The sequence below is a fragment of the Streptomyces sp. NPDC018026 genome, from assembly GCF_044327745.1.
GTDB lineage: Bacteria > Actinomycetota > Actinomycetes > Streptomycetales > Streptomycetaceae > Streptomyces > Streptomyces rubrogriseus.
Window position 1 is genome coordinate 110,003 of record NZ_JBIRFY010000008.1, and the last position, 55,712, is coordinate 165,714.

The window sequence follows — 55,712 nt, forward strand, 5'->3', positions numbered from 1 at the left end:
TCGTCGCCCGAGGCCATCGGGACGATCCTGGCGCGCACCGGCCTGGACGCACACCTGCGCACGGTCGTCTCGGCCGACGAGGTGGCGCGGGGCAAGCCCGCCCCCGACGTCTTCCTGGAGGCCGCCCGCCGGCTGGGCGCGGACCCGGCCCGCTGCGTGGTGCTGGAGGATGCCGCTCCCGGTGCCGCCGCCGCGCACGCGGCCGGGATGCGCTGCATCGCAATCCCGTACGTCGCGGGGCAGGCCGACGCACCGGAGTTCGCCACCGCGGAACTGCTGGTGCGCGGTGGCCAGGAGGAGTTCACCGCACGGGCGGCACACGACTGGCTGCGGACCGACGGAAACGGTATGAGGGAAACAACGTGAGGGAAGCAACATGGGTAAGTGCTCGAAACGGTGATCAGACCGCCCCTCGTATCCGTATCTCCTGGTGTCCGAGCCTGTCTTCGCCCCAGGAGGCACGATGCGCATCACGCGCACCACGGCAGGGACCGCCTTCGTGGCCGGTGCCCTGGTCCTCACCCTCAGCGCCCTCGCCTACCCGGCCATGCTCGGGGTCCAGAACGCGGGCAGTGACCAGGCCCGGGTCGTCACCAACACGCGGTACGGGCCGCTCACCGAGCAGGACCGGGACTTCGTGGTGAAGGTGCGTGCCGCGGGGCTGTGGGAGCACCCGCTCGGGCTGATGGCCATGGAGCGGGGGACGAGCCCGGAGATGAGGGAGGCCGGTGAGCATCTCGTCGTCGGCCACTCCCGGCTGGACGCGACCTGCCGCAGGATCGCCCCGGAGCTGGGCATCACCCTGCCCAACCTGGCCTCACCGCAGCAGCAGCAGTTCGTCTCGACCGTGAACGGGACGACGGGCAAGCAGTTCGACACCACCGCGGTCAACATCATGCGGATCACGCACGGCCAGATCTTCCCGGCCATCGCCAAGATCCGGGCCAACACCAAGAACTCCCTGGTGCGGCAGCTCGCCGACCAGGCCAACGACACCGTGCTCGACCACATCACCGTGCTGGAGAAGACCGGGCTGGTCAACTTCGACCAGGTCAACTTCCAGCAGACCGCACCGCCGAACCTGCCCAAGGCACAGCTCACGCCGCCGGCCCCGCAGCCGGGCGAGCCGGTGGTCTCGCTCACCGCGCCGCCCGGGCTCGAGGTCAACACCTCCGCGCCGACGCCCAGTCCGACGGTCCGCTGACGCGCCGGGGGCCGACGGGCCGGGGCCTTGGCCGGTCCCCCGAGGGGCGGGGCGGCCGGTGCGCCGAGGGGCGGCGGTGGCGGGTCCGCCGTCCGGTTCAGCGCTGCCGCGGCCTGCCGCCGCGTCCGCCGCCCTTGCCCTTGCCGCCGCTCGCACCCCGTTGGCTGCCGCCGGTGCCGCGCCGGACGCTCCCGGTCTGCTTCCCGCCGGTCTTGCCGCCAGCGGCTCCACCCGTCCTGCCGCCCGCCTTCCCGCCCGCCTTCCCGGCCGCCGGTTTGCGACGTGCGGAGGGGGCCCCTTCGGTGCGCCCGCCCTTGGAGCGCGCCGGTTCCGGCTGTCGGCCCCGGGTGCTGTTGACGGTCCGGCCCCGGACGATGCCGATGAAGTCCTCGACGCGGTCCGTGTGCGCGTCCTCGGGCCAGGACAGGGCCACGCTCGACTCGGGGGCGTCCGTGACCGTGCGGTACGTGAGGTCCTTGCGGTGGTGCAGGCGAGCCAGCGACAGCGGCACGAGCAGCACCCCGATCCCGGCCGCCACCAGTTCGACGGCGTCCGCGGTGGTGGCCGGCCGCTCCAGGGCGGGCCTGCCGGGCAGCCGTTCCCAGTCCAGGACGTCGTCCAGGGGGTGCAGCACGATCTCGTCGACGAGGTCCCCGACGACCACCTCGTCGGCCGCGGTGACGAGGTGGTCCTTGGGGATCAGCACGACCGTGGTCTCGGTGTAGAGGGGGATGGCACTGAGCGCCGTACGGTCGACGGGCAGGCGTACGAGCCCGGCGTCGGCGTCGCCGCCCAGCAGCACGCCCGCCGCGGTGGCGGCGGGGACCTGGGTCAGGGCGAGGGGGACGTCCGGCAGCCGCTCGTTCCAGATGCGCACCCACTTGTCGGGCGTCACCCCCGGGACGTACGCGAGCCGGAACGAAGGGGGAGCTTCCGAGCCTGTCACCCGGCCAGGTTACCGGGCGTGGTCGGGAGCCACTCACACGATCGATACCCTTGGGCGCATGACGTCGCACCAGAACACCCAGACCATGAAGCCCGCGACCGCGGCGAAGAAGCTGGGTGTGTACCTCGAGGCCACACCCGCCGAGTTCCGGGAGGGCGTCGTCACGCGTGCCGAGCTGAACGCGCTCCAGACCGACCCGCCCGCGTGGCTGCGCGAGCTGCGGCGCGACGGTCCGCACCCCCGGCCGGTGGTGGCGGCGAAGCTGGGCGTCTCCATCGCGGGCCTGCACCGGGGCGGGGTCGCCGAGCCGCTCACCACGGAGCAGATCGACGCGCTGAAGCAGGAGCGCCCGGAGTGGCTGGAGCGGGAGCAGGCGGTCCAGGCCGACGTGCGCAAGGAGGCGGCCCGGGTGAAGCAGCTGCACGCCGAGCGGGCGGAGCGCGCCGAGCGCGACTGACTTGCCTGTCTCGGCTCATTGGCGCCGTGGAGTCCGACGGACGCCGGGCGCGGAACCGGCCTTGAGCGCGATCGTGGTGTCGGACTGGTTGCGGTACGCCTGGAGCCTGACGGCCCAGAAGGCCGAGGACTCAGTGGGGTGCCGAGCCGCCGAAGAGGTCGGCGCAGTCGGCGGGCAGACGGGCCAGCAGCCGGTCGACACGTTCATGGGGCACGGCCTCGGCGAGGGTGGACAGCACGGCGCCCGCGTCCCACTCGGCGGTGCGCGGCCGGGCCCCGGTCTGCTGGGCCACCCGCCGGAGGAACTCCTCGCGCCCGAAGGTCTCGGGGCGCCCGCGTTCCAGGCGCAGCGCGTCGTCCAGGGGTGCGGGCAGGTCGCGGGCCAGGTCGGCGGCCTCACCCGGCGGGATACGGGAAGCGACCACCCACAGGACGGCCGTGGCGACCTGCTCGGCCTCGTCGTCGCCGTGGAACTCACCGCGGTCGCGCACCCTGGTCAGGAAGTCGTCGAGCCGCACGGCGTCGCCTCCTTGTCACGGTTCGCGCCCCGGGCGGGTGCCCCGTGTGCGTCCGGGAAAACGGACGGGCGCTCCTGCTCACTCCCCGCTCCGTGCTCGCGGCGCTCTCTCACCGCCGGACGCCCGCACGTGCGGCGTCGGCGAGGTCGGTCACCAGGGTCAGGGCGTCCGCGTTGCCGGTGAACAGGGCGCGTCCGGCGGCGATCCGCCGCCGCCGGTCCCGGCCGGGTGCGGTGAGCCGCGCCAGGGCTTCGAGCAGCGCGGTCCGGTCCTCGGCGACCTCGGAGACACCCAGCGCGGCCATCCGCCGGACGCCGTCCGCGCCGTGGCCGGGAATGGGGCGATGGCCCACGACCGGCAGTCCGGCCGCGAGCGCCTGTACGGCGGTCTGGCCGGCCGCGTTGTCGATCAGGGCACTGGCGGCGTGCAGCAGGCCCGGCATGTCCGTCACCCAGCCCAGGGCGAGCACGCCGGGTGTGCCGGACAGCGTGCGGCGCAGCCGCTGGTTGTCGCCGCAGAGCACGACCGGCAGATAGCCGTGGTCCGCCAGCAGCCGGACCGTGGCGTCCAGGTGCGAGCCGACGCCCCAGGCACCGGCGGACAGCACCACGGCGGGCCGCCCGGAGCCGAGCCGGTCGAACGTCTCCCGCCACTGGGCCGCCCCCGGTACGTGGCCGGCGGAGAACTCGGGCGCCACGACGGGATCGCACGTTCCCGCCGGAGTGCCGGTGCTCCCCCGCACCTCGCGCGCCGCTTCCTCGGTGAGACACAGGCAGTGGTCGTTGCCGGGATGCAGCCACTGCCGGTGCAACTCGAAGTCGATCACGAGGACGACACTGGGCACCGGCAGCAGCCCGCGGTCCCGGAGGTGGCCGGTGAGCTGGGCGCCCAGGTGGAAGACGGGCACGACCACGTCCGCGCCGGTGCGTGCGGCCAGCTCGCGCAGCCGGTCTCCGGCGAGCCGGGCCAGGGGCGTCCCGCTCGGCCGGCGTCCCGCGCCGGGCCGCAGGAAGAGGCGGTACAGGGCGGCGTACGCCCACGGGAAGTGCCGTACGGACCCGCGGTAGAAGCACCTGAGGACCGTGCCCAGGCCGTACGGCAGGAGGGCGAGGACGTCGACGGTCTGGGCGGTGTCGCCGCGTTCCCGGGCCCGTCGGACCAGTTCGGCGGCGACCGTGTCGTGGCCCGCGCCCATACTCGCGCTGATCAGCAGCAGACGTCTGCCGCCCTGCGGACCGAGCGGGGGGCCGGAGCGCCGGGGCACTGATGAGCTGCGAGGATGCACGACGGACCAAGTTGCCGGTGCCGCGGGTTCCAAACCATCGCACAAGCGGGCGTTTCGGGTGGGCCCTGGGGGATACTCCGTGACCGCCCGTCCGGCCGGACGCCGGAGCCCGACCGCCAGGTCGGCCGCTTCCCGGTGCCCGCCCCGAGCCAAGGTGGTCCCCATGGTCCATGCGTTCTCCCGTCCCCGGTCCGTCCCCGGACCGCAGGTCGTCGCACCCGACGCGGACCACGCCAGGCCCCGACGGCAGCCCGTCGGGCTCCGGGACCCGCGGACCCGTACGGCGCTCGTGACGGGGGCGTCCTCCGGTATCGGCGCGGCCGTGGCCCGCCGCCTGAGTGACGGGGACGGCTGGCGGCTGGTGCTCACGGGCCGTGACCCGGTGCGGCTGCGCCAGGTCGCCGACGACACGTCGGCCACCGCGTTCGCCGCGGACCTCACCCTCCCCGGCGCCGGCCGGCAGCTCACCGACTTCACGCTGGCCACGGCGGGCCCGGTGGATCTGCTGGTGGCGGGAGCCGGGGTCGGCTGGGCCGGGGAGTTCCTGGACATGCCGCCGCGCACCATCGACGAGGTGCTCGACATCAACGTGCTGGCCACGTTGCGGCTGGTGCGGCTGCTGCTGCCGGGGATGGTGGCCGCGGGGTCGGGGCGGGTGGTGCTCATCGGCTCGCTGGCGGGCAGTGTCGCGGTGCGCGACGAGGCCGTGTACTCCGCCGCCAAGGCCGCGATCGGCGCCTTCGCGGACTCGCTGCGCTACGAGTTGCGGGGCACGGGCGTCGGCGTCACCCATGTGGTGCCGGGCGTCGTCGACACCCCGTTCTTCGAGCGCCGGGGCGCCCCCTACCGGCGGTCCAGGCCGCGCCCGGTGCCCCCCGAACGCGTGGCCGACGCGGTGCGGACCGCGGTGCTGCGGGGCCGGGACGAGGTGTACGTGCCCTCGTGGCTGCGCCTGCCCTGCCGGGTGCGGGGCGCGGCCCCGGGACTGTACCGACGGCTGGCCGCACGGTTCGGATGACCGGGAGCACGCCGCGGTGAGTGTCCTCACCGTCGTCCTCGCGCTGTTCGCGGCGCTGTCCAACGCGGCGGCGTCGGTACTGCAGCGCAGGGCCGCGGCGCAGGACGAGGACCGGGCAGGGGCCCGGCACACGATGCTGCGCTCACTGCTGCGGCTGGTGCGCGACCGGTACTGGGTCGGCGGGGCGGCGCTCCTCGCGCTGACGACGGTGCTGCAGGCGGCCGCCCTGGCGGTGGGCAGTCTGGCCGTCGTCCAGCCGCTGATGGCCACCGAGCTGCTGTTCACCCTCGTGGTCGGCAGTGCGGTCTTCCACCGGCGTCCGGACTCTCGGACGTGGCTGGCGTTCGTGGCACTGGCCGTGGGGCTCGCCCTGTTCCTGGGCTCGGCCGCCCCGGCGCCCGGTCACGACACCGCCACCGCGGGCCGGTGGGTCTGGGCGGGGCTGGCGCTGTTCCTCCTGATGACGGTCCTCGCCTCGGTCGGCAGCCTGGTGCACGGCGCGCCCCGCGCGGCGCTGTTCGGATCGGCGTCCGCGGTGGGATTCGGCGGCACGGCGGCGCTGCTCAAGGAACTGACCGGGCGGCTCTCCCAAGGGGTGGGCGAGGTGCTGACCCAGTGGCCGCCGTACGCCACGGCCGTCCTGGGCGTGGCCAGCTTCCTGCTGCTCCAGAGCGCCCTGCGGGCGGGGACCCTCGCGGCCTCGCAGCCCGCACTGACCCTCGGCGACGCGCTGACCAGCGTCGCCCTGGGCTGGGCCCTGTTCGGCGAGGAGATCCTGCTCGGGGTGCGGGTGCTGCCCGAGCTGATCGGCGTGGCGCTGATCGGTGTCGGCAGCGTCGGACTGGCCCGGGCACCGTCGGTGCACGGCGCCTGGGACACGGCCCCGGCGGCTCGGGACGGCCCCGCGCGGGCCGTGAAGCGGTGAGCGGCGCCCTCGGTACACGAAGACGTCACGCACGAGGACCTTGAACGAACCAGGACGGAGCGCAGTGAACAGACCGGAGGCACCACGGGTGCGTCACGGGTTTCCCACCGGACGGGCGGTGTACGCCGTCGCTCCGGTCGTCGCCGCCGCGCTGGTCCACATCGGTCCGGCCGCGACCTGGCTGCCGGAACTGCGCCGCCGACGGTTCCCGGGCCTGGCCGGCCGGGGCAGTCCCGGCCACGTCGCGCTCACCTTCGACGACGGGCCGGACCCGGCGTCCACGCCGCAGTTCCTCGACGCGCTGGACGGACTCGGGGTACGGGCCACGTTCTTCGTCCTGGGCGAGAACGCCGTACGCCACCCCGCGCTGACCCGTGAGCTGGTCCGGCGCGGACATGAACTAGCCGTCCACGGCTGGACGCACGACCGTCCCTGGTGGCCGTCGCCGGCGCGGGACACGCGCGAGTTGCTGCGTGCCGTCCGGGTGGTGGAGGAGGTCTCCGGACGTGTGCCGCGCTGGTACCGGCCGCCCTACGGGATCCTCACCTCCGGTCGCTGGGCGGCCGCCCGGCGGGCCGGGCTGCGACCCGTGCTGTGGACGGCGTGGGGCAAGGACTGGCGGCACGACGCCACGCCCGCCTCGGTACGCGCGACCGTCGCGGCCGATCTGTGCGGGGGCGGCACGGTCCTGCTCCACGACACCGATCACGCCTCCGCCCCCGGCAGCTGGCGGGCCGCACTCGGCGCGCTGCCGGACATCGTGCGCGACTGCCGCGAGGCGGGGCTGGCGGTGGGCCCGCTGGGCGAGCACGGCGCGGGTGGGGCCACGGGGACGGCGGCGGCGTTTCGGCCATCGGCGCCGGGACAGCCGTAGCGTCATGAGGGACGGCGACGATGGGCACACGGCGGCACCGGACACGTCCTGCCCGCCCTGGGCGCTGCGCGAGTACGCGGTACTCGCCGACGGTGAACGAGGTGCGGTGCTGGATCCCCGGGGCCGGATCGTGTGGCTGTGCGCCCCGCGGTGGCACGACGACGCGGTGTTCTCCGCGCTGATCGGCGGGGCCGGGCACTTCACGGTGGAGCCCGCGGACCCCTGGCACGTCTGGGGCGGCTCCTACGAGGAGGGCACGCTGATCCGGATCAGCCGGTGGGTGACCGCCGACTGTGTGATCGAGTGCCGCGAGGCGCTGGCCCTGCCGGCCCGCACGGACCGCCTCGTGCTGCTGCGCCGCATGCGGGTGGAGCGGGGCGAGGGGCGCCTCAACCTGGCCCTGGACCCGCGGCCCGGCTTCGGGCAGGCCCGGATGCGCGACCCCCGGCGCGAACACGGGGTGTGGACGGCCGGGGCACTGGGGTTGCGGATGCGGCTCGCCGGGGCCCCGGACGCGGTGTGGCGGGACGGGGCGGGGCTGTACGGCGAATTCCGGCTGCGCGAGGGCGAGCGGCACGACCTCGTCCTCGAACTGTCCGCGGGGCGGGAGACCGAACCGCTCGACGCCGACGCGCTGTGGCGGGCCACGGAACAGGAGTGGCGGCGGGCCGTGCCGGACTGCTCCCGGCTGGTCGCGCCCCGCGACGCCCGGCACGCGTACGCCGTGCTGCACGGGCTGACCAGCGTCTCCGGCGGGATGGTCGCCGCCGCGACCACGTCCCTGCCGGAACGGGCCAACAGCGGGCGCAACTACGACTACCGCTACGCGTGGCTGCGCGACCAGTGCTACGCCGCTCTCGCGGTCGCCGCGCACGGGCCGCACCCGCTGGTCGACGATGCCGTGCGCTTCGTCGCCGAGCGCGTCCTGGCGGACGGCGACCGGGTGCGCCCCGCCTACTCGGTCGACGGGCGGCCGGTCGGCAAGGAGCGCTCCCTGCGGCTGCCCGGCTATCCCGGCGGCAACGACCACGTCGGCAACGACGCGGGCGCCCAGTTCCAGCTGGACACCTTCGGCGAGGCGCTGCAGTTGTTCGCGGCGGCGGCCGCGCACGACCGCCTGACCGACGAGGCGGAACGGGCCGCCGCCGTCGCAGTGGACGTCGTCGAGCGGCAGTGGTTGAAGCCGGAGGCCGGTCTGTGGGAGCTGGAGGACCGGTGGTGGACCCACTCCCGGCTGAGCGTGGTGTGCGGTCTGCGGCGGATGGCCGAGGTGCTGCCCGGGGCCGCGGGGCGCCGGTGCGCCGACCTCGCCGACACGGTGCTGCGGGAGACCCGGCGCCGGTGCCTGCACGCGGACGGCCGCTGGCGGCGGGCCGAGGACGACGACGGGCCCGAGGCCGCACTGCTGGTGCCGACGGCCCGCGGCTGCGCCTTCGGGGACGGCGACGCCGCCACCCGCGGGTACGTCGAGTCCCGCCTGTCCGAGGACGGATACCTGTACCGCTTCGAACATCCCGGCGTGCCGCTGGGCGAGGCCGAGGGCGCCTTTCTGTTGTGCGGCTTCGCCATGGCGCTGGCCACGCTCCGGGTCGGCGACCGGGTGGACGCGTTCCGCTGGTTCGAGCGCACCCGGGCGGCCTGCGGACCGGCCGGGCTGTTCGCCGAGGAGTACGACGTGCGCCGGCGCCAGCTCCGCGGCAATTTCCCGCAGGCCTTCGTGCACGGCATGTTGCTGGAGTGCTCGGTCCGCCTGGCCGGCGAGTCGGCGCTGCCCTGAGCCTCCTTTCCGGGCGGCCGCCCTGCTGGATTCCTCAGGCGGCCGCCTTGCCCTCTTCAGGCAGCCGCCTCCCTCGCCCTCTCCTCGGGCTGCCGCCCCCTCGCCTCCCGGTGGATCGGCGCCGCCCCGCCCGTCAGCGGGACGCCCGTCCCGCCGCGGCGGGCCGCGACGATCTCCGCCGCGATGGACAGGGCCGTCTCCTCGGGGGTGCGGGCACCCAGGTCGAGGCCGATCGGTGAACGCAGCCGGGACAGCTCGTCCTCGCTCAGGCCGGCCTGGCGCAGCCGGCGGTCGCGGTCCTCGTGGGTGCGGCGCGAGCCCATCGCGCCGACGAACGCGACCGGCATCCGCAGCGCCTCCGTCAGCAGTGGCACGTCGAACTTGGCGTCGTGGGTGAGCACGCACAGCACCGTGCGCCCGTCGGCCGGGGTGTCCCGCAGGTAGCGGTGCGGCCAGTCGACGACGACCTCGTCGGCCTGGGGGAATCGGGCCCGCGTGGCGAAGACGGGCCGGGCGTCGCACACCGTGACGTGGTACCCGAGGAACTTCCCGGCCCGCACCAGCGCCGCGGCGAAGTCGACCGCGCCGAAGACGATCATGCGGGGCGGCGGCACGCTGGTCTCGACGAGCAGGGTGAGCCCGCCGGGGCAGTGCGAACCGTCCTCCGAGAGTCCGACGGTGCCGGTGCGCCCGGTGTCCAGCAGGGCACCGGCCTCGGCGGCCGCGGTGCGGTCCAGGTCGGGGTGGCCGCCCAGGCCGCCCGTGTGCGAGCCGTCGGGCCGGACGAGCAGGGCCCTGCCGAGCAGCTCGGGCGGGCCCTCGACGACCCGGGCGAGGGCCGCGGTCCCGCCCCGGGCGGCGGTGGCCAGCGCCGCCCGGAGCACCTCGCGCGAGGGCGCGTCGGCGCCCACCGGCGTGACCAGGACGTCGACGATCCCGCCGCAGGTCAGTCCGACCGCGAAGGCGTCCTCGTCGCTGTAGCCGAAGCGTTCGCGCAGCGTCTCGCCGGTGCGCAGGGCGTCGGCGCACAGGTCGTACACCGCGCCCTCCACACAGCCGCCGGAGACCGAGCCGATCACGGTGCCCCTGCTGTCGACGGCGAGGGCGGCGCCGGGACCGCGCGGCGCGCTGCCGCCCACGGAGACGACGGTGGCGACCGCGAACTCCCGGCCCTCGGCGAGCCAGCGGTCCAGCTCCTCGGCGATGTCAAGCATCCGCCGCTCCTGAGCTCGCGGGCACCGCCGACAGCACCCGGTCCGGCCGGATCGGCAGATTGCGGTGGCGTACGCCGGTCGCGTGCCAGACGGCGTTGGCGACGGCCGCCGCGGCGCCCACGACGCCGATCTCACCGACGCCCTTGATGCCGACCGGGTCGTCGGGGTCGGGGTCGTCCACCCAGTCGGCCTGGATGTCGCCGACGTCGGCGTTGGTGGCCACGTGGTAGCCGGCGAGGTCGGGGGCGTAGAGGCCGCCGCTCGTCCGGTCCCGTACCGCCTCCTCGTGCAGGGCCATGGAGATGCCCCAGACCATGCCGCCGACGAGCTGGTTGCGGGCGGTGAGCGGGTTGACGATCCGGCCGGCCGCGAAGATGCCAAGCATGCGGCGCACCCGTACCTCGCCGGTGGCGGTGTCCACGGCGACCTCGGCGAACTGCGCGCCGAAGGAGTGCCGCTCCTTCTGGGCGAGGGTGCCGAGCAGGGCGGTGGTGTCGGACCGTACGGTGATGCCCTCCGGCGGGATCGTCGTGCCCAGGGCCAGCCGCTCCCGCAGTTCGCGGGCCGCCTCCGTGACCGCCCAGGCCCAGGACCGCGTGCCCATCGAGCCGCCCGCGATCATCGCGGGGCCGAAGTCGCTGTCACCGATGCGGACCCGGACCCGGTCGGGCGCGACCTCGAGGGCGTCGGCGGCGACCAGGGTGAGCGCCGTACGGGCGCCGGTGCCGATGTCGGCGGCGGAGATCCGGACCGTGAATCCGCCGTCGGCCTCCGCGGTCACGACGGCCGTGGAGGGACCGGCGCCCGAGTGGAAGGAGGCGGCGGCGGTGCCCGTGCCCAGCAGCCAGCGCCCGTCACGGCGCACGCCGGGTCGCGGGTCGCGCCCGGCCCAGCCGAACCGCCGGGCTCCCTCGCGGAAGCAGGCGTCCAGGTTGCGGCTGCTGAAGGGCAGACCGGAGACCGGGCCGACCTCTGGTTCATTGCGCAGGCGCAGTGCGATGGGGTCGATGCCGCCGCGCTCGGCGAGTTCGTCGAGGGCCGACTCGATGGCGAAGGAGCCCGGTGCCTCGCCCGGTGCGCGCATGAACGTCGGCGACGGCACATCGAGGGGCGCGACCTCGTTGGCCGTGTGGTGCGCCTCGGCGTCGTACATGACGCGGGCCACGCCCGCGCTGGGCTCGACGAACTCGTAGACGGTGGAGGCCTGGTTCAGCGAGCGGTGCTCCAGGGCGCGCAGCCGGCCGTCGGTGTCGGCGCCGAGCCGGACGCGCTGCACGGTGGGGCTGCGGTAACCGGCCAGCGAGAACATCTGCCGCCTCGTCATGACCACCCGCACCGGCCGCTGCAGCTCGGTCGCGGCCATCACGGCGGCGACCTGGTGGGCGCGCAGGCCCTTGCTGCCGAAGCCGCCGCCGATGTGCTCGGAGCGCACTCGCACCGCGGAGGCGTCGAGGGAGAACAGGCTGGCCAGTTCGGTCTGGATCCAGGTGGTGCCCTGGTTGGAGTCGACGACCTCCAGCCGGCCGCCGTCCCACCGGGCGGTGGCGGCGTGCGGCTCCATCATGCTGTGGTGCTCTTCGGGAGTGGTGTACTCCTCGTCCACCACGACGGCGGAGGCGGCGAGGCCGGCCGCCAGGTCGCCCTTGGCGGTCTCGCCGGGCATGACCCCGCCGGCCGGATGGGCGCCCGGGTGGTCGGCGGTGAGGGCGGTGTGGTGCGGTTCCTCGTCGTAGGCGACGACGAGGGCCTCGGCGGCCTCCCGGGCCTGCTCGGACGTCTCGGCGACGACGAGGGCGACCGGCCAGCCCACGTGGTGCACGCGGTCCTGCTGGAAGACGGCGGCGGTGGGGTCCGGCGGGATGCCGAGCAGGCCGACGTAGTCGGTGTCGACGCGCGGGGCGTTTCCGTGGTGCAGGACCGTGAGCACTCCGGGCATGGCGAGGACTGCGTCGGTGTCGAGGGAGCGGATGCGGCCGCGCGCGACGGTGGAGAGGACCAGCCACCCGTGCGCGAGGTCGGCGAAGGGGATCTCGCCCGCGTAGCGGGCCGCTCCGGTGACCTTGTCGCGGCCCTCGACGCGGGTGTGCGCGGTCCCGACGACGCCCCGGAGCGCCGTACGGCCGGTCGTGGCGGTGGTCATCGGGCGGTCTCCTCGGCGAGTTCGGTCAGGACGGCCACCGCGAGGTTGCGCATCAGGGTCACCTTGTATCCGTTGTCGGGCAGCGGCCTGGCGGCCGCGAGTTCGGCGTCCGCGGCGGCGGCGAAGGTGTCGCCGTCGGCCGGTGCGCCGGTGAGGGCGGCCTCGGCCGCGCGGGCCCGCCAGGGCCGCGAGGCGACCGCGCCGAAGGCCAGCCGGGCCTCGCGTACGACGCCGTCCTCGACGTGGAGCGCGGCGGCGACCGAGCCGATCGCGAAGGCGTACGAGGCGCGCTCGCGCACCTTGCGGTAGCGGGAGCGGGCGGCGACCGGAGCGGGCGGCAGCGTGACGCCGGTGATCAGCGCGCCGGCCGGCAGCGCGGTCTCCCGGTGCGGGGTGTCCCCGACGGGGAGGTAGAAGTCGGCGAGCGGCAACTCGCCCGGACCATCGAGGGTTTCGTAGCCGACGACGGCGTCGAAGGCGGCGAGGGCCACCCCCATGTCCGAGGGGTGCACGGCGACGCAGTGGTCGGAGGCGCCCAGGACGGCGTGGTTGTGGTGTTCGCCGGTGACGGCGGAGCAGCCGCTGCCGGGGGCGCGCTTGTTGCAGGGTTTGCTCAGGTCGGTGAAGTAGCCGCAGCGGGTGCGCTGGAGCAGGTTGCCGCCGACGGTGGCCATGTTGCGCAGCTGGCCGGAGGCACCGGCCAGGACCGCCTGGGTCAGTGCCGGGTAGCGGCGGCGCACTTCGGGGTGGGCGGCGAGGTCGCTGTTGGTGACGGTGGCGCCGACGCGCAGTCCGCCGTCCGCGGTCTCCTCGACGGTGTCAAGGGGGAGTTCGCGGACGTCGACGAGCCGGGCGGGGCGCTCGACGCCGGTCTTCATCAGGTCGACGAGGTTGGTGCCGCCGCCGAGGAAGCGGGCGTCCGGGTCGGCGGCGAGCAGCGCCACCGCGCCGGAGACGTCGTCGGCGCGCTGGTATCCGAACTCCCTCATGCGGCCGTCTCCTCGGTGGTCTCGTCCTGGTCGGCGCGGTCGGCGCGGGTGTCGTCGTGGGCCGCGGCCCGTTGCGTCTCGGCGGCGCGGGTGACGGCCTGGACGATGGAGACGTAGGCGCCGCAGCGGCACAGGTTGCCGCTCATCCGTTCGCGGATCTCGTCCGGCGTGAGCGGTGGCGGCCCGGCCTCGGGGCGGACGTCCTCGGTGGCGGCGCTGGGCCAGCCGGCCGCGTGCTCCTCTATGACGGCGATCGCCGAGCAGATCTGCCCGGGGGTGCAGTAGCCGCACTGGTAGCCGTCGAGGTCGAGGAAGGCCTGCTGGACCGGGTGCAGCCGGTCTCCCTCGGCCATGCCCTCGATGGTGGTGATCTCACGTCCCTCGGCCGCGACGGCGAGGTTCAGGCAGGAGACGGCGCGCCGCCCGTCGACCAGGACGGTACAGGCGCCGCACTGCCCCTGGTCACAGCCCTTCTTGGTGCCGGTGAGGTCGAGGCGCTCGCGCAGGGCGTCGAGCAGGGTGGTGCGGTGGTCGACGGTCAGCCGGTGCTTCTCGCCGTTGATGTTCAGGGTGACGGCGCTGGACGTCGACGCGGGCGCTGGGGCCATGATCAGCCTTCTTTGGTGTCTGGTGACCGGGAAAACTGGCTGTAGGCATTGGGTTCATGGGCGGGCGGGGGTATCGGCCGCTTTCCGCCGGTAGAGTGGGCGGACAACCGGACAACTGTCCACTCACTGGAAACGTAACGGACAGCTGTCCGCTTAGCAAGGTCGGGATTCGGCCACGACCCGGAAGGGGGACGAGTGTCGCAGCCGAAGAAGGACAAGCCGGACACTCCCTTGCGCTCGGACGCCCAGCGCAACCGCGAGCGCATCCTGGCCGTGGCCACGGAGGAGCTGACGCACTGCGCCAACGCTCCGCTGAGCGCCATCGCCAAGAAGGCGGGGGTCGGGCAGGGCACCTTCTACCGCAATTTCCCCAATCGCGAGGCGCTCGTCCTGGAGATCTACCGGCACGGGATGCAGCAGGTGGCCCAGGCCGCCCCCGAGATGCTGGCCACCCGGGAACCGGACCTCGCCCTGCGCGAATGGATGGACCGCCTCGCCGAGTTCGCCATGACCAAGGCGGGTCTGGCGGACGCGATCCGGCTGGTCACCAGCGCACCCGGGGCACCGGAGAAGCCACGCCCCACCCCGCTGGAGGACGCCGCCGAGCTCCTGCTCCGCGCCAACGAGGAGGCAGGCACGATCCGGCCCGGAGTGACCGGGGACGACTTCTTCCTCGTCCTCGGTGGTCTGTGGCTGATCGGTCCCGGCGAGGACCGGCAGCCGCGGGTCACCCGGTTCCTGGACTTCGTCATGGACGGCCTGCGCGCCGGAGCGCCGGGCCGGTGACCGCGCCCCGGAAGCGGTAGCGGCGCTCGGGGCGTCCCGCGACCCCGTAGCGCAGGGACACCTCCGCGCTGCCCACGGTGTGGAAGTGCTCCAGGTACCGGCGGGCGCTGACCCGGGAGATGCCGGTCAGCGCCGCGCACTCGCTGGCGGACAGGGTGCCGTCGGCCTCGCGCAGGGCGCGCTCGACGAGTTCGGCGGTCTCCACGCTCATGCCCTTGGGCAGCCCCGGGGCGGCCCCGGCCTGCGCCGCGGCCCCGGCCAGTACGCGGTCGACGTCGGCCTGGCTGCGCACCACCGTGCCGAGCAGCCGACCCCGCTGGACCGCGTAGCGCTCCAGCCGCACCCGCAGGTCCTCGAACTCGAAGGGTTTGAGGAGGTAGTCGACCACGCCGTGCCGCACGGCGCCGCGCACCGCGTCCGCCTCCCGGGCGGCACTGATGACCATGACGTCGCAGTCGTGGCCCGCGGCGCGCAGCCGTGGGATGACGTCGAGGCCGAAGACGTCCGGCAGGTACAGGTCGAGCAGGACCAGGTCGGGGCGCAGCTCCCCGACCGCGGCCAGCGCCTGCTCTCCGGTGCCCGCGACCCCGAGCACCCGGAAGGGCTCGACCCGTTCGACGAACGCGCGGTGGACACGGGCCACCATGAAGTCGTCGTCGACGACGAGCACGCCGATCGGGGCGGCGCCCGGGGCCGTCTCCAGGGATGCGGCGGTCGGGGCGGTCGCGTCGGGCGTGCCGCTCGTAGCCGTCATGGGGCTGCTCCTTCCGCCACCGCGTCGGTGAGGTGGCTGACGGTCATGCGTGCGGTGAACACGGCCCCCTCGGGGGTGTTGGTCACCGAGATCTCACCGCCGTGACGTTCGCAGACCAGCCGGGTCAGCGCCAGGCCGATGCCGCGCTCACCCTGTCGGGCGGCCTTGGTGGTGAAGCCGTGGGAGAAGACCTCCCGGGCCAGCTCGGGCGCCACACCGGGCCCGGAGTCGCGGACCACGATCTCGACGCTGGCGGCGTCCTGCCGCAGCTCGACCTCCACCCAGGCCTCGTGCGCGTCGCCCAGGGCCGCGGCGGCGTCCACGGCGTTGTCGACGAGGTTGCCGACCACGGTCGCCACGTCGGCGGCGTCCGCCGGTTCCAGCCGGTCCAGCGCCGTGCGGTCCGAGACCCGCAGCGCCACCCTGCGCTCGGCCGCGAGGGAGGACTTCGCGGTGATCAGCGCGGCCACGGCGGTGTCCCGGACCCGGCGGCTGAGGGTGACGTCCAGGGACTGGCGGCGCTGGTTGAGCCCGCGGACGTAGCGCACCACCTCCTCCTGCTCGCCGATCTGGATGAGCCCGGAGATGGTGTGCAGCTGGTTGGCGAACTCGTGGGCCTGGGCGCGCAGCAGCTCCGAGGTGCTGCGGAAGGAGCCGATCTCGCGCTCCAGGCGGGCCAGTTCGGTGCGGTCGCGCAGGGTGGTGACGGAGCCGAGCGGGCGGCCGTCCTTGGTGACGGTCATGCGGTTCATGACCAGGACCCGGCCGTGGCGGACGACGACCTCGTCGCGCGGCTCGGCCGCTTCGCGGGCCGCGCCCGCGAGGACGTCGCGCAGCCGCCCGTCGATGCCGAGGCCGTCCAGGCTCTGGCCCACGCAGTCGGCGGGCAGGTCGAGCAGACGCCGGCCCATCTCGTTGACCAGGGTGAGCCGGTGCTGCGGATCGAGGGCGACGACGCCCTCCGCGATGCCGTACAGCATGGCCTCCCGGTGCTCGGCGAGGCCGGCGATCTCGCGCGGCTCCAGGCCGAGGGTCTGCCGCTTGACCCGCCGGGCCAGCAGCCAGGAACCGGCCACGCCGAGACCGCTGGCGATGCCGAGGTAGGCGAGGAGGTAGGAGGAGGCGCCGCTGAGCCGCTGCCACACCGTGGGATCGGCCTCGCCGACCATCACCGTGCCGAGGTGGCGGCCGAGGGTCTGCCGGGTGGCACCGAGCACCGGGACCTGGGCGACCAGTTCCCGGCTGCCCCGCACGGTCAGCGGCCCCGACCAGCCGCTCGAGACAACGGCGCCCGCACCGCGCGGCAGCCGGGCGCCGATCAGCGTGGGGTCGGTGGAGCTGACGACCCGGCCGTCGGCGTCGGCCACCGTGACGGAGGTGACCCCGGACTGCGTCTGCGTGGAGTTGACCAGCGGGGCGAGGGCCTCCTGCGGCACCGGGCGCAGCAACTGGCTGCGGACCAGCGGCGTGGCGGCCAGCTGCTCGGCCAGGGCGGTGACCCGGCGGCCCTCGACGCGGTTGAAGGTGGCCTTGGACTGGGCGAGCGAGACGGCGGCCACCGCGAGCAGGACGACCACGACGATGGCGAGCTGGAGGACCAGCATCTCGCCCGCGAGGGTCTGACGGCGGAAGGTGGGGGCCACGGCGGACTCGTTCTCGGCTCACGGGAGGGGCGGGGGTGCCGGGTCGCCATCATGGCGTCCACCTGCGGCGAGGGAAAGGGATGTGCCTGCTTCGCAATGAACCGGCGATCCGACGGCGACGTCGATCACCCCGTTTCCGGTGACCGCAATGAACACAACCTCCCTTGGTTCCGCAAGGAAGACACGGGACAGGCGCGCGGGCACCATGTGGCCCACGTCACCCTCCCCCACAGGGCTCCCCGTAACGAACTACCCAACCGACAGGTGGTGTCATACGTGCGCCTGCGCACCCCCCTTGCCCTGCTAGGGGCCGCCGTGCTCGTGCTGGCGGGACCGCCGTTGCTCTCCTCGGGCGACGACTCGGATTCCGGCACCCAGATCCCGGGCCTGCGCTTCATGGTCCCCAACACGCCCGGCGGCGGTTACGACATCACCGCCCGCACGGCCGCGAAGAACGCCGAGGACGCCGGGCTCACCCACAACATCGAGGTGTTCAACCTGCCCGGCGCGGGCGGCACCGTGGGCCTGAGCCGACTGGTGAGCGAGCACGGCAACGGCAAGCTCGCCATGTCCATGGGCCTCGGCGTCGTGGGCGCCGTCCGCTCCAACCACGCCCCCAAGACCCTCGCCGACACCACGCCGATCGCGCGGCTGACCGAGGAGCAGGACGTCGTCGTGGTCGCCAAGGACTCGCCGTACAAGACGATCGACGAGCTGATCGACGCCTGGAAGCAGGATCCGGGGAAGATCCCGGTGGGCGGCGGTTCGTCCCCGGGCGGGCCCGACCACCTCGCGCCGATGCTGATGGCGCAGGCCGCCGGGATCCAGCCGAAGTCGGTCAACTACATCCCGTTCGACGGCGGCGGCGAGCTGCTCGCCTCGATCCTCGGCAACAAGGTCGGCTTCGGGGTCTCCGGCGTCGGCGAGTACCTGGACCAGATCAAGGCGGGCGAGCTGCGGGTGCTCGCGGTGACCGGTCCCGAGCGGGTGGACGACCTCAAGGACGCGCCCACGCTCAAGGAGTCCGGGTACGACGTGAACTTCACCAACTGGCGAGGCGTCGTCGCCCCGCCCGGTCTGTCCGAGGCGCAGCGCGACAAGCTGACCCGCCTCTTCGAGGAACTGCACGACTCCCCCGAGTGGAAGAAGTCCATGGACCAGAACGGCTGGGACGACGCCTTCCTGACCGGTGAGGAGTTCGGCGAATTCCTGGACGCGCAGGACGAGCGCGTGGTGTCGGTGCTGAAGGAGCTGGGACTGTGACGACGCGGACCGAACTCACCGAGGAGCCCGGGGAGACGGCCCCCGGCCGGCGCTCGTGGCTGCGCGAGCACTCCGAACTGGGCGTGTGCGTCCTGCTGCTGGCGCTCGGCGTGCTCGTCCTGACCGACGCGCTCACCATGGACGTCGACATCACCCAGCGCGGCCCCGTAGGCCCCAAGACCGTGCCGGTCGTGGTGGGCATCGGCCTGCTGGTGATAGCCGCGCTGCTCGCCGTCGACGTGCTGCTCGGGGGCCGGGGCGAGGCCGAGGGCGGCGAGGACGTCGACCTGTCCGAACCGGCCGACCTGCGCACGGTGCTGCTGCTGTCCGGGATCTTCCTCGGCGCCGCCGCCCTGATCGAGCCGGCCGGCTTCCCCGTCGCCGGGGCGCTGCTCTTCTGGGGCGCCGCCTTCGCTCTCGGCAGCCGCCGCGTGGACCGCGATCCGCTGATCGCCGCGGTGCTGTCTCTGATCACCTATGTCGTCTTCGACAAACTGCTCGGCGTGCCGCTGCCCGGCGGTCCGCTGATGGGAGTGCTCTGACATGAACGCCCTCAACTCCCTCATGGACGGCTTCGGCACGGCCCTCACTCCGGTCAACCTCCTGTGGGCCGCCCTCGGTGTGCTGCTCGGCACGGCCATCGGCGTGCTGCCCGGCATCGGCCCGGCGATGGCGGTGGCGCTGCTGCTGCCGGTGACGTACGGGCTGGACCCGGTCGCCGCGTTCATCATGTTCGCGGGCATCTACTACGGTGCGATGTTCGGCGGTTCGACCACCTCCATCCTGCTCAACACGCCGGGCGAGAGCGCCGCCGTGGTCGCGGCCATGGAGGGCAACCCGATGGCCAAGGCGGGGCGCGGCGCGCAGGCGCTGGCCGCCGCGGCCATCGGCCACTTCGCGGGCGGCATGATCGGCACGATCCTGCTCGTGGTCCTCGCCCCGACGGTCGCCGACCTGGCCGTGGACATCGGCGCCCCGGACTACTTCGCCATCATGGTGCTGGCGTTCATCGCCGTGACGTCGGTGCTGGGTTCGTCGCGGATCAGAGGCCTGGCCTCGCTGCTGATCGGGCTGACGATCGGCCTGGTGGGCCTGGACCAGATGACGGGCCAGCAGCGGCTGACCTTCGGTTCGCTGCAACTCGCCGACGGTGTGGACGTGGTGATCGTGGCGGTCGGTCTGTTCGCGATCGGCGAGGCGCTGTGGGTGGCGGCCCATCTGCGGCGCGGGGCGGCCGAACCGATCCCGGTGGGCCGTCCCTGGCTCGGCCGCGGTGATGTGAAGCGCACCTGGAAGTCCTGGCTGCGCGGTCCGGTCATCGGCTTCCCGTTCGGCGCGATCCCGGCGGGCGGCGCGGAGATCCCGACCTTCCTGTCGTACGTCACGGAGAAGCGGCTGTCCAAGCACAAGGACGAGTGGGGCAAGGGCGCCATCGAGGGCGTTGCGGGCCCGGAGTCGGCGGCGTCGGCCTCGGCCGCGGGCACGCTGGTGTCCATGCTGACGCTGGGCCTGCCGACCACCGCGGTCGCGGCGGTCATGCTGGCCGCCTTCCAGCAGTACGGCATCCAGCCGGGCCCGCTGCTCTTCGAACGCGAGCCCGAGCTGGTGTGGGGTCTGATCGCCTCGCTCTTCGTCGGCATGGTGCTGCTGCTCGCCCTGAACCTGCCGCTGGCACCCGTGTGGGCCAAGCTGCTGCGCATCCCACGTCCGTACCTCTACGCGGGGATCATGTTCTTCGCCGCGGTCGGCGCGTACGCGGTCGGCGGTGAGGTGATCGACCTGGTGATCCTGCTGGTCATCGGTCTGATCGGGTTCGGTATGCGGCGCTACGGGCTGCCCATCCTGCCGGCCGTGATCGGCGTCATCCTCGGCCCGAACGCCGAGCAGCAACTGCGCCGCGCCCTGCAGATCAGCGACGGCAGCGTGTCGGGCCTGGTCAACACGCCGTTCTCGGTGACAGTGTACGCGGTGATCGTGCTGCTGCTGGCCTGGCCGCTGCTGAAACGGCTGCTGGGCCGGGGACGGACGCGCGTGAACGCCTGACACCCCCGGTCCGCTCCCGCGGCGCGTTCAGGCGCCGCGGGAGCACTCGCACGCCCCATGTCAGGACCTCTTGGGTCGCCCCGACGCACCACCGGTTCCGTCACAGCGATGTATACGGGCCGGTCCGGTGGAGTTCCAGGGTTGTGGCGAGGCGGATGACGGCGGTGTGCCAGTGGGAAGTGGCGGGGGCCGGGCCGTGGGTGCGCAGGGCGGTTGTCACGGCGGAGACCTTGTCCGCGGTGGTGTGGAAGCCGGTTCGGTGCAGGAGGGCGGCCACCGATTCGAGGGTGTCGTGGTCGGCGGGAGTCAGGTTCTTCAGGCCGTGGTGGGCGGCCTCGGCGAGGGCGGCGAGGGCCTGTTCCAGGGCTGTGGTGAGGGGGTCGTCCGGGGGGTGAGGGGCGACGGGGAGGGCGGTGTCGCCGTCGCCGGGGGCGAGGTCGGGGACGAGGACGCCGTGGGAGGTGCGGACGGCGAGCGGGGCGATGAGGACCCTGCCCCGGTCGTGGCGGAGGGAACCGCTGATCCGGTCGGCGGTGCCGGAGGCGAGGGCGTCGGCCAGGGCGTCCAGGGTGCCGGGGCAGTGAGGGTTGTGCGCGCTGCTCAGCAGGGCCTCGTTGCCGGCCGGGTCGCGAAGGACGGCTTCGAGGCGCTGTGCGGCCGGGTCGTACCGCACGGGTCCGGCCTCCGCGACGGCGAGGACACGCATGGACTCGGCCTCCACCCGAGGGCGGACGAGGCGGGGAGGGAGGGTGCCCGGGGCGGGGAACTGTGCGGCGAGGTCGGTGACCAGCAGCCCGGGCGGCAGGTCGTCCCATGCGGTGCCGACGGGGGTGACGGAGGTGGTGGCTATCCGGCCGCGGGAGATCTCCACGGCGCGGCCGGCCGTGCGGGAGGTGGCCTCGCTGACCACGTTGGCGGCGGCGAGGGTCCGCAGGTTCGTACCGAGGATCCTGCGGGAGCCGAGGTCGTGGCCGGTGGGCGCCCGACCGTCGGGCAGCTCCCAGCGTTTGTGCAGCACGAGGACGACACCGGCATCGGGGTGCGCGAAGAAGACATCGGCCGTGCGGTCGCGGGCGGAGCCGTCGACGTGGCAGCCGAGGGCGACGAGGCGGACTCGGCGCAAGGCCGTGCGGGCCGTCTCGGCAGTGCCCAGGACGGCTGCGGGGTCGGTGGGGGCGGCGCGGTGACGGGCGTGCAGTTCGGCGAGGAGCAGGGCGTGGGTCTCGCGGTCGTGGCGGGCGCCGCGGGCGGCGTACTCGGCGAGCTGGTGGCGTATCCCCTCGAGGACCGCGGCGGGCCAGTGGCGGCCGGCGGCCGTGAGGGCGGCGCCGGCACGGCGGAGGGTTCCGTCCAGGACGGGGCCGGCCTGGGGGACGCCTTCGACGAGGAGTTCGTCGACGAGGTCCATGGCTGTGCGGTGGGCGCCGTCGCCGGTCTCGGGGGCTGTTTCCTTTCCTCCGACGGTGACTCGGTCGCTGCCCTCGGTGTCGGCGGCCCGGAAGGCCCAGACGGCGAGTACGACCGTCGCGCCGCGCAGCGGCTCGGCGGCGTCGGTGACGGCGAAGCCGGGGCGGTGGGGCACGGGGAAGCGGACGGTGCAGGCGGGGAGTTCGACGGCGGGAACGGGGTCGGCGGGGGTGGGGCGGTGGAGGACGGCCCGGTAGCCGCGGTCGCGGGTGCGACGGGCCGCGGTGAGGGCGGGGCGGCCGAAGGCCTCGGCGAGGGCGGTGTCGTCGATGCTTCCGGGAGACCAGTCGGTGAAGGGCGGCGCGGTGTCCGGTGCGGTCGCGGTGCGCTGGTAGGCGAGGACGAGGCCGATGCGGTGCCGGCAGACTCCGTGGGCCTCGCAGCTGCAACGGGCCTCCTGCAGGGTGGTGCCGGGCGGCAGCCGGGTCTCGGTGCCGTCGGGAAAGCGGCCGTGCACGGTGTGGTCGCCGGTGACGTCCAGGTCGGGGCCCGCTCCGGCGTCGAGGTCCTTGGCGGCGCGTTTGACCAGGCCGCGGTTGGCGAGGGCAGCGAGGGTGTCGGGGGTGAGGGCGAGCAGGTCGGTGCGGGTCACGCCGTCCGTCCTCCGTGGGCCATCGTCTCGGCGACGAATTCGGCGAGGTGGCCGGGGGTCATGGCGCCGATGTGTGCGCCGGCCCCGGCGAGGCGGCCGGCCAGGTCGCGGTCGTAGGCGGGGGCGGCCTCCTCGTCGAGGGCGGCGAGGCCGAGGACAGTGACGCCCTGTCCGGTCAGGTCGCGGACGGTGCGGGTCAGACGGTGGGCGTCGCCGCCCTCGTAGAAGTCGGTGACCAGGGCGACGATCGTGCGGCGCGGATTGTCGACGAGGCCGGCGGAGTAGTCGACGGCGCGGGCGATGTCGGTGCCACCGCCGAGCTGGACCTTCATCAGGAGTTCGACGGGGTCGGTGACGTCGGAGGTGAGGTCGACGACCTGCGTGTCGAAAGCGACCAAGTGGGTGCGCAGTCCGGGCAGGCCCCAGAGGCAGGCGGCGGTGACGGCGGAGTGGATCACGGATCCGGCCATGGAGCCGGACTGGTCGACGAGGAGGATCAGCTGCCACTGCTCGAGGTGGCGGCGGGTGCGGGAGTGGAAGTGGGGCTGCTCGATGAGGATGCGGCGGTCCTCGGGCCGGTAGTGGGCGAGGTTGGCACGGATCGTGGCCCTGAAGTCGAAGTTCCGGGCGAGGGGGGTGCGGCTGGGGCGGCGGGAGCGGGCTCCGGTGAGGGCGCGTCGGATCTCCGGCCTCAGCCGCTCGGTGAGGTCGCGCACGACGGCTTCGACGATGCGCCGGGCGGCGGCCAGAACCTGCGGGTTCATCAGGTGTTTGGTGCGCAGCACGGCCCGCAGCAGGCTGGTGCTGGGTTCCACGCGGAGGAGGACGTCGGGATCGGTGACGATCTCGTCGATGCCGTAGGTCTCCACGGCGTCGCGTTCGAGGCGTTCGACCGTCTCCCGGGGGAAGAGGCGGTGGATGTCGTCGAGCCAGTCGACGACGGCGAGCGTGGAGGGGCCGTCGCCGCCCTCCCGGCCGTCGGCGGTGCCGCGGCGTTCACCACGGCGGGCGAGGTCGTCGTCGCGGCCGTATAGCCACTGGAGGGCGGTGTCGCGGGCGGCGTCCGGGCCGTCGAGGCCGCCGGTGCGGCGTTCGGCGGGGGCGCCGAGGATCAGCCGCCAGCGTTCCAGTCCCGCGCGGGGGTCGTCGGGGGTCATCGGGGTGCTCCGAGGGCGTGCCGGTCGAGCAGGAGGTCGGTGTGTTCGTCGAGGGCCGCGGCGCGGGCGAGGAGCAGGGGGTCGACGGTGGTGCGCAGCAGGGTGCGGGCGGAGCCGTGCAGGTTCCGGCGGTCGAGGAGGAGTCGCGCGACGCGTTCGCGTTCGCGGGGCGGGAAGAAGGCGAAGGCCTGGCGCAGGGCGGGCAGGGCGTGGAGGAAGACGTCGTCGGTCATGGTGGTGACGACGCCGTCCAGGGTGTCGAGCAGGGACCGTGCGCCCTTCGGGGCGGGCCGCAGGACTTCTTCGCGGGCGAGGGCGAGCAGGCCCGCCAGCCAGTCGCCGAGGACGGCGGGGTCGGCCGCGGCGGCGAACGCTTCGGCCTCCCCGGCGGGTTCGGCCGGGGCTCCGAGGGCGCGGCGCAGGCCGAGGGCGGCGCCGCGCAGGTCGGCGGGGGCGTGCCGGTCGCGGGCGATGCGGGCGGCGGTCGCGGCGGCGGTCTCCGGGGTGAGAGCGAGGGCGGGCGCTGCGTGGAGGAGGGCGTCGCGGGCGGCGGTCAGGGCGCGCAGGCGGGGGACGTCGACGCCGGGCGGGCCGCCGTGGAGGCCCTCCACGAGGTGGAAGAGCCGGTCGACGGCGTGGTCGAGGACGGTGCCCAGCAGCGGGTCACGGGCGGTGCCGAAGACGCGGTCGTGGCGCCAGAGTCCCAGCACCACGGCGAGGGCCTGCCCGAGGGGGCCGGGGTCGGCGGTGGTACGGATCCGGTGGGCGAGGCCGTCCAGGAGGTCGCGGGAGAGGGTTCCGGCTCCGCAGAGGACGGCGTCGAACAGGAGCGCGGCGGTGGTCCCGGCGTCGACGGCCGTACCGGTGTCGCGGACGCGATGGGCGAGGAGGGCTGTGGCGGCCTCGTCGGGGCGGGCTCCGTAGGCACCGGCCTCGGTCAGAGCGGCGTCGCGGCCGGTACGGGGGCAGGGTTCCCAGTTTTCGTGGTCGCGGGGGTCCGTCCCGTGGTCGGGGCCGGTGAGGCGGGTGTGGCCGGGGATGCCGAGGATGCGCAGCTGGTGGAGGAAGCGGCTGCGTTCGAGCCCTCGGGCGGTGGTGAGGTCGAGGTCGAGGGTGCGGTCGCCGTCGAGGCCGAGGCGGATCTCCTCGGCGGTCACGTGGTGGACCAGGGGTGGCAGCGGGGTGTCGGGGTGGAGGCGGCCGGTGCGGTCGCCGGTGCAGGCGGCGACCGTTTCGACGACGGCGGGGTGGGCGCCGGGCCGCAGCGGGCCGTCGGTGTTCCAGGGGAGCGGCTGGTCGAGGTCGTCGGTGATCAGTGCGGCGGCGAGGCCGTCCAGGACGTCGACGCGGGCGGGGCGGGGGTGTCCGCGGAGGGCGGCGAGGCCTTCGGTGAGGGTGTGGGCGGAGATCAGGGCGGCGGTGGAGGCGGGGAGGCGGCGGGCGCGGAGCCGTTCCACGACGGTGCGGCGGAGGCTTTTCGCGGCCGCGTCGGGGCCTTCGTCCCACAGGTGCTGGTAGTAGCCGGGGGACGGCATGCCGGACTGGTAGCCGGCGAAGGCGTCCATCTGGCGGAAGGAGTAGGGCACCAGGAAGCTGCCGCCCGCGGCCCCGTCGGGCGGGGCGGGCACCGGGGGCCAGGCGGCGGGTTCCGCGCCCAAAGACGTGCCGGGGGCGGCGGTGAGGGTGCGCAGGGCGGGCTGGTGGAAGCCGCCGGTCACCACCAGGACCGGCCGGCCGTCGGCCTGTGCGACCGCGGCACGGACCCAGGAGGCCATGTACCGCTCGCGGGCCCGGTCCCCGTCGTCGGCCTCGGTGTTGCCGCGCACCAGGGCGAAGTAGGCGTCCAGGCGGTCCCGCAGGCCGTCCGGATCGGCGATCTCGAAGACCCGGTCCCACAGGGCGTCCACGGTGTCGACCCGGTAACGGGCGCGGAGCCGTTCGGTGGCGCGGCTGTAGCGGGTTTCGGCGTCGGCGTAGCGGTTGGCCGCGCCGTCGGGGCGGTCGGTGAAGGCGCGGTGCCAGGCGGGCAGGTCGATGAACCGGACCTCGGCTCCCGTGGTACGGCCCTCGGTGAGGGCCACCCATTCCGGGGAGTACGCGCACAGCGGGGTCCAGGAGGTGGCGACCCGGTCGGTGCCGCGGTAGTGGCTGAAGACGGCGACGGGCAGTTCGTGTCCGAGGAGCAGTTCGCCGATCCGGTCGTTCATGTCTGCGGGGCCCTCGACCAGGACGTATGCCGGGCGCAGTGCGCGGATCGTGCGGCGGACCAGGGCGGCGCAGGCCGGTGAGTGGTGGCGCACCCCCAGGAAGGTGACGCGGGCATCGCTCACCGTTGGTCCAGCAGGTGCCGGGCCTCGTGGAGGGCCTGCCACTGGGCGCCCCGGCGCAGGCGGGCCTGCTGTTCGAGGAAGCGGCGCAGGCGGGCGAGGTCCTCGGGGCTGTCCTTGGCGGCGGTGCCGGCGAGACAGGAAACGATGTCGGCGGCGTTGCCCGCCTCGCCGCGCAGGAACCAGCCGCGCAGGCCGACGGCGTGGGCGGTGGAGACGGCTTCGGCGGTGCTCATCACCGCGGCGGGCCGGTCGCCCTGGCCGGGTGCGCCGCGCAGTTCGCGGAAGATGCCGACCAGTACCTCGAGGACGTCCGGGTCGGGTGCCCACTCGACTCCGGACTCGCGCAGCAGGGCGGTGGACTCGGCTTCGACGAGGGCGAGTTCGGTGTCGAGGTCGGGTATCGGGAAGACCGTCTCGAAGTTGAAACGGCGTTTGAGCGCGGCGCTCATCTCGTTGACGCCGCGGTCGCGGGTGTTGGCGGTGGCGATGACGTTGAAGCCCTGGCGGGCGAAGACCATGCCGTCGTCGCCGTCGAGTTCGGGGACGGCGACGACGCGTTCGGAGAGCAGGGACAGGAGGCAGTCCTGGACCTCCAGGGGGCAGCGGGTGATCTCCTCGAAGCGGACGATGCGTCCCTCGGCCATGCCGCGGAGCATGGGGGCGGGTACCAGGGAGCGGCGGGTTGGGCCTTCGGAGACCAGCAGGGCGTAGTTCCAGGAGTACTTGATCTGGTCCTCGGTGGTGGCCGCGCCGCCCTGCACGGTGAGCGTGGAGGTGCCGCTGACGGCTGCCGCGATGAGCTCGGAGAGCAGCGACTTGGCCGTGCCGGGCTCGCCGACGAGCATCAGACCGCGGTTGGTGGCCAGGGTCACCAGGGCCCGTTCGACGAGCGAGGGGCTGCCGACGAACTTGCGGCCGATGCCCGCGTCGGGATCTCCGACCACGAAGCGGAGGGCGGCACGGAGGCTGAGCTGCCAGCCGGGCGGCCGCGGGCCGGTGTCCCCGGCACGCAGCTCGGCGAGTTCGCCGGCGTGGCGCACTTCCGCGGGTGGGCGCTGCAGGCGGGGCGGGTGCGGGTCGCTCACTGTGGTCATGGCGGGGCTCACTTGGCGGTGACGTCGGTCAGGTCGGCGAGGATCTCGGAGGCGATGACGGGGTCGATCTCGCCGAGGCGGTGCGGGTACGCGTGGCTGCGCCAGTAGTCGCCGGGGGCGGTGTCGATCCAGATGGTCTCGAGGGTCTGGTCGGGGAACTCCGCGACCATGCCGACGGCGATGCCCTCGTCGAGGGCGATGACGAGGTGGCGGTCGTGGGTGATCGGGCGGGAGACCCAGCGTTCCACGCCGTTGTCCTCGGGCGTGCCGCGTTCCCAGCCGCGCTTGGTGAGGCCGAGGAGTTTGCCGACGGGGACGGTGACGCCCTCGAAGCGGGTCAGCCGGTGCCCGTTGGCCTCCTCGTCGGTGAAGGTGTGCACGGGGCGGCCGAGCTGCGGGAAGGGCTGGAGGATCTCGTAGTCGGCGAAGAGGTCGGCCCAGGCCTCGAGTTCGCCTCCCAGATGGAGGGGGTGGGCGAGGCGCACGGTGGCGTCGGCGGGGAGGTTCCACGCGTCGTCGTGGACGTCGGCGAGGGTGAGGTCCTCGGCGACACGGAACGCGGTCACCTTGGCGTCGCCATCGCCGTAGCCATCGCCATCGCCGTAGCTGTCGCTGTCGCTGTCGCTGTCGCCGAGCCAGACCAGGCGGCGCACCAAGTGGCGCAGAAGGGGGTGCTCGACGAGCAGTTCGCGGAACTCGGCGGCGGTCCAGGTGCGTTCGGTGACCATGGCGGCCTCCAGGCGGCGCAGTTGGTCGGAGGCGATGGTGCGGACCTCCTTCTTGAGGGCGGCGAACCGCTTGCGCTCGGCGGGGGCGAGTTCCGGGTCGTCCTTCACGCCCGGGGCCGGCAGGGCCTTGCGGAGCTTGCCGGTCTCGTCGCGGACACACGGGCGGAGCTGTTCGTCGAAGGTGACGGTGAAGCGGCGCGGGCCGTAGTCGACGACGGTGCTGCCGTCGCCGGCCAGGCCGAGGTCGGGGACCAGCCGGTCGGCGAGCTGGTCGGCGGTGAGGCCGAGGCTTTCGGCGACCTCGTCGATCTTCTCCCGGGCTCGCTTCTTGAGGGCCTTGAACGGCACCCGCTGGGAAATGCCGTGCAGATGGCGCAGTGCCGTGTCGGTGCCGATCTCGGCGAGGACGGTGAGGCCCTCGACGGCCCGGTGGTGGGCGTTCTCACCGGGCCAGGCACGCACGAGGGGGGTGAGACGGCGGACGGTCTCGTCGTCGCCGAGGAGGAGGGCGTGGAGGGCCCAGCTGTCCTTGGCCGGCATGCCGTGGAACCGCCACGTCTCGAAGAGGGCCCAGGCGAACTCGGCGAGCGAGCCCGCGTCGCACTGCTCGGTGACGATGGCGAGGCCGGGGTAGGCGTCACCGGGCTTGGAGATCTGCAGCATGGTCGTCACGTGGCGGACGGCGTCGGCGGGCAGGGCGCCGCGACCGCCGGTGAGCCGGATCTGCGGGAACAGGGCGGGGTCGGCCCAGGTGCAGGGGGACGGCATCCTCGCCGGGAGGGCGGCCTCCAGCGGATCGCCGGAGAGGAGGTCGGCGACGATCTCCTCGGCCTCGGCGCCACAGTCGGCCCCGATCTCCCGCACGGCCTCGGCGCCCACCTCTGCGGCGAGTTGCCGCAGGGCGTGCTCGGCGTTGGTACGGGTGGTGCCCGCCGGGCCGACGGCGTCGGGAACGAGGAGGGCGGCCGCGGCCCGGCCGTGGCGGCGGAGCCAGGCGAGAACCGTGGGCCTCAGCGACTGGCGGCGCACCAGCCACTCGGCCGTCTGCCGGGCCACCTCGACACTTCGGTAGGGCAGCAGCAGGCCGCCGGCGGTGGCCGGGTGCCGGGCCGCGAGCCGGCTCAGCATCGGCAGGGCGTGCACGCCGTGCCGGGCGGCGACGGGCCTGAGGTGGCTCTCGGTGTCCCAGACGTGCTCGGGGGCGAAGGCGTCGAGCAGTGGGCGTACGACGTCCTCGGGGCCGGTGACGAAAAGGCGGGCGTCGCGGATGCTGCCCCGCCATGTCCCCCGCTGCATCTGCTGGATCTCGCGGGACCAGTCGTGCTCGCGCCACCAAGGGGTTTCGGCGACGACGGTGGCCGCCCACGCCTCCTGCTCCCCGGGCTTCCAGGCCACCTCGGCCTGGGGAGCCTCCGGGACGTCGCGGGCCACGCGTGCCGTGCGCCTGGTGCGCTTCCGGGTCCACGGCGGGGCGACCAGCAGGGCGGGGAGCGCCTCCGCGGGCGCTTCCGCGTCCCGTTCGCCCCGCTGCAGCAGCGTGGCGACGACCGCTGCGCTCGCTTCGGGCAGGGCGGGCAACGTCTCCTTCGTGAGCTCCGGGTGGGTCACCACGTGCAGGGGCAGCAGCATCCGGGCGAGGGACGCCTGTTCACCGTCGCCCGCCGCGGCGGCGGAGAGCAGCCGCAGGGCGCGCCGCGGGTAGCGGTTCATGGCGTCGAGCAGGGCGGGGCGGACATTGCGGTCGCCGCCCTTGTTCAGCAGCAGGCGGAAGGCGTCGTCGGTGGGCAGTTCGGCTGCCCAGCCCGCGACGTCCCGGTGTCCGTCGGACCCGTAGGCTCCCTCGAACGCGTCCTCCAGCAGGGACCCGACGGCGGGACCGAGCCGGTTCGCGAGGGTGGCGAGCAGTGGGAGCTTCCAGCCGTTCCAGCCGAGTCCTGCTCCGTCGCCGATGAGGGCGATCTGCTCCGGCCGGTTCAGGGAGAGAAGGAGCATGTGCCGCAGGGCGGAGTCGTTCGGTGTCGGGCCGTCGCAGCACTCGTCGACCCAGGCATGCTCCTCGGGTACCAGGTAGGAGACCACGATGCGGCGCTCGACGCTGTCCCGGAGGCCGACGAGGGCCTCGACGGTCCGCCGCCGGGTCTCCTCGTCGACCGCCGCGAGCAGCTCCCGGACACGGGCGGCGGGCTCCCACACGTGGTAGGTCTGATAACCGGTCACTTTCCGCAGCGCCGCGTCGTACCGTTGGGAACCTGCCTGCTTGTAATGGGGGTCGACACCTCCCAGCTCCACGACGGCACAGGCGGCGAACGGCAGCCCGTGTGCGCTCACGCAGGCGTCGACGAGCACGTCCACCATTTTGTAGTGCCAGCCGACGGCGATCTCCACGGCGGCTCCGAGCGGAGAGGGCCTGCCCTCCCGGTGGGCCCGGCCCTCCTTCACCAGCTCCGGGTCGCTGCCGGCGGAGGAGAACATCGCCTCGAACCAGGCCGCCTCCTGCGCGTAGCGGCGAGCGGCCGCCTCCACCGCGTCCTCGGCCGGCTTCGCGTCCGCCCGGAGCACGGGCAGGGCCCGCAGCCAGGCGGCGGGCATCTCGAACCGGTCCTCGTCGGCAATCTCCTGGTGCATGGCGCTGTTCCTCCCCGTCACCCGTCGCACGGGGACCTCATGAGCAGTTGCCGATCACGTTAGACCTCGGCACTGACAACGGTCGGGCCCGTGCACGCCCGGGCGGCGGCACATACGCAACGCGCTCTGCCCCGGGGGCGGTTGATGCGGCCGGACTTGCCATCCACGGTCCGCACCGCGGCGGCGCCCTATCCGAGGAAGCTCAACCGCACCTGACGGTCGGGATTGTCCCGGTTGGTGTCCACCAGGCACACCGACTGCCAGGTTCCGAGTTCCAGGCGGCCGCCGATCACCGGCAGCGTCGCGTGTGGCGGTACGAAGGCGGGCAGGACGTGGTCGCGGCCGTGTCCGGGGCTGCCGTGGCGGTGCTGCCAGCGGTCGTCGGCCGGGAGCAGCGTGTGCAGGGCGGACAGCAGGTCGTCGTCGCTGCCGGCGCCCGTCTCGATGATCGCGATTCCGGCGGTGGCGTGCGGGACGAAGACGTTGAGGAGGCCGTCGCGGCCGGACGCCGCCTCGCGCAGGAAGGACTCGCAGTCACCGGTGATGTCGGCGACCCGCTCGGCCGAGCCGGTGGCGAGGCTGAGGACTCGGGTGGTGAAGGCATCTGGCATGACCCCATCCTGACACCGGGGGAAGATCGGGGCCTGCGGCGCCGTTGGTAGAAGCGTGAACAACACACACGAGGTCGAGGTCGTCGTCATCGGGGCCGGTCAGGCCGGACTCGCCGCCGCCTATCACCTGCGGCGCACCGGGTTCGAGCCGGAGCGCGACTTCGTGGTGCTCGACCACTCCCCCGGCCCCGGCGGCGCCTGGCAGTTCCGCTGGCCGTCGCTGACGTACGGCAAGGTGCACGGCATGCATGCCCTTCCGGGCATGGAACTGACCGGGGCGGATCCGGCGCGGCCGTCCGCCGAGGTGGTGAGCGGATACTTCGCGGAGTACGAGCGGACCTTCGACCTGCGGGTACGGCGGCCCGTGGACGTGCGCGCCGTGCGCGAGGGAACGGCCGGGCGGCTGCTGGTCGAGACGTCGGCCGGGTCCTGGTCGACGCGCGCGCTGATCAACGCGACCGGCACCTGGGACCGCCCCTTCTGGCCGCGCTACCCGGGGCAGGAGACCTTCCGCGGGCGGCAACTGCACACCGCGCAGTACGCCGGGCCCGAGGAGTTCACCGGCCTGCGCGTGATCGTGGTGGGCGGTGGCGCCTCGGGGACGCAGCACCTGCTGGAGATCGCGCCGTACGCCGCGTCCACCACGTGGGTGACCAGGAGGCCTCCTGTCTTCCGCGAGGGACCCTTCGACGAGGAGGCGGGCCGGGCCGCGGTGGCGCTCGTGGAGGAACGGGTGCGGCAGGGGCTGCCCCCGAAGAGTGTCGTGTCGGTGACGGGGCTGCCGCTGAACGACGCGGTCCGGGGCGGGCTGGAGTCGGGCGTGCTGGACCGGCAGCCGATGTTCGACCGGATCACGCCCGAGGGGGTGGAGTGGGACGGCGGGCGGCGGGTGGCCGCGGACGTCATCCTGTGGGCGACCGGGTTCCGGGCCGCCGTCGACCACCTGAGGCCGCTGCGGCTGCGGGAGGCCGGCGGCGGGATCCGGGTCGAGGGGACGCGTGCGGTCGCCGACCCGCGGATCCATCTCGTCGGCTACGGACCCTCCGCCAGCACCATCGGCGCCAACCGGGCGGGACGCGCGGCCGTGCGGGACATCAGGCGGCTGCTGGCCGAGGAGGAGCCGGTCGCCGCGTGACGCCCCGACGGGTCACTTGGCGGCGTCGGCCCCGGCCTGCTCGGAGGCGCTCTGCTGGAGGCGGTTGAACTCGTCCACGTTGCGCTGGTGTTCGGCGTAGTCGGCGGTGAAGCGCGTGTCGCCGGGCTTGACCGTGACGAAGTAGAGCCAGTCACCGGGGGTCGGGTTGATCGCGGCGGTCATCGCCTCGTCGCCCGGATTGGCGATGGGGGTGGGTGGCAGCCCCATGCGCTGGTACGAGTTGTAAGGACTGTCGATCTTCGTGTCCTTGGTGCTGGTCTTCAAGGTGCTGCGGCCCAGGGCGTAGTTGATGGTGGAGTCCATCTGCAGCGGCATGCCGCGTTCCAGCCGGTTGAAGATCACCCGGGCCACCTTGCCCATGTCCTCCTTGGCCGCGGCCTCCGCCTGGACGATGCTGGCGATGGTGACCGCCTGATAGACGTTCAGCGCGTTGCGCTGGGCGCCCGCGGCGACCGGCGCGCCGGTGAACTTCTTGTTCGCCGTGTCGACCATGGCGGTCAGCAGCTTCTCCGGGGTCGGGTTCTCGCCGAGCGGATAGGTCGCCGGGAAGAGGTAGCCCTCGGGGTTGCCCTCGGCGTCGTTGGGCAGCTTGAGGTTGGCCTTGGCCAGGGATTTCTTGGTGGTGCCCGCGGGCAGGGCGAGGGCCTTGTCGACGGCGCCGTAGACCTGGGTCGCGCGCCAGCCCTCCGGGATCACCAGGGACGTGGGACGGGACTCGCCCTCGTCGTCCGTCGTCAGCAGCGGTACCGCCACGGCGGTACCGGCCACGACGGCGCCGGCCGCGATCAGGGCGATACGGCCCCGACGCGTCAGCCGCATCGCTCTTCTGGGCCTTCGGGGACTTCTGGGCCTTCCAGGTCCCCTGAGGCCTCCGAGGCCTCCGAGGCCTGTGGGGCTCCTGAGGCCATTTCTGGGGCCTCCGGCGCTCCTCGCGCTCCTCGCGCTCCGTGACGGAGTGTTCATCTGCATGCGGGCACGGTAACCCCCACATGCACACAAATCCGGCATATCTTCATCTTGTCGGCTCCAGTCGGGCGTCCCGGCGGACCAGCGCGGCATACCTCCCGTCCTGCGCCAGCAGTGCCTCGTGCGTGCCCTGTTCGGCCAGGCGTCCGGAGTCGAGGACCACGATCCGGTCGGCGTCACGGACGGTGGACAGCCGGTGGGCGATGGTGATCGTGGTGCGATTGGCGGACAGGGCGTCGATGGCACCCTGCACGGCGGCCTCGGTACGGGTGTCCAGGGCACTGGTCGCCTCGTCCAGGACGAGGACGGGCGGGTCGCGCAGGATGGTGCGGGCGATGGCCAGGCGCTGCTTCTCACCGCCGGAGAAGCGGTGGCCGCGCTCCCCGACCACGGTGTCGTAGCCGTCGGGCAGGGCGGCGATGTGGTCGTGGATCTGGGCCGCCGTCGCCGCCGCCTCCAGCTCGGCGTCCGTGGCGTCCGGCTTGGCGAACCGCAGGTTCTCGGCGACGGAGGCGTGGAAGAGGTACGTCTCCTGCGAGACGACGCCGACCGCGCGGGCGAGGCTGTCGAAGTCGAGGTCACGCACGTCGACCCCGTCGAGGGTGACCCGGCCGTCCGTCACGTCGTACAGCCGCGGCACCAGGTGGCCGAGCGTGGACTTGCCGGCGCCGGTGGGACCGACGACGGCGAGGCTGCTGCCGGCGGGTACGGTCACGTCGATGCCGTCGAGGACCGGGCCGCCCTTGTCGCCGTAGCCGAACCCGACGCTCTCGAAGCGGACCTCGCCCTTGATGTGGTCGAGGTGGACGGCGTCCTTTCGCTCGGTGATGTCGATCGGCAGGTCGAGGTACTCGAAGATGCGCTGGAAGAGCGCGAGCGAGGTCTGGATCTGCACTCCGGTCGACAGCAGACTCACGGTCGGGCGGAACAGCCCCTGCTGGAGCGAGACGAAGGCGACGATCGTGCCGAGGGAGACATCGGGACCGCCGAGTTGCAGGGCGATGCCCGCGGTCCAGTAGATGACGGCCGGCATGGCGGCCATCACGATCGTGATGACGGCCATCCGCCAGCGGCCCGCCATGTTCGACCGCACTTCCAGGTCGACCAGGCTCTCGGACTCGTCCGCGAAGGCGCGGGTGAGCGAGTCGGACCGGCCCATGGTGCGGCCGAGCAGGATGCCGCTGACGGAGAGCGACTCAGTGACTGTGGCGGCCATCGCGGCCATCTGCTTCTGGCGCCGGGTCGTGATCTTCCTGCGTTCCCGGCCGACGCGACGGCTGATCCACACGAACACCGGGAGCAGGAGCAGCGAGACGACGGTGAGGCGCCAGTCGAGGACGACCATGGCGACGATCGTGGCGACCACGCTGGTCAGGTTGGACACCAGTGAGGTCGCCGTGGAGGTGACGGTGGCCTGCATGCCGCCGATGTCGTTGGCGATGCGGGACTGGACCTCGCCGGTGCGGGTGCGCGTGAAGAAGGCGAGGGACATCTGCTGGAGCCGGCCGTAGACGGCGGTGCGCAGGTCGTGCATGACGCGCTGGCCCACGGTCGTGGAGATCAGGGTCTGCAGCACGCCGAAGACGCTGGTGAGGACGGCGCCGAAGATCATGCCGAGGGCGAGCAGGCTCAGCAGGCCCGTGCGCCCCTCGGGGATGGCGACATCGAGGATCTCCTTGAGCAGGAAGGGCGTGGCGACCGACACCAGGGACGCGGCACCGACCAGCAGGCCGACGACCGCGAGGCGGCCGCGGTAGGGACGGAACAGCTTCAGGATGCGGCGCACCTGCCGGGGCTGTTCCACGGCGTCGGCGGGTGCGCTCCAGGCGGATTCGCGATCGGGGTGCATGGGCTCCTTCGGAGGCGGCGTGGAAGGCCGGCGGAGTCCTCGGACGCCAGGCCTCCTGGGCCTGCGGCGGACTTTCGCCGACCTTACGGATCATAGGTCATTGTTACCTATACTCACAATGAACATCATCCTGATATTGTTCCTGTATGACCGCCCCCGATCCCGACGGCCTGCTCGCCGAGCAGCTGCTGCGGCTCACCCGCCGGGTGCACCGCATCCAGAAGCGCCATCTCGAGCACCGCGACCTCGGCATCACCCCGGCCCAGTCCCGGCTCCTGCGCACGCTGGCGCACTGGGGCTCGCCTCCCCGTATGGCCGACCTGGCCGAGCGGCTGGAGGTCGTGCCCCGGGCGGTGACGACCCTGGTCGACGGGCTGGAGACGGCCGGGAAGGTACGCCGCGTCCCGGACCCCGCCAACCGCCGGGTCATCCGGATCGAACTGACCGACGACGGGCGCGCCACCCTGCGGGAACTGCGCGGTGCGCGCCGGTCCGCCGCCGAGGAGATCCTCGCCCCGCTGACTGACGAGCAGCGCGCGGTGCTGGGCGGACTGCTGGACACCCTGATCGACGGGCCCGACACGGGCGAGGGCCGCCGGACGGCGTGACCCCGGCCCCGCGCGGGCTCTCATGCCTTGAGGTGCGCCCTGTCTCCCATCACCACCACCGGGTGCTGGTCCGGGTCCAGCGTGCGCAGCAGGTACTCCATCGCCGGCTTGGGCAGGCTGACGCAGGCCGACGTACCGCTGCCGTGGTCCATGTGCAGCCAGATCGAACCGCCCTTGGACGTACCTTCGGGGCGGGTCGGGTCGTTCGGCGGGGTGCCCTTGACGCGGTTGTAGTCGATGGCGATGACGTAGTCGAAGTCGTGCCAGTACGGCTTCGCCCACCAGCGCGGTGCCGCGAAGCTCGCGGACCTGCTGTACGGCAGCCCTGTGCCGGGGGCCGGATCCGGGTCCGGGAGCACGCCGCCCGCGTCGCTGAGCGTGAACACGCCGACGGGGCTGCGCTTGTCGTTCTCGTGGTGGTCGGTCGTCCACCCCTTCGTGCCGTTGTGCCCCGCCCAACTCCGGTCGCGGTGCCAGCCGGAGCCCTGCTTGGTGTAGAGCACGACCGTGGAATCGGCGGAATCGCTGCCGTCCCCGTACACCGCGACGACCTGGCGCGAGTCGCCCGGGATCTGCGTCTGGAACCGGTCGCCGACGCCGGGGATCCTCGTCGGGTCTGCCGAGGCGCTGCTCCGGCCCGCCTCGCCGGTGGATTGGCCCGCCCGGGAGTCCCCGCCGTCCCCCGACGGGCCGCCGCAGGCGGAGAGCGCCGCCCCGGCCAGCAGGGTGCCAAGGGCCGCCATCGCGACCGCCGTACGCCGTCCACCACCACGTGCCATCCGTCCATGGTCCCACTCTCTTCGGACATGCCGTCAGGACGGCCGCGAAGCAGCGCACGCCCCGCGGCGGGTGGGGTGGAGACCGTGTGGCGGAGCGCAGCCGGATTCGCACCCCATCGCGGAAAACCGCTTGATTTTGGGCACGCCGCGACGCGAACCTTTCACGGTTTGCAGCCTCTTGATGCCGTATGGCAACGGCACCCCCTGACACGAGCCACTGGGACGTCATGCAGATCCAAGACCTTCCGTATCCCGACCCGGGTGTGCCGGACGCACGCTCGGGCCCCCGATTCCTGTGGTGGCTGTTCCGCAACCAGCTCGGCGGGCAACTCAAGTCACTGGCCTGGGGCCTGCTGCACTTCGCCTCCGTCTCCGCCCTGCCCTTCTGCGTCGGTCTCGCCATCCAGGCGGTCGTCGACCGCTCCGGCAGCCGGCTCGCCCTCGCGGGCGGCGTCATGGTCCTGTGCTGTATCGGCAACGCGCTCGGCGACACCTTCCTGCACCGCGCGGCCGTCACCAACTGGATCACCGCCGCCGCCCGCGTCCAGCAGCTGCTGGCCCGCAAGACGGCGCTGCTGGGCTCGGCACTGACCCGGCGCGTCGCGGCCGGTGAGGTCGTGGCCGTGTCCACCGGCGACGTCGAGAAGATCGGCTGGTTCGTGGAGGCCGTCTCCCGCTTCACCGCGGCCGCGCTCACCATCGTGCTGGTCTGCGTGGCGCTGGTCGTCTACCAGCCGGCGCTCGGGGTCGTCGTGGTCGTGGGCCTGCCGGTGCTGGCCCTGGCGGTACTGCCCCTGCTGCCCCGCGCCACCCGGCGGGCCGACGTCCAGCGCGACAAGGCCGGACGCGCCACCGAACTCGCCTCGGACACCGTCGCCGGACTGCGCGTGCTGCGCGGCATCGGCGGCGAGGAACTCTTCCTCGACCGCTACCGCGACGCCTCCCAGGAGGTGCGGCACGCCGCCGTGCGCAGCGCCCGCATGTGGTCCTTGATCTCCGCCATCCAGGTGCTGCTGCCCGGGCTGCTGCTGATCGCCGTGGTCTGGCATGGCGTCCACCTGGCCCGCGACGGCCGTATCGGCGTCGGCGAACTCGTCACCGTCTACAGCTCCGTCATGATCCTCACCTACCCGCTGCGGCACTTCGAGGAGATCGCCATGGCGTACTCCTTCTCCCGGCCCTCGGCCAAACGGGCCGCACGGGTGCTGGCCCTGGAACGCACCACGGACACCGCTGGTTCGCGCGCCGCCGAGACCCCCACCGGCGACCTGTACGACCCCGCCACCGGTCTCCTGGCTCCGGCGGGCCGGTTCACCGCCGTGGTGTGCGGCGACCCGGACGCGGCCGGGCGGCTGGCGGAGCGGCTCGGCGGGCACGCCTCGGAGGAGGGCACGTCGGCCCTGCTGGGCGGGGTGCCGCTGGACGAGCTTCCCCTGAAGTCCGCGCGCACCGCCGTCCTGGTGCAGGACAAGGACCCGGTGCTGCTCTCCGGAACGCTCCGGGAGCTGCTGGACGTGCCCGCGTCCGGTGCCGTCGACGCCGAGGACGCGCTGACCGCCGCCCAGTGCGGTGACGTACTGACGGCGCTCGCGCAGGGCTCGCTCGGCGCCGACGACCCGATGGACGCCCGCATCACCGAGCGTGGCCGTTCGCTGTCGGGCGGCCAGCGCCAGCGACTGGCGCTGGCCCGGTCGCTGATCACGGACCCGGAGGCGCTGGTCCTGGACGAACCGACCTCGGCCGTCGACTCGCACACCGAGGCGCGGATCGCGGAAGGCGTACGGGCGCTGCGCGCGGGGCGCACCACGGTGGTGTTCACCTCCTCGCCGCTGCTGCTGGACCGTGCGGACCGGATCGTGTTCCTGCACGAAGGTGAGGTCGCGGCGGTCGGAGCGCACCGGGAACTGCTGCACACCGAGCACCGGTACCGGGCCGTGGTGACCCGCGAGACCGACGAGGAGACCGCGGCGCACCCGGACGCCGTACCGGCCCGGGGGAAGCCGGTGAAGCCCCTGACCGACGACGGCCGCGCCGAGGACCGGGACGGCTCCCTGAGCGACGACGACGTACTGCACCGACTGGAAGAGATCGAGGAGACGGCATGATCGGCGTCGCCCCACCGTCCTACGACCCGGCGGCTCCCACGACGGCGAACACCCTGCCCGTCGGCGCGCGCCCGACCGTGCGCGCCTACGTGGGAGAACTGCTGCGCCGGCACCGCGGGGCCTTCCTCCTCCTCGTCACCGTCAACACCGTCGCCGTGATCGCCTCGATGGCGGGCCCCTACCTGCTGGGCGGGCTCGTGGAGCGGGTCTCGGACGACGCGCGCGAGCTGCGTCTCGGCCTCACCGCCACGCTCTTCGTGCTCGCCCTCGTCGTGCAGGCCGTGTTCGTGCGCGAGGTGCGGCTGCGGGGGGCCGTGCTCGGCGAGCGGATGCTGGCCGATCTGCGCGAGGACTTCCTCGTGCGGTCGGTCGGACTGCCGCCCGGCGTGCTGGAACGGGCGGGCACGGGCGACCTGCTCTCCCGGATCACCACGGACATCGACCGGCTCGCCAACGCCATGCGCGAGGCCGTGCCCCAGCTCGCGATCGGCGTCGTGTGGGTGGTGCTGCTGCTCGGTGGCCTGGTGGTGACGGCGCCGCCGCTGGCGCCCGCGGTACTGATCGCGGTGCCGCTGCTGGTGATCGGCTGCCGCTGGTACTTCCGCCGGGCGCCCGCCGCATATCGCTCGGAGGCCGCCGGGTACGCCGCGGTGGCCGCCGCGCTGGCCGAGACGGTGGACGCCGGGCGCACCGTGGAGTCGCACCGCCTCGACGCCCGTCGCATCGAGCTGTCCGAGCACCGGATCAGGGAGTGGACGGCCTGGGAGCGCTACACCCTGTGGCTGCGGTCGGTGCTCTTCCCCGTCATCAACGTCACCCACGTGACCGTGCTCGCCTCCGTCCTGCTCATCGGCGGTGTATTCGTCCTCCAGGGCTGGATCGGCGTCGGCCAGCTGACCACGGCCGCCCTGATCGCGCAGATGCTCGTCGACCCGGTCGGCATCATCCTGCGCTGGTACGACGAGCTGCAGGTGGCCCAGGTGTCCCTGGCCCGGCTGGTGGGCGTGCGGGACATCGAGCCGGACGCCGGTGACGCCACGCTGGCCCCCGACGGACGGGACGTGCACGCCGACCGGGTGCACTTCGGCTACCTCGAGGGCGTGGACGTCCTGCGCAAGGTGTCGCTGGAGGTCGCCCCGGGCACCAGGCTCGCCCTGGTCGGCCCCTCGGGCGCCGGCAAATCCACCCTGGGCAGGCTGCTCGCGGGCATCTACGGTCCCAGGGAGGGCCGGATCACCCTGGGCGGGGCGGAACTCTCCCGGATGTCCGCGGAACGGGTCCGCTCGCACGTCGCCCTGGTCAACCAGGAGCACCACGTCTTCGTGGGTTCCCTGCGCGACAACCTCCGGCTCGCCAGGACCGGCGCCACCGACGCCGAGCTGTGGGCGGCGCTGGGCGCGGTCGACGCGGACGACTGGTCCCGTGGGCTGGACGAGGGCCTGGACACCGAGGTCGGCTCGGGCGGCTTCGCGCTGACCCCGGCGCAGGCCCAGCAGATCGCGCTGGCCCGCCTGGTGCTGGCCGACCCGCACACCCTGGTGCTGGACGAGGCGACGTCCCTGCTCGACCCGCGGGCCGCACGCCATCTCGAACGGTCCCTGGCCCGGGTCCTGGACGGTCGCACGGTGATCGCGATCGCCCATCGCCTGCACACCGCCCACGACGCGGACGTCATCGCGGTGGTCGAGAACGGCCGGATCAGTGAGCTGGGCAGCCACGACGAACTCGTCGCGGCGGACGGTGCCTACGCCGCGCTGTGGCGGTCCTGGCACGGGTAGCCACGGCGGTGCGGCCGGCGGGGAGCCCGGCCCGGCGGGTACCCCGACAGCGTCCGTGCCGTTGCGCGGTCCCGAATGGGAGTGGAAGGCTGGGAGAAGGCACCGGCTCGAGGCAGGCCCGGGAACCTCGCGGTTCTCCGACGGGTGAGGCCTGTGCCCCGTGGCGCGGCGGCCCGCCGCGGTCCACGGTGAGAAGGGGCCGGTCCCCACCCCCTGGAGGTATCCGTGAACAGCGTCGACGGATGGGGAGATGACGTCTACCAGCCCGACGGATCCGAGCAGCGGGAGGACACCGGCCTCCTCGACGGTGAGGACACCCTTGAGGAGGACGGTGTCGAGGATCCCCTCGACCGGGGCTGGTCCCCGCCCGAGCGCCCCTGGGCGGTGGAACACACCGGCGTGACGACCGCCGAACGCCGCCGCGGCGAAACGCTGGACCAGCGGCTCGCCGAGGAGCGGCCGGACGAGCTCGCGCCCGACGGCGACGGGCTGGGCGATTCCGACGGCACCGACGGGGAACTGCTGGACAACGAGGTCGGCGCGGACCGCTCCGGCCGGCTCGTGGCACCCGACGAAGGGGTGCACGAGGACGAGGAGCCGGCGCTGGTCGCCATGGACGTGGGCATCGACGGCGCGGCCGCCTCCGCCGAAGAGGCCGCGATGCACGTGGTCGACGAGGACTCCCTGCCCGGCTGACGCCACTCGCGACGGCAGGCACCTGCCGTCGCCCCGATGAACCGTGCCGTACGAGGAGCAGCCATGCAGCAGGACAAGCATCCCGACTACCGGCCCGTCGTCTTCCGTGACCGCAGTGCCGGGTACGCCTTCCTCACCCGGTCCACCGCGACCAGCGACCAGACCATCGCGTGGGACGACGGCGAGACCTACCCGGTGGTGGATGTGGAGATCTCCTCGGAGAGCCACCCCTTCTACACCGGCAAGGCGCGAACGGTGGACTCGGAAGGGCGCGTCGCCCGCTTCGAGCGGCGTTACGGCGCGGGCGAGGGACAGGACACCGGGGAAACCGGCTGACCCGACCGGCCGCGGGACGCTCAGATGAAGTTGAGTGCCGCCGCGCCGCCCACTCCCCCGAGCAGCATGAACACCGGCATCAGCACCTTGAGCTCCACCCAGCTGCCCGCCCGGAACCGCATCGCCTTCGGCGGGCCGATGGGGTACCAACGCTTGCGGCCCACCGGTATGGGCCAGAGTATCGGGCAGCCGGAGACGGTCAGCGCGTCCCCGATGTCGTGCACCAGCGCGCCGAGCACGATCGGCAGCCCCAGCCACAGGTACTCCTGGCCCGGCGCGGTGAACAGCCAGTCCGCGCCACCGTCCGGCTTGTCCAGGATCCCGGCGAGGATCCACGCGCTGGTCCCGGCCAGCAGCCAGACCAGCACGTCGCTGCTGGAGCCGCGGGTGGCCCGCCAGAGCAGGCCCTCGATGGCCAGCACCATGTGCACGAAGAGGATCGCCAGGACCGCCCAGCGGCCACCCGTGATGGCCAGGACCGAAGTGCCCCCGCCGATCAGGACCGCCCACAGCCAGGTGTGCGTCAGCGTGCGATGGCCGCCGGTGCGCCGCGGGTCGCCCCGCTTCCTGGTGGCCTTGTAGACGGCGTAGGACAGCTTGTCGACGATCTCGCACAGCCCCCGTGAGACCGGTCCGAAGGCCCGGGAGATGGTGGCCGCCTTGTGGTCGAGGTCGGGGGCGAGCGCCGCCCCGGCACAGATCAGGGCTCCGGCGAGCAGCACCGGCCAGGGCATCGGGTGCCCCGCGGCGGCGGTCGCCGCTCCGACGCCGAGCCACGCCGCGGCGCCCGACAGTGAGTGTGCTGGTCCCATCATCGCCGTTGCCCGCCCCATTCCTCGTGTGCCGCTGTGCAGTTGTCCGGTTCCGCGGTTGCCGCGTCGGCGACCCAGCGTAGCGTTCGTGATCTTCACGCGGACAGCCGATTCCCCCATCCCGACCCGGGGCAGGCAAGATGGGGGCGTGACCCTCATCGATCAGCTGCCGCGGACCGCCGACCCCGATGCCTTGTACGAAGCCTTCGAGGCGTGGGCCCAGGAACGCGGTCTCACGCTCTACCCCCACCAGGAGGAGGCGCTGATCGAGGTGGTCTCCGGCGCGAACGTGATCGTGTCGACGCCCACCGGCTCCGGCAAGAGCATGATCGCGGCGGGCGCGCACTTCGCTGCCCTGGCCCGGGACGAGGTCACCTTCTACACGGCTCCGATCAAGGCGCTGGTGTCGGAGAAGTTCTTCGAGCTGTGCAAGATCTTCGGCACCGAGAACGTGGGCATGCTGACGGGCGACGCCTCCGTGAACTCCGACGCGCCGGTCATCTGCTGCACCGCCGAGGTCCTGGCGTCGATCGCGCTGCGTGACGGCAAGCACGCGGACATCGGCCAGGTCGTCATGGACGAGTTCCACTTCTACGCGGAGCCGGACCGCGGCTGGGCCTGGCAGATCCCCCTGTTGGAGCTGCCGCAGGCCCAGTTCGTCCTGATGTCGGCGACCCTTGGTGATGTCTCCTTCTTCGAGAAGGACCTCGCGCGCCGCACCGGCCGTCCCACCGCGGTGGTGCGCTCGGCCACCCGTCCGGTGCCGCTGTCCTACGAATTCCGCTACACCCCGCTGACCGAGACGCTCACCGATCTGCTGGCGGCCCGGCAGGCCCCCGTGTACATCGTGCACTTCACCCAGGCGCAGGCCGTGGAGCGGGCGCAGGCACTGATGAGCATCAACATGTGCACGCGTGAGGAGAAGGAACGGATCGCCGAGCTGATCGGCAACTTCCGCTTCACCACCAAGTTCGGCCGCAATCTCTCCCGCTACGTGCGGCACGGCATCGGGGTCCATCACGCCGGCATGCTGCCCAAGTACCGGCGGCTGGTGGAGAAGCTCGCGCAGGCCGGCCTGCTGAAGGTGATCTGCGGAACGGACACGCTCGGCGTGGGCGTCAACGTCCCGATCCGGACCGTGCTGTTCACCGCGCTGAGCAAGTACGACGGCACACGGGTCCGCACGCTGCGGGCCCGCGAGTTCCACCAGATCGCCGGGCGGGCCGGACGGGCCGGGTTCGACACGGAGGGCTTCGTGGTCGCCCAGGCGCCCGAGCACGTCGTCGAGAACGAGAAGGCGCTCGCCAAGGCCGGTGACGACCCGAAGAAGCGGCGGAAGGTCGTCCGGAAGAAGGCTCCCGAGGGGTTCGTGGCCTGGTCGGAGAGCACGTTCGATAAGCTCATCGGCTCCGAGCCGGAGCCGCTGACGTCCCGCTTCCGGGTCACGCACACCATGCTGCTGTCGGTGATCGCCCGTCCCGGCGACGCCTTCTCCGCTATGCGGCACCTGCTGGAGGACAACCACGAGCCGCGCAGGCAGCAGCTCAGGCACATCCGGCGGGCGATCGCCATCTACCGGTCGCTGCTGGACGGCGGCATCGTGGAGAAGCTCGACCAGCCGGACGCGGAGGGGCGCATCGTGCGTCTCACGGTCGACCTGCAGCAGGACTTCGCGCTGAACCAGCCACTGTCCACGTTCGCCCTGGCCGCCTTCGAACTGCTGGACCCGGAGTCGCCCTCGTACGCGCTGGACATGGTGTCGGTCGTGGAGTCCACGCTGGACGACCCGCGGCAGATCCTCGCCGCCCAGCAGAACAAGGCCCGCGGTGAGGCCGTGGCCGCGATGAAGGCGGACGGGGTCGAGTACGAGGAGCGCATGGAGCGCCTCCAGGACGTCACGTACCCGAAGCCCTTGGAGGAGCTGCTCTTCCACGCCTACGACACGTACCGCAGGAGCCACCCCTGGGTCGGTGACCACCCGCTGTCCCCGAAGTCGGTCATCCGCGACATGTACGAACGGGCACTGACCTTCACGGAGCTGGTCTCCCACTACGAACTGGCCCGCACCGAGGGCATCGTGCTGCGCTACCTGGCGAGCGCCTACAAGGCCCTCGACCACACCGTGCCGGACGACCTCAAGTCCGAGGACCTGCAGGACCTGATCGAGTGGCTCGGCGAGATGGTGCGCCAGGTCGACTCCAGTCTCCTCGACGAGTGGGAGCAGCTCGCCAACCCGGAGGAGATGACCGCCGAGGAGGCTCAGGAGAAGGCCGATCAGGTGCGGCCGGTCACGGCCAACGCGCGCGCCTTCCGTGTGCTGGTCCGCAACGCCATGTTCCGCCGGGTCGAGCTTGCCGCTCTGGACCAGGTCGGTGAGCTTGGCGAGATGGATGGCGACGCCGGCTGGGACGCCGACGCGTGGGGCGAGGCCATGGACAAGTACTGGGACGAGTACGACGACCTGGGCACCGGCCCCGACGCCCGCGGTCCGAAGCTGCTCATCATCGAGGAGCAGCCGCAGAACGGGCTCTGGCGCGTGCGGCAGATCTTCGACGACCCGAACGACGACCACGACTGGGGCATCAGTGCGGAGGTCGACCTCACCGCCTCCGACGCGGAGGGCCGTGCGGTCGTCCGTGTCACCGATGTCGGCCAGCTGTGAGCACAGGAGAAGCCCACCCATGACGAATCCGGCCGAGAGCCTCGTCGCCCTGCTCGACCTGGAGCAGATCGAGGTCAACATCTTCCGTGGCCGCAGCCCCGAGGAGTCGTTGCAGCGGGTCTTCGGAGGCCAGGTGGCGGGCCAGGCCCTGGTCGCCGCGGGGCGCACCACCGACGGTGATCGCCCGGTGCACTCGCTGCACGCGTACTTCCTGCGTCCCGGGCGCCCGGGAGTGCCCATCGTGTACCAGGTCGAACGGGACCGGGACGGAAGGTCGTTCACCACCCGCAGGGTCACCGCCGTGCAGCAGGGCCGCACGATCTTCACGCTCACCGCCTCCTTTCACAAGCCCGAGCCGGGCAGTTTCGAACACCAGTTGCCGCCGGCCCGCAAGGTCCCCGATCCGGAGTCCCTGCCGACGGTCGCCGACGAGGTGCGGGAGCACCTCGGCGCACTGCCGGAGCAGCTGGAGCGGATGGCCCGCCGTCAGCCCTTCGACATCCGCTACGTCAACCGGCTTCGCTGGAGCGCCGAGGACGTCGAGGGAGCCGAGCCCCGCAGCGCCGTGTGGATGCGCGCCGTCGGGCCGTTGGGCGACGACCCGCTCGTGCACACCTGCGCCCTGACCTACGCCAGCGACATGACGCTCCTGGACGCCGTGCGCATCCCTGTGGAGCCGCTGTGGGGTCCCCGGGGTTTCGACATGGCATCGCTGGACCACGCCATGTGGTTCCACCGGCCGTTCCGGGCCGACGAGTGGTTCCTGTACGACCAGGAGTCGCCGATCGCGACCGGCGGGCGTGGGCTGGCCCGTGGGCGGATCTACGACAGGGAAGGACGGATGCTGGTCTCGGTCGTCCAGGAAGGGCTCTTCCGGGCCCTGTAGGTCAGCAGTCTCTGCGCCACAGCCTGCCGAACAGACCACCCAGCCGTCCGGGTTGCCGCGCCGCCCGCAGTGCGTCGTCCTCGGCCTCGGGCGGCACCGGTTGTGCCGCCTCGTGCGGCAGGGACTCCGGACCGGGCGGGTCCGGCACGACGTGTGGGGCCGGGCGGGGCGCCGGGCGATGGCGGCGAGCCGTGTCCACCGCGGCCGCCAGGTCCGAGCGGAGCCAGTCCACCTCGTCCGGGTCGCCGGCCGTGACGATCTCCTCGGCGAGCTGCGCGGCCGGGGAGCCCGGCGACCCGTGGATGGCGAGTGCGGGGCGGAACCGGCGCAGATGGGAGCGCTCATAGGGATCCGTCACGACGTCCGAGATCTCGGCGGCGTCGAGCAGCGACGCCACCGCCGCGGCCCGGGCCCACGGGTCGTCCGCCTGTCGGAGCAGGAATCCCAGATGCCTTCCCCGCCAGTTGCGGGGACGCAGGTCCAGCCCCTCGCCGAGCTGGTCCCGCAGTCCCTCTGGCGTGCGGCCCTTCAGCAGTGCGGTGTTGCGCTCGTCGGCCCTGAACTGCCGTAGCTCCTCCGCCAGATACAGCCAGACGACGGCGCGGTACCGGTTGACGTAGAACTTCACGGGCACCAGCAGTCCCAGCCGTGCGAGACGGGTGAACCGGGCCGTGGTCACGTCCATGAGGGCCGCGCCCTCCGTGGTCCCGACGGCCCGGACAGCGGAGCGAAGCGCCTCGGGAAAACCGTCCGCCGCCCGGATCCGGTCGATCTCGTCGCGGGGGACGCGCCGCCCGCCTCCCCCGTCGTCGGGTACCGTGCGGACCCGGCCGAGATGCACGGCGAGGTCGAACTCGCTGCGCCTGAAACCCAGCTCTCGCGCCGCGCGGTGGTAGGTGACCGAGGCGCCCCGGGTGGTCCCGGTCCGCTCGCCGGCCGCTGCGACGTCGTGCGTGATGGTGTTGCCGGACATGGTTCGTCTCCCCCGTGGAGTGTGTGGCCGGCGCCGTCCGCGCCCGCCGACACAAAAACCGTAGCCGCAACGGCGGCATCCGTGGCGAGCCTGTGGATAACTCTGCGGCCGCCCACCGGGGACACCGAAAGCGCAGGTCAGGGCTCGGTGGGTGATATTCGCCCCGGCTGCCGCGCGTCGACGTCGAGGTGCTCACCCACCCGGTTCACGAGCAGCGTCATCTCGTAAGCGATCTGCCCGATGTCGACCTCCGCCCCGCTGAGCACGCACAGGCAACTGCCCGAACCCGCCGCGGTGACGAACAGGACGGCGTCGTCGAACTCGACCATCGTCTGCCGTACCTGGCCGGCGCCGAAGTGGCGGCCCGACCCCTTGGCCAGGCTGTGCAGTCCGGACGACACCGCGGCGAGGTGCTCGGCGTCCTCGCGTCGCAGGCCCGTACTCGCCCCGGTCACCAATCCGTCGTTGGACAGGACCAACGCGTGCCGCACGTGTTCGACGCGTGCGGTCAGGTCGTCCAGCAGCCAGCCCAGTCCCTGGTTCTGCGCCATGATCCGATCTCCCCGTGTCTCCCCGTACGCGGTGCCTCCCCCTTCCCGGGGGATCCGTCCGCCAGCCTTCACCACGCCCGTGCTCCGGGCAAGGAGGATGGGGGCATGGCACAGAAGATGACCGATGAGGAATGGCGGGCGTTCGTCTCGGACGGCACCCGCACCGGAAAACTCTCGACCGTCCGGGCCGACGGCAGCCCGCACATCGCGCCCATCTGGTTCCTGCTGGACGGGAACGATCTGGTGTTCAACACCGGCAAGGACACGGTGAAGGGGCGCAATCTGCTCCGTGACGGCCGCATCGCCCTGTGCGTGGACGACGACCGGCCGCCCTTCCACTTCGTGGTGCTGCAGGGACGTGCGCACATCTCGGAGGACCTCGGCGAACTGCGGCACTGGGCCGCGCGCATCGGCGCCCGGTACATGGGTGAGGAGCGCGCCGAGGAGTTCGGGGCACGCAACGGTGTCCCGGGTGAACTCCTCGTCCGGGTGACCGTGGACAAGGTCCTGGCCCAGAAGTCGGTCGCCGACTGAGAACCCCCTGCCCAGGGGAAGGGCCCGGTCAGCGGACGGAGTCGAGGAGCCGGGCGGTGTGCATCCGCCCGGCGTACTCGACGAGCCGGATCAGTACTTCTTTCCCCGAGTCGCGGTCCCGGGCGTCGCACAGCACCACGGGTGTTCCCGGATCGAGGTCGAGGGCGCGCAGGACGCTGTGCTCGTCGTGGCGGCGCGCTCCCGTGAAACAGTTCACGGCCACCACGAACGGGATGTGCCGGTGCTCGAAGTAGTCCACCGCCGGGAAGCAGTCCGCCAGGCGCCGGGTGTCCGCGAGGACTACGGCGCCGAGCGCCCCCTGCGCCAGTTCGTCCCAGAGGAACCAGAACCGGTCCTGACCCGGTGTACCGAAGAGGTAGAGGGAGAGTCCGGACCGGATGGTGATGCGTCCGAAGTCCATGGCGACGGTGGTGGTGACCTTCCGGTCGATGCCGTCGGTGTCGTCCACCAGCCGTCCGGCCTCGCTGAGCAGTTCCTCGGTGCGCAGCGGCCTGATCTCGCTGACCGCGCCCACCAGGGTGGTCTTGCCCACGCCGAACCCTCCGGCGACCAGGATCTTCAACGCCAGCGCGGTCGTGTCGCCGTCCGTGGCGTCGGAGCGTTCAAAGACCATGGATCACTTCTCTCGGTGCGGGTGGTCGTGCACGTGCGTGCCGGTCACGGTTGTTCGTTCGGCCTTCTCTACAGGGCGCGCAGCCCGTCGATCACTTCGCGCAGAATCCGTTCGTCCGGCAACTGCGCCGGTGGCACCGGACGGCTGACGGTCACGCACCCCAGTTCCACCAGGTCGCCGAGGAGCACTCTGACGACGCCCACGGGCAGGTCCGCGTCGGCGGCGAGTTCGGCCACCGACTGGGTCTCCGTGCGGCACAGGTCGGTCAGAGTGCGGTGTTCCGGTCCGAGCACGGTGTCGTCGGCGTCCGGTGCGCCGACCGCGCGCGCGACGAGGGCGATCAGGTCGAACCGCACTCCCGCGGGGCCCGGCCGGGTGCGGCCGCCGGTCATCGCGTAGGGGCGGACGAGGGGTCCTGCCTCGTTGTCGTACCACTGGCTGCCCGGTCCTTCCCGGCCGCCGCCCGTGATGTCGTCGGTCATCCTTGGGCCCTTCCGGGTCATGCGCCGAAGGGTGGTCGTGCGGCGGCACGTGGTGCGGTGTGCAGGTGCTCGCCGACGCGTCTCACCAGCCGTGCCATCTCGTAGGCCACGAGACCTATGTCCGCGGTCACGGCGGTGAGCACGGCGAGGCAGGAACCGTCTCCCGCCGCGGCCACGAACAGGTACCCGTCGTCCATTTCGACCATGGTCCGGTGCACGCCCCCGGCGCCGAAGTGCCGGCCCGCCCCCTTGGCCAGGCTGTGGAAACCGGAGGCGACGGCGGCGAGGTGTTCGCCGTCCTCGCGGGCGAGTCCGTGCGAGGCGCCCACGGCGAGTCCGTCGTTCGACAGCACCACGGCGTGCCGCACTTCGTGTACGCGTCCGACAAGGTCGTCCAGGAGCCAGTCGAGTTCGCGGGCCCGCCGGGCGGTCCCGGCACCGGGATTCTGGATCATGCGGGGTCTCCTTCGGTGCTGTCGCCGGTCGGCGGTTCCGGCGGTGCGGGGTGGCCGGGGCGACGGCCACCGCCGAGCGACCAGCCGTCGCGGTAGGCGGTCATGCGGTCCCGTACGGCCTCGGGGGTGCGCTGCTCGTCGTCGTGCGCCGGACCGGGCCGGGCCGGCTCCAGGGGTCTGCCGTCGCGCAGTTGGGGGGCCAGGCTCGCCTGCCGTACCCGGCGGGGAAGGTCGTCGGTCTCCCCCGTCGGCTGCTGCGGGCGGGGGACGTCGCCCTTCGCGGAAGCTGCTGCGGCATCGGGGAGGTCGGAGGACCGGTGCAGTCGCAGCGCCGGCGCTCCGGGGGACCGACCCGGTGTGGTGGTGCGCGTCGCCGCCGGTACGGCGGATGTCAGCGCCGGCCGGTCGACCGGTGCGGACACGGTTTCGTGCTGCCCGGCGGCGCCGGGCACGCGCGCGTGCGGGTGCTCCTCGGACCGGGCCGCCTCGTCGGACGCCCGGGGAGGCGGTGGCGCCGTTTCGCTGTGCAGGAGTGCGGTGGGCAGGAGGACGACCGCGGTGGTGCCGCCGTAGGGGGAGGTCTTGAGGTGCACCTTGATGTCCTGCCGGGCGGCGAGCCGGCTGACGACGAACAGACCGAGCCGGTCGCTGTCGAACAGGTCGAGCGTCTCCGACCGCGCGATGCGGTGGTTGGCCTCGGCGAGGGCGTCCCTGCCCATGCCGAGGCCGCGGTCCTCCACCTCGATCGCGTAGCCGTTGCCGACCGGTTCACCGGTGACCCGTACGCGTGTGTGGGGCGGCGAGAACTGGGCCGCGTTCTCGATGATCTCGGCCAGGAGGTGGGTGACGTCGGCGACGGCCGCGCCCTGGACGGACGCCTCCGGGAGCTGCCGTACCTCCACGCGCGCGTAGTCCTCGACTTCGGAGACGGCGGCACGGACGACGTCGGTCAGCGACACCGGCATGCGCCAGGCCCGTCCGGGCGCCGCACCGGAGAGGATGATCAGGCTTTCGGCGTGGCGCCGCATGCGGGTGGTGAGGTGGTCGAGCCGGAAGAGGTCGCTGAGTTCGTTCGGGTCGTCGGACCGGCGTTCCATGCCGTCCAGGAGGCTCAGCTGGCGGTGGACGAGGATCTGGCTGCGGCGGGCGAGGTTGACGAAGACCCCGGCGATGCCGCCGGCGAGTTCGGCTCGTTCCACCGCGGCGCGCAGGGCGGCCCGGTGCACGGTGCCCAGGGCCTCGGCGACCTGACCGGCCTCGTCCTCGGCGGGAGCCCGCGACGGTGCCTCGGTCCGGATGTCGATCTCGTCCCCCGCGCGCAGCCTGCGCATCGCCTCGGGGAGCTTGTGCCGGGCGATCTCCAGGGCGCTGTCGCGCAGGCTCACCAGCTCGACCACCAGACCGCGGCCGATGCGGACGGAGATGACGAGCGACGCGGCGACGGCGAGGAGTCCCAACAGGACCGCGGCCCCGGCCGGAGTGAGCACCCCACGGGTGAACGGGTCGGCCCGGTCGGCGACCGAGCGTCCGGCGTCCCGCTCGATGGCCCGCATGCCGTCACGCAGGCGCGCGTGCGCCCCGTCCCAGGCGGCCCGCGACGTCGTGGCCTCGGCGGGCCGTTCCGGCGATCCGCCGTCCAGCAGTCGGTCCTCCGTCGCGCCGACGGTCAGGTAGGCACCGGTGCCGGCCAGATCCCGCCAGGCGGCACGCTCGGAGCCCCCCAGATCGGCGACGGCGGACTCGGTCAGCGTCCGGCGCGTGGCAACGGCGCCGGTGAACAGGCGCAGCCGCTCACCGGCGAGTCCGTCGGCGGGGCGGACACCTCCCAGCAGGGCATCCTCCTGGGCCAGTGCCTCGCCCGCGCGGGCGAACTCGACCAGCAGGCGCGGGTCGGATCCCGGATCGGCGTCCTGGACCCCGCTCAGCGCGCCACCCACGTGAAAGGCGGCCGAGATGGCCGCCGTGTAGCGGCGGTAGGCCTCCTCCCAGTCCACCCGGTGGTCGAGGACGGCGGTACGCAGCGACGCCAGCCGTTCGGCGCCGGCGACGAACGCCTCGAGCCGTGGGGCCACTCCGGAAGGCAGTTCCTCACTGTCGGCCACGGTGTGGCGGTCGCCGAGCCGCAGCTGTCCCACCGCGCGGTCGGTGCGCGCGGTCAGTGCCCGGAAGTCGGCACCCGGCACCGACGACGGGTCGGTGGCGTGGCGCACGGCCGCGAGCCGCTCGGCCTGCAGGGCGGCGACGGCGGTACTGACGGGGGCCCGGACACGGGCGTCCACACGCTGGACCTGCCGCAACCGGGAGATGTCCTGGGCGGTGGTGACGGTCGCGTACGCCCACAGGGCCAGCAGGGAGACGACGGGCACCATCAGGAGGCAGATGATCCGGGCGCGCACGGTGCGGGGCTGCATCCGCCCGCGCCACGCGCGCGTGGCGGGCGGGTCGGGCGCCACGCCCGCGGGCTCCGCCGGGCCTTCGTCGGCGGGTGGTCCGGCGTGCGCGCGACGGCCGCGTACGGACGGCTGGGCCGAGATCTCGGCGCCGGATTCGGGCGTCGGGCGGTCGGGGGTGGTACGGGGTGGACGCATGGCCTCCTCGCTCGGGACGGTGTGCGGTGCGTTGTCGCCGGGCCCTGACGCCCGGTCCGCCGTTACGGGGCGCTGCTCCCGGCGGGTTGCTGCCGGGCCGAGGCGGACGCCTCGGGCTCCCGGGCCGTCGGCGACAGCGCGACGAAGGCGGACGTCAAGAAGAGGTAGGACCCGAGGCCGACGGCGAGGGGGAAGATGAACTGCATCGCCGTGGCCCCGGGCAGCGCCTCGCCGGAGGGCGTGACGCGCACGCTCACCGCGAACATGCCGGTGTAGTGCATGCTGCTCACCGCCGCCCCCATGATCAACGAGGCGAGGGCGACGGCCAGGGGCGACCGGGTGTTGAGCGCCGCCCACAGGGCGGCCGTGGCGGCGGCGACGGCGATGAGCACCGAGAGTCCGACGCGTACCGGGTCGTAGCTCACCTCGCCGTGCAGGCGCATGGCCGCCATGCCGAGATAGTGCATGCTCGCGACGCCGATTCCGGTGGTGAGTCCGCCGAGCAGGAGCGCCGGCGCCCGGTTGCGGCCGTGGCCGACGGCGAAGACGCCGGCGCAGACGACGAGCACCGCGACGAGCAGACTCACGAGGGTGAGCGGTACGTCGTAGCGGATGTCCGTGCCGCTGACCCGGAAGCCGAGCATGGCGACGAAGTGCATCGTCCAGATGCCCGTGCCGATCGCCGAGGCCGCGGTCAGGAGCCAGTTGCAGCGCGTGCGCCCGGTGGCGGCCAGGGCGCGCACGGTGCAGCGCAGCCCGAGGGCCGCGCCGGTACAGGCCATCGCGTACGACAGCGCGGGGGTCAGCCAGCCGAGGGCGGCGTGGTCCAGGTGTCCCATGGGCCCGGGACGCTAGTCCCGAACGGGGCGCACAACGGGGGCGCATTTCGAAAGGTGTTGCTATCTGACACAGAGGGGAGAGGGAACGATCGCGTCACGCTCGAACGTGTGCGCTGCGGCTCGCTCTGTGCTCCGCGTGCTTCGCGCGCTCTTGGGGGATCATGCGAAGCATGAGCGACGACCACACGCACGTCCAGGAATTCTTCGGCTCCCGGGCCGCCGACTGGGACCGACGGTTCCCGGACGACGGCCCGGCCTACACCGCCGCGGTCGCCGGACTGGGGCTGCGCGAGGGCGATCGGGTGCTCGATGCCGGATGCGGCACCGGTCGCGCCCTGCCTCCGTTGCGTGCGGCCGTGGGCCCGTCGGGGCTGGTTGTCGGAGCGGATCTGACGCCTGCCATGCTCCAGGCCGCCGTACGGGCCGGGAGGGACCGTGCCGGACGTCTGCTGTTGACCGACGTGGCCGCGTTGCCCCTGCGTTCCCGGACGCTCGACGCGGTCTTCGCGGCGGGTCTCGTCGCGCACCTCGCGGATCCGGCCGGAAACCTGCGGGAGTTGGCCCGCGTAGTGCGCCCCGGCGGTGTGCTGGCGCTGTTCCACCCGATCGGCCGGGCGGCGCTCGCGGCACGGCAGGGGCGGCGGCTCACGCCGGACGACCTTCGTGCCGAGGCCAACCTCGGGCCGCTGCTGGCCGGTTCCGGGTGGGCGATGACGGCGTACGTCGACGAGGACGATCGGTTCCTGGCCCTGGCGACCCGATCCGCGACAGAGCCCGGCACGTGGCCGCCGGTGACGAACTCGTCCCCCTTGAGCGGCCATTAGGCACCCGCGGGTTGGACGACCTCTTCCGGCGTACTGATCGTCGCGCGGGCCACCTCCCGGGCCGAAATCGGCCGGCTGTGGGAGACGATCGCTTCACTCTGCGGCTGACGTGTCGATCGACGTGTCGATGTCACGGACCGGGCAGCCCCGGAGGCCGGGGGCCGGGCGGGTGCCCAGATCGGCCAGTCGGTAGCCGTTCGGATAGCCCTTGATCTCCCGGTTCTGACGGGCATGGTGCGGGGCACGCCTGGGCGGCAGCAGGCGGACCGCGCGCCCGCGCAGCCTGACGGCGCGACGCACGGCCGCGCGGGTGACGGGGCGCGGCGGGTCGTAGCCGAAGGCCCGCAGCAGGGGTTCGTCGAGCAGGGCGAGGGTCCCGGCCCGCAGGAGCGGTGCGAGAGGGCGCGGATACCAGGAGGCCATGAGGTCGAGTGTGGCGTCGGCGACGCGCCGCGCGCCCTCGTCCCGGGCGAAGTGAGTCTTTTCGTAGGCGTCGAGGCAGGCCTCGAATTCCTCGTAGGAACCGGGAATGTCCTTGATGCCCATGTGCCGCCCCAGCGTGCGGTAGTGCGTGGCGGAGGCGACGGTCTCGTGGCGCGACATCCTGCGCCATCCGTAGGCGTCGATCCAGCGTTTGGGGATCACCACGAACGTGCACAGGACGTACCGCATGTCGTCGTTGGTGATGTCGTAGCTGCGGTGCATCTGGTTGATGCGCCGGATGGCCGTGCGGCCCTGCCTACTGTCGAAACCGTGCTCGACCACGGCGTCGAGCAGCAGTGCCGTGTCGTCGTACCGCTTCTGGGGCCGGTCGGTGAACTCCGCGGTCCCGGCGAGCAGTCGGCCGATGCTCGGCACGGCGTAGGTGCGGTAGAGCGCCAGTTCCAGGGCACGGGCGAAGTCCCAGGGGAACTCGTAGGCCGAGCACAGCCGGTAGATCTCCGAGGCGTCCTCGTGGGGGTCCATGCGCCGGATGCGTGCCAATCGCTCGAAGCGCCCTGCCATGGCCGCCCCCTTCTGCCGTCGGGACTTCAACTCTACGTTGAGTAGCAGGATATGTACGGTCAGCGAAGGTGATCGAATGGGGAGGGTGGTCCGCTTGTTCGGCAGGATCCGCGAGGCTTGGGACAGATCCCGCACAGCTCGGCGCACGGAGCGGAGCAAGCAGGGGGCCGCCGGCGGCGGGCCGCGCTCGCACAACCTGTTCGAGGCCGCGGCCGCGTACGTCTCGGCGTGTGTGGACGACGACCAGGACAGGATCGAAGAGGCGGCGGGCCGCGTGTCGCCGGAGGCCCTGTCGTTCGGGGTCAACGAACTGGCGTGCCGGGCCGTGATCGCGCTCGCACGGGAACGGGACGAGCCCCCGGGGGACGTGGCCCGTGCGCTGCTGGGGCTGCCCGCGACCTGAGCCCACCCCCGGCGCCGGGTGGTCGATTCGCCCCCGTCCAACCGGAAAACTGCAGCTCGGGTGCGTCTGGGAGTCGTGACAAGGGCTTCTCGGGCGCACTAGGGTGCCCGCCATTGGACGAACCGATGGGGAGGCTGGGATGGCCGGGACGGACGAGGACGCCGTCGCCGCCGCGGACGATGCGCTCTATGTGCTCACGGCGGTACTGCTGACGCCGGCGAAGTTTCCGAGTGTGCTGGGCGACGACTACCCGGAGGCGTGCGCCGCGCTCGGTCTCCCACCGCTGGCCGACGGCTACGGCCTGGTGCTGGGCCAGGACGGTGACGGCGCCCGGTGGACGGTCGTCATCGATGACGTCTCGCTGGTGGCCGTCGCCGTGGCGTCCTGGGACTGCGGCATGGAGTACGACCTGTCGCCGGACGAGCGAACGGTCGTCACGGCGCTGCCCGGCTGGCCCCTCGCGGTCGCCGTGGCGGCGCCCGGTGTACCCGTGCCGCACGACCCGGGACCGGAGTCCACCGACCAGCCCGCGCTGTGCCCGCCGGACACCACCGTCTGGGGACCGCCGCAGCGCCGCCTGGGGGCCGACGAGATCGCCCTGCAGTGGGCACAGTGGCGGGAGCAGATCGACGACGCGGAGTTCTCGACGCCGGGCGGCGACTCCGGTTCGGCGGGGGGCGCCCCCGGCGACGGCGGTGAGGGCGGCGCGGGCGGCGACGCGGGCACCAGCGCGGGTGCGGCGGC

50 protein-coding genes (2 of these 50 running past the window's edge) are annotated in these 55,712 nt (G+C 73.1%); 23 read left to right on the plus strand and 27 right to left on the minus strand.

Going from position 1 to position 55,712, the window contains the following annotated elements; all coding sequences use genetic code 11:
- Together ACH4D3_RS24655 and ACH4D3_RS24660 are read left to right on the plus strand one after the other, a co-directional pair.
- Positions 1-366, plus strand: partial view of an HAD family hydrolase gene (locus tag ACH4D3_RS24655; RefSeq protein WP_398326384.1) — the 3' portion only. 342 nt of this gene lie to the left of the window's left edge; 366 of the gene's 708 nt are visible here — the last part of the coding sequence; its start codon lies beyond the left edge, outside the window; it ends in the stop codon at positions 364-366.
- A 97-nt stretch (positions 367-463) separates the two neighbouring features.
- Positions 464-1,204, plus strand: a complete 741-nt coding sequence (locus ACH4D3_RS24660; protein ID WP_398325649.1) for a DUF4142 domain-containing protein — start codon at positions 464-466, stop codon at positions 1,202-1,204.
- Positions 1,205-1,301: 97 nt separating this feature from the next.
- Here the strand turns inward: ACH4D3_RS24660 and ACH4D3_RS24665 are convergent, their stop codons facing one another.
- On the minus strand, positions 1,302-2,150 hold the full coding sequence (locus ACH4D3_RS24665; protein ID WP_398325652.1) for a LysR substrate-binding domain-containing protein: 849 nt from the start codon (positions 2,148-2,150) through the stop codon (positions 1,302-1,304).
- 58 nt (positions 2,151-2,208) lie between these two features.
- Between ACH4D3_RS24665 and ACH4D3_RS24670 the strand changes: the two genes are divergently transcribed.
- Positions 2,209-2,607: a DUF5997 family protein gene (locus ACH4D3_RS24670; RefSeq protein ID WP_398325655.1), complete on the plus strand. Its 399-nt coding sequence runs from the start codon at positions 2,209-2,211 to the stop codon at positions 2,605-2,607.
- 130 nt (positions 2,608-2,737) lie between these two features.
- Here ACH4D3_RS24670 and ACH4D3_RS24675 read toward each other — a convergent pair whose 3' ends face one another.
- Both ACH4D3_RS24675 and ACH4D3_RS24680 read right to left on the minus strand, forming a co-directional pair.
- On the minus strand, positions 2,738-3,124 hold the full coding sequence (locus ACH4D3_RS24675) for a DUF2267 domain-containing protein (protein ID WP_398325658.1): 387 nt from the start codon (positions 3,122-3,124) through the stop codon (positions 2,738-2,740).
- A 109-nt stretch (positions 3,125-3,233) separates the two neighbouring features.
- Positions 3,234-4,319: a galactosyldiacylglycerol synthase gene (locus tag ACH4D3_RS24680; RefSeq protein WP_398326387.1), complete on the minus strand. Its 1,086-nt coding sequence runs from the start codon at positions 4,317-4,319 to the stop codon at positions 3,234-3,236.
- Positions 4,320-4,572: 253 nt separating this feature from the next.
- On the opposite strand from ACH4D3_RS24680, the gene ACH4D3_RS24685 reads away from it, so the two are divergent.
- The 4 genes from ACH4D3_RS24685 to ACH4D3_RS24700 all read left to right on the plus strand — a co-directional run bounded on the left by ACH4D3_RS24685 (position 4,573) and on the right by ACH4D3_RS24700 (position 9,003).
- Complete coding sequence (locus ACH4D3_RS24685; protein WP_398325661.1) at positions 4,573-5,427, plus strand: SDR family NAD(P)-dependent oxidoreductase; 855 nt, start codon at positions 4,573-4,575, stop codon at positions 5,425-5,427.
- Between the two features lie 16 nt (positions 5,428-5,443).
- Complete coding sequence (locus ACH4D3_RS24690; protein ID WP_398325664.1) at positions 5,444-6,352, plus strand: DMT family transporter; 909 nt, start codon at positions 5,444-5,446, stop codon at positions 6,350-6,352.
- A gap of 118 nt (positions 6,353-6,470) precedes the next feature.
- Complete coding sequence (locus tag ACH4D3_RS24695; protein WP_398325667.1) at positions 6,471-7,226, plus strand: polysaccharide deacetylase family protein; 756 nt, start codon at positions 6,471-6,473, stop codon at positions 7,224-7,226.
- Positions 7,227-7,230: 4 nt separating this feature from the next.
- On the plus strand, positions 7,231-9,003 hold the full coding sequence (locus ACH4D3_RS24700) for a glycoside hydrolase family 15 protein (protein ID WP_398325670.1): 1,773 nt from the start codon (positions 7,231-7,233) through the stop codon (positions 9,001-9,003).
- Between the two features lie 56 nt (positions 9,004-9,059).
- On the opposite strand, the gene ACH4D3_RS24705 is transcribed toward ACH4D3_RS24700, so the two are convergent.
- The 4 genes from ACH4D3_RS24705 to ACH4D3_RS24720 are packed head-to-tail and all read right to left on the minus strand — an operon-like array spanning position 9,060 to position 13,954.
- The gene (locus ACH4D3_RS24705; RefSeq protein WP_398325673.1) at positions 9,060-10,217 is read right to left on the minus strand and encodes an XdhC family protein; all 1,158 of its coding nucleotides are present in this window, start codon (positions 10,215-10,217) and stop codon (positions 9,060-9,062) included.
- Complete coding sequence (locus tag ACH4D3_RS24710; RefSeq protein ID WP_398325676.1) at positions 10,210-12,357, minus strand: xanthine dehydrogenase family protein molybdopterin-binding subunit; 2,148 nt, start codon at positions 12,355-12,357, stop codon at positions 10,210-10,212. The genes ACH4D3_RS24705 and ACH4D3_RS24710 overlap by 8 nt, the downstream gene beginning before the upstream one ends.
- Positions 12,354-13,346 carry an FAD binding domain-containing protein gene (locus tag ACH4D3_RS24715; RefSeq protein WP_398325679.1) on the minus strand — a complete coding sequence of 331 codons (993 nt, stop codon included), beginning with the start codon at positions 13,344-13,346 and terminating at the stop codon, positions 12,354-12,356. Before ACH4D3_RS24715 ends, ACH4D3_RS24710 begins: the two co-directional genes overlap by 4 nt.
- Complete coding sequence (locus ACH4D3_RS24720) at positions 13,343-13,954, minus strand: (2Fe-2S)-binding protein (protein WP_398325681.1); 612 nt, start codon at positions 13,952-13,954, stop codon at positions 13,343-13,345. Before ACH4D3_RS24720 ends, ACH4D3_RS24715 begins: the two co-directional genes overlap by 4 nt.
- A gap of 195 nt (positions 13,955-14,149) precedes the next feature.
- Here ACH4D3_RS24720 and xdhR point away from each other — a divergent pair, with 195 nt between their 5' ends.
- Positions 14,150-14,740, plus strand: coding sequence for a purine salvage operon transcriptional regulator XdhR (gene xdhR, locus ACH4D3_RS24725; protein WP_398325684.1), 591 nt, complete (start codon positions 14,150-14,152; stop codon positions 14,738-14,740).
- Here xdhR and ACH4D3_RS24730 read toward each other — a convergent pair.
- Both ACH4D3_RS24730 and ACH4D3_RS24735 read right to left on the minus strand, forming a co-directional pair.
- Positions 14,703-15,494, minus strand: a complete 792-nt coding sequence (locus ACH4D3_RS24730; protein WP_398325687.1) for a response regulator — start codon at positions 15,492-15,494, stop codon at positions 14,703-14,705. The two genes, xdhR and ACH4D3_RS24730, sit on opposite strands and share 38 nt — an antisense overlap.
- Positions 15,491-17,137, minus strand: a complete 1,647-nt coding sequence (locus ACH4D3_RS24735; protein ID WP_398325690.1) for an ATP-binding protein — start codon at positions 17,135-17,137, stop codon at positions 15,491-15,493. Before ACH4D3_RS24735 ends, ACH4D3_RS24730 begins: the two co-directional genes overlap by 4 nt.
- A gap of 276 nt (positions 17,138-17,413) precedes the next feature.
- On the opposite strand from ACH4D3_RS24735, the gene ACH4D3_RS24740 reads away from it, so the two are divergent.
- The 3 genes from ACH4D3_RS24740 to ACH4D3_RS24750 are packed head-to-tail and all read left to right on the plus strand — an operon-like array spanning position 17,414 to position 20,443.
- A complete protein-coding gene (locus ACH4D3_RS24740) occupies positions 17,414-18,400 on the plus strand; it encodes a Bug family tripartite tricarboxylate transporter substrate binding protein (RefSeq protein WP_398325693.1) in 987 nt (328 codons plus the stop codon).
- Positions 18,397-18,942 carry a tripartite tricarboxylate transporter TctB family protein gene (locus ACH4D3_RS24745; RefSeq protein ID WP_398325696.1) on the plus strand — a complete coding sequence of 182 codons (546 nt, stop codon included), beginning with the start codon at positions 18,397-18,399 and terminating at the stop codon, positions 18,940-18,942. Before ACH4D3_RS24740 ends, ACH4D3_RS24745 begins: the two co-directional genes overlap by 4 nt.
- A 1-nt stretch (position 18,943) precedes the next feature.
- Entirely contained in the window at positions 18,944-20,443 is a 1,500-nt protein-coding gene (locus tag ACH4D3_RS24750; RefSeq protein WP_398325699.1) for a tripartite tricarboxylate transporter permease, read from the plus strand.
- Positions 20,444-20,543: 100 nt separating this feature from the next.
- Here the strand turns inward: ACH4D3_RS24750 and ACH4D3_RS24755 are convergent, their stop codons facing one another.
- From ACH4D3_RS24755 to ACH4D3_RS24780, 6 genes are all read right to left on the minus strand, one after another.
- Positions 20,544-22,502, minus strand: a complete 1,959-nt coding sequence (locus ACH4D3_RS24755) for a hypothetical protein (RefSeq protein WP_398325702.1) — start codon at positions 22,500-22,502, stop codon at positions 20,544-20,546.
- A complete protein-coding gene (locus tag ACH4D3_RS24760) occupies positions 22,499-23,659 on the minus strand; it encodes a VWA domain-containing protein (protein ID WP_398325705.1) in 1,161 nt (386 codons plus the stop codon). Before ACH4D3_RS24760 ends, ACH4D3_RS24755 begins: the two co-directional genes overlap by 4 nt.
- Positions 23,656-25,989 (minus strand): DUF5682 family protein, encoded by a 2,334-nt coding sequence (locus tag ACH4D3_RS24765; protein WP_398325708.1) that lies wholly within the window; start codon positions 25,987-25,989, stop codon positions 23,656-23,658. Before ACH4D3_RS24765 ends, ACH4D3_RS24760 begins: the two co-directional genes overlap by 4 nt.
- Positions 25,986-27,083 (minus strand): AAA family ATPase, encoded by a 1,098-nt coding sequence (locus tag ACH4D3_RS24770; protein WP_398325711.1) that lies wholly within the window; start codon positions 27,081-27,083, stop codon positions 25,986-25,988. The genes ACH4D3_RS24765 and ACH4D3_RS24770 overlap by 4 nt, the downstream gene beginning before the upstream one ends.
- 8 nt (positions 27,084-27,091) lie before the next feature.
- On the minus strand, positions 27,092-30,436 hold the full coding sequence (locus ACH4D3_RS24775; protein ID WP_398325714.1) for a DUF4132 domain-containing protein: 3,345 nt from the start codon (positions 30,434-30,436) through the stop codon (positions 27,092-27,094).
- Positions 30,437-30,624: 188 nt separating this feature from the next.
- Positions 30,625-31,047, minus strand: a complete 423-nt coding sequence (locus ACH4D3_RS24780) for a YjbQ family protein (protein ID WP_030181955.1) — start codon at positions 31,045-31,047, stop codon at positions 30,625-30,627.
- A gap of 55 nt (positions 31,048-31,102) precedes the next feature.
- On the opposite strand from ACH4D3_RS24780, the gene ACH4D3_RS24785 reads away from it, so the two are divergent.
- Entirely contained in the window at positions 31,103-32,182 is a 1,080-nt protein-coding gene (locus ACH4D3_RS24785; RefSeq protein ID WP_398325717.1) for an NAD(P)-binding domain-containing protein, read from the plus strand.
- A gap of 12 nt (positions 32,183-32,194) precedes the next feature.
- Here ACH4D3_RS24785 and mltG read toward each other — a convergent pair whose 3' ends face one another.
- Both mltG and ACH4D3_RS24795 read right to left on the minus strand, forming a co-directional pair.
- Positions 32,195-33,022: an endolytic transglycosylase MltG gene (gene mltG / locus ACH4D3_RS24790; RefSeq protein ID WP_398325720.1), complete on the minus strand. Its 828-nt coding sequence runs from the start codon at positions 33,020-33,022 to the stop codon at positions 32,195-32,197.
- A 193-nt stretch (positions 33,023-33,215) separates the two neighbouring features.
- The gene (locus ACH4D3_RS24795) at positions 33,216-35,018 is read right to left on the minus strand and encodes an ABC transporter ATP-binding protein (RefSeq protein WP_398325723.1); all 1,803 of its coding nucleotides are present in this window, start codon (positions 35,016-35,018) and stop codon (positions 33,216-33,218) included.
- 146 nt (positions 35,019-35,164) lie between these two features.
- Here ACH4D3_RS24795 and ACH4D3_RS24800 point away from each other — a divergent pair, with 146 nt between their 5' ends.
- On the plus strand, positions 35,165-35,626 hold the full coding sequence (locus ACH4D3_RS24800; protein WP_398325726.1) for a MarR family winged helix-turn-helix transcriptional regulator: 462 nt from the start codon (positions 35,165-35,167) through the stop codon (positions 35,624-35,626).
- 20 nt (positions 35,627-35,646) lie between these two features.
- On the opposite strand, the gene ACH4D3_RS24805 is transcribed toward ACH4D3_RS24800, so the two are convergent.
- Positions 35,647-36,405, minus strand: a complete 759-nt coding sequence (locus ACH4D3_RS24805) for a hypothetical protein (protein WP_398325729.1) — start codon at positions 36,403-36,405, stop codon at positions 35,647-35,649.
- A gap of 227 nt (positions 36,406-36,632) precedes the next feature.
- Between ACH4D3_RS24805 and ACH4D3_RS24810 the strand changes: the two genes are divergently transcribed.
- The 4 genes from ACH4D3_RS24810 (at position 36,633) to ACH4D3_RS24825 (ending at position 41,320) form a co-directional block, all read left to right on the plus strand.
- Complete coding sequence (locus ACH4D3_RS24810) at positions 36,633-38,510, plus strand: ABC transporter transmembrane domain-containing protein (protein ID WP_398325732.1); 1,878 nt, start codon at positions 36,633-36,635, stop codon at positions 38,508-38,510.
- Positions 38,507-40,288: an ABC transporter ATP-binding protein gene (locus ACH4D3_RS24815; RefSeq protein ID WP_398325735.1), complete on the plus strand. Its 1,782-nt coding sequence runs from the start codon at positions 38,507-38,509 to the stop codon at positions 40,286-40,288. Before ACH4D3_RS24810 ends, ACH4D3_RS24815 begins: the two co-directional genes overlap by 4 nt.
- Before the next feature lie 225 nt (positions 40,289-40,513).
- A complete protein-coding gene (locus ACH4D3_RS24820) occupies positions 40,514-40,984 on the plus strand; it encodes a DUF5709 domain-containing protein (RefSeq protein WP_398325738.1) in 471 nt (156 codons plus the stop codon).
- A 63-nt stretch (positions 40,985-41,047) separates the two neighbouring features.
- Entirely contained in the window at positions 41,048-41,320 is a 273-nt protein-coding gene (locus ACH4D3_RS24825) for a type B 50S ribosomal protein L31 (protein ID WP_104632641.1), read from the plus strand.
- Positions 41,321-41,340: 20 nt separating this feature from the next.
- On the opposite strand, the gene ACH4D3_RS24830 is transcribed toward ACH4D3_RS24825, so the two are convergent.
- A complete protein-coding gene (locus ACH4D3_RS24830; RefSeq protein ID WP_398325742.1) occupies positions 41,341-42,135 on the minus strand; it encodes a metal-dependent hydrolase in 795 nt (264 codons plus the stop codon).
- 145 nt (positions 42,136-42,280) lie between these two features.
- On the opposite strand from ACH4D3_RS24830, the gene ACH4D3_RS24835 reads away from it, so the two are divergent.
- Together ACH4D3_RS24835 and ACH4D3_RS24840 are read left to right on the plus strand one after the other, a co-directional pair.
- Positions 42,281-44,794, plus strand: coding sequence for a DEAD/DEAH box helicase (locus tag ACH4D3_RS24835; protein WP_398325745.1), 2,514 nt, complete (start codon positions 42,281-42,283; stop codon positions 44,792-44,794).
- Positions 44,795-44,813: 19 nt separating this feature from the next.
- Positions 44,814-45,680, plus strand: a complete 867-nt coding sequence (locus ACH4D3_RS24840) for an acyl-CoA thioesterase (RefSeq protein ID WP_398325748.1) — start codon at positions 44,814-44,816, stop codon at positions 45,678-45,680.
- 1 nt (position 45,681) lies between these two features.
- Here the strand turns inward: ACH4D3_RS24840 and ACH4D3_RS24845 are convergent, their stop codons facing one another.
- Together ACH4D3_RS24845 and ACH4D3_RS24850 are read right to left on the minus strand one after the other, a co-directional pair.
- On the minus strand, positions 45,682-46,653 hold the full coding sequence (locus ACH4D3_RS24845; RefSeq protein WP_398325751.1) for a DUF6397 family protein: 972 nt from the start codon (positions 46,651-46,653) through the stop codon (positions 45,682-45,684).
- Between the two features lie 137 nt (positions 46,654-46,790).
- Entirely contained in the window at positions 46,791-47,204 is a 414-nt protein-coding gene (locus ACH4D3_RS24850) for a roadblock/LC7 domain-containing protein (protein WP_398325754.1), read from the minus strand.
- A 105-nt stretch (positions 47,205-47,309) separates the two neighbouring features.
- Here ACH4D3_RS24850 and ACH4D3_RS24855 point away from each other — a divergent pair, with 105 nt between their 5' ends.
- A complete protein-coding gene (locus ACH4D3_RS24855) occupies positions 47,310-47,738 on the plus strand; it encodes a PPOX class F420-dependent oxidoreductase (protein WP_398325757.1) in 429 nt (142 codons plus the stop codon).
- Between the two features lie 28 nt (positions 47,739-47,766).
- On the opposite strand, the gene ACH4D3_RS24860 is transcribed toward ACH4D3_RS24855, so the two are convergent.
- The 5 genes from ACH4D3_RS24860 to ACH4D3_RS24880 form a co-directional block, all read right to left on the minus strand.
- Positions 47,767-48,372, minus strand: coding sequence for a GTP-binding protein (locus ACH4D3_RS24860; protein ID WP_398325760.1), 606 nt, complete (start codon positions 48,370-48,372; stop codon positions 47,767-47,769).
- A gap of 68 nt (positions 48,373-48,440) precedes the next feature.
- A complete protein-coding gene (locus tag ACH4D3_RS24865; RefSeq protein WP_398325763.1) occupies positions 48,441-48,854 on the minus strand; it encodes a DUF742 domain-containing protein in 414 nt (137 codons plus the stop codon).
- Positions 48,855-48,871: 17 nt separating this feature from the next.
- Positions 48,872-49,309: a roadblock/LC7 domain-containing protein gene (locus ACH4D3_RS24870; RefSeq protein ID WP_398325766.1), complete on the minus strand. Its 438-nt coding sequence runs from the start codon at positions 49,307-49,309 to the stop codon at positions 48,872-48,874.
- The gene (locus tag ACH4D3_RS24875) at positions 49,306-51,897 is read right to left on the minus strand and encodes a nitrate- and nitrite sensing domain-containing protein (protein WP_398325769.1); all 2,592 of its coding nucleotides are present in this window, start codon (positions 51,895-51,897) and stop codon (positions 49,306-49,308) included. Before ACH4D3_RS24875 ends, ACH4D3_RS24870 begins: the two co-directional genes overlap by 4 nt.
- A gap of 62 nt (positions 51,898-51,959) precedes the next feature.
- The gene (locus ACH4D3_RS24880; protein WP_398325772.1) at positions 51,960-52,736 is read right to left on the minus strand and encodes an MHYT domain-containing protein; all 777 of its coding nucleotides are present in this window, start codon (positions 52,734-52,736) and stop codon (positions 51,960-51,962) included.
- A 170-nt stretch (positions 52,737-52,906) separates the two neighbouring features.
- On the opposite strand from ACH4D3_RS24880, the gene ACH4D3_RS24885 reads away from it, so the two are divergent.
- Positions 52,907-53,560: a class I SAM-dependent methyltransferase gene (locus ACH4D3_RS24885; protein ID WP_398325775.1), complete on the plus strand. Its 654-nt coding sequence runs from the start codon at positions 52,907-52,909 to the stop codon at positions 53,558-53,560.
- A 93-nt stretch (positions 53,561-53,653) separates the two neighbouring features.
- On the opposite strand, the gene ACH4D3_RS24890 is transcribed toward ACH4D3_RS24885, so the two are convergent.
- Positions 53,654-54,565 (minus strand): oxygenase MpaB family protein, encoded by a 912-nt coding sequence (locus ACH4D3_RS24890; protein ID WP_398325778.1) that lies wholly within the window; start codon positions 54,563-54,565, stop codon positions 53,654-53,656.
- Between the two features lie 76 nt (positions 54,566-54,641).
- Here ACH4D3_RS24890 and ACH4D3_RS24895 point away from each other — a divergent pair, with 76 nt between their 5' ends.
- Together ACH4D3_RS24895 and ACH4D3_RS24900 are read left to right on the plus strand one after the other, a co-directional pair.
- Complete coding sequence (locus ACH4D3_RS24895) at positions 54,642-54,968, plus strand: hypothetical protein (RefSeq protein WP_398325781.1); 327 nt, start codon at positions 54,642-54,644, stop codon at positions 54,966-54,968.
- 139 nt (positions 54,969-55,107) lie between these two features.
- A protein-coding gene (locus ACH4D3_RS24900) for a hypothetical protein (RefSeq protein ID WP_398325784.1) crosses the window boundary here: on the plus strand, positions 55,108-55,712 show its 5' portion. Its footprint extends 325 nt past the window's final position; only the first 605 of its 930 coding nucleotides appear in the window; its start codon is at positions 55,108-55,110; its stop codon lies off the right edge, out of view.

What these genes read in the sequence shown, in the direction of transcription:
- ACH4D3_RS24760 (WP_398325705.1), bottom strand. Translation starts at nt 23,659, where the DNA reads ATGACCCCCGACGACCCCCGCGCGGGACTGGAACGCTGGCGGCTGATC.
- ACH4D3_RS24775 (WP_398325714.1), bottom strand. Translation starts at nt 30,436, where the DNA reads ATGCACCAGGAGATTGCCGACGAGGACCGGTTCGAGATGCCCGCCGCC.
- ACH4D3_RS24860 (WP_398325760.1), bottom strand. Translation starts at nt 48,372, where the DNA reads ATGGTCTTTGAACGCTCCGACGCCACGGACGGCGACACGACCGCGCTG.
- ACH4D3_RS24845 (WP_398325751.1), bottom strand. Translation starts at nt 46,653, where the DNA reads ATGTCCGGCAACACCATCACGCACGACGTCGCAGCGGCCGGCGAGCGG.
- ACH4D3_RS24840 (WP_398325748.1), top strand. Translation starts at nt 44,814, where the DNA reads ATGACGAATCCGGCCGAGAGCCTCGTCGCCCTGCTCGACCTGGAGCAG.
- ACH4D3_RS24700 (WP_398325670.1), top strand. Translation starts at nt 7,231, where the DNA reads ATGAGGGACGGCGACGATGGGCACACGGCGGCACCGGACACGTCCTGC.
- ACH4D3_RS24895 (WP_398325781.1), top strand. Translation starts at nt 54,642, where the DNA reads ATGGGGAGGGTGGTCCGCTTGTTCGGCAGGATCCGCGAGGCTTGGGAC.
- ACH4D3_RS24800 (WP_398325726.1), top strand. Translation starts at nt 35,165, where the DNA reads ATGACCGCCCCCGATCCCGACGGCCTGCTCGCCGAGCAGCTGCTGCGG.
- ACH4D3_RS24825 (WP_104632641.1), top strand. Translation starts at nt 41,048, where the DNA reads ATGCAGCAGGACAAGCATCCCGACTACCGGCCCGTCGTCTTCCGTGAC.
- ACH4D3_RS24680 (WP_398326387.1), bottom strand. Translation starts at nt 4,319, where the DNA reads ATGGGCGCGGGCCACGACACGGTCGCCGCCGAACTGGTCCGACGGGCC.
- ACH4D3_RS24750 (WP_398325699.1), top strand. Translation starts at nt 18,944, where the DNA reads ATGAACGCCCTCAACTCCCTCATGGACGGCTTCGGCACGGCCCTCACT.
- ACH4D3_RS24850 (WP_398325754.1), bottom strand. Translation starts at nt 47,204, where the DNA reads ATGGCGCAGAACCAGGGACTGGGCTGGCTGCTGGACGACCTGACCGCA.
- ACH4D3_RS24810 (WP_398325732.1), top strand. Translation starts at nt 36,633, where the DNA reads ATGCAGATCCAAGACCTTCCGTATCCCGACCCGGGTGTGCCGGACGCA.
- ACH4D3_RS24885 (WP_398325775.1), top strand. Translation starts at nt 52,907, where the DNA reads ATGAGCGACGACCACACGCACGTCCAGGAATTCTTCGGCTCCCGGGCC.
- ACH4D3_RS24730 (WP_398325687.1), bottom strand. Translation starts at nt 15,494, where the DNA reads ATGACGGCTACGAGCGGCACGCCCGACGCGACCGCCCCGACCGCCGCA.
- ACH4D3_RS24870 (WP_398325766.1), bottom strand. Translation starts at nt 49,309, where the DNA reads ATGATCCAGAATCCCGGTGCCGGGACCGCCCGGCGGGCCCGCGAACTC.
- ACH4D3_RS24685 (WP_398325661.1), top strand. Translation starts at nt 4,573, where the DNA reads ATGGTCCATGCGTTCTCCCGTCCCCGGTCCGTCCCCGGACCGCAGGTC.
- ACH4D3_RS24865 (WP_398325763.1), bottom strand. Translation starts at nt 48,854, where the DNA reads ATGACCGACGACATCACGGGCGGCGGCCGGGAAGGACCGGGCAGCCAG.
- ACH4D3_RS24720 (WP_398325681.1), bottom strand. Translation starts at nt 13,954, where the DNA reads ATGGCCCCAGCGCCCGCGTCGACGTCCAGCGCCGTCACCCTGAACATC.
- ACH4D3_RS24670 (WP_398325655.1), top strand. Translation starts at nt 2,209, where the DNA reads ATGACGTCGCACCAGAACACCCAGACCATGAAGCCCGCGACCGCGGCG.
- ACH4D3_RS24890 (WP_398325778.1), bottom strand. Translation starts at nt 54,565, where the DNA reads ATGGCAGGGCGCTTCGAGCGATTGGCACGCATCCGGCGCATGGACCCC.
- ACH4D3_RS24880 (WP_398325772.1), bottom strand. Translation starts at nt 52,736, where the DNA reads ATGGGACACCTGGACCACGCCGCCCTCGGCTGGCTGACCCCCGCGCTG.
- ACH4D3_RS24660 (WP_398325649.1), top strand. Translation starts at nt 464, where the DNA reads ATGCGCATCACGCGCACCACGGCAGGGACCGCCTTCGTGGCCGGTGCC.
- ACH4D3_RS24805 (WP_398325729.1), bottom strand. Translation starts at nt 36,405, where the DNA reads ATGGCACGTGGTGGTGGACGGCGTACGGCGGTCGCGATGGCGGCCCTT.
- mltG (WP_398325720.1), bottom strand. Translation starts at nt 33,022, where the DNA reads ATGCGGCTGACGCGTCGGGGCCGTATCGCCCTGATCGCGGCCGGCGCC.
- ACH4D3_RS24705 (WP_398325673.1), bottom strand. Translation starts at nt 10,217, where the DNA reads ATGCTTGACATCGCCGAGGAGCTGGACCGCTGGCTCGCCGAGGGCCGG.
- ACH4D3_RS24770 (WP_398325711.1), bottom strand. Translation starts at nt 27,083, where the DNA reads ATGACCACAGTGAGCGACCCGCACCCGCCCCGCCTGCAGCGCCCACCC.
- ACH4D3_RS24875 (WP_398325769.1), bottom strand. Translation starts at nt 51,897, where the DNA reads ATGCGTCCACCCCGTACCACCCCCGACCGCCCGACGCCCGAATCCGGC.
- ACH4D3_RS24780 (WP_030181955.1), bottom strand. Translation starts at nt 31,047, where the DNA reads ATGCCAGATGCCTTCACCACCCGAGTCCTCAGCCTCGCCACCGGCTCG.
- ACH4D3_RS24715 (WP_398325679.1), bottom strand. Translation starts at nt 13,346, where the DNA reads ATGAGGGAGTTCGGATACCAGCGCGCCGACGACGTCTCCGGCGCGGTG.
- ACH4D3_RS24815 (WP_398325735.1), top strand. Translation starts at nt 38,507, where the DNA reads ATGATCGGCGTCGCCCCACCGTCCTACGACCCGGCGGCTCCCACGACG.
- ACH4D3_RS24710 (WP_398325676.1), bottom strand. Translation starts at nt 12,357, where the DNA reads ATGACCACCGCCACGACCGGCCGTACGGCGCTCCGGGGCGTCGTCGGG.
- ACH4D3_RS24795 (WP_398325723.1), bottom strand. Translation starts at nt 35,018, where the DNA reads ATGCACCCCGATCGCGAATCCGCCTGGAGCGCACCCGCCGACGCCGTG.
- ACH4D3_RS24855 (WP_398325757.1), top strand. Translation starts at nt 47,310, where the DNA reads ATGGCACAGAAGATGACCGATGAGGAATGGCGGGCGTTCGTCTCGGAC.
- ACH4D3_RS24830 (WP_398325742.1), bottom strand. Translation starts at nt 42,135, where the DNA reads ATGATGGGACCAGCACACTCACTGTCGGGCGCCGCGGCGTGGCTCGGC.